Raw genomic sequence first — 49,854 nt, forward strand, 5'->3', positions numbered from 1 at the left:
CCGGTTCAGTGTTCATAACCTGTAGTAAGCCCTTCAGGGCTTTCTTCACTTAATTTAAGAGGGTAGAGAGTCCTAAAGGACTCACTACGATTTGGATTTTTATCCCTTATTTAAGAATAGCACTCAACGCCATAATTTAGGTATAGAAATCCCCTAAAATACTAATACTCCAGTTATTTGTTCCCGGTTCAGTGTTCATAACCTGTAGTAAGCCCTTCAGGGCTTTCTTAACTTAATTTAAGAGGGTAGAGAGTCCTTTAGGACTCACTACGATTTGGGTTTTTATCCCTTATTTAAGAATAGCACTCAACGCCATAATTTAGGTATAGAAATCTCCTAAAATACTAATACTCTCGTTATTTTTTCCCGGTTCGGTGTTCATAACCTGTAGTAAGCCCTTCAGGGCTTTCTTCACTTAATTTAAGAGGGTAGAGAGTCCTAAAGGACTCACTACGATTTGGATTTTTATCCCTTATTTAAGAATAGCACTCAACGCCATAATTTAGGTATAGAAATCCCCTAAAATACTAATACTCCAGTTATTTGTTCCCGGTTCGGTGTTCATAACCTGTAGTAAGCCCTTCAGGGCTTTCTTCACTTAATTTAAGAGGGAAGAGAGTCCTAAAGGGCTCACTACGATTTGGATTTTTATCCCTTATTTCAAAATAGCACTCAACGCCATAATTTAGGTATAGAAATTTCCTAAAATACTAATACTCCGGTTATTTGTTCCCAGTTTGGTGTTCCCTACTCTATAATTTTAATAGGTTTTGATCGTTTATTGGTGTAGGATTATTGATGTTTAATTTAACTCGTCAATTGAACTCTTTACAAACCCCCCATAGTGGATATCATTGGGATGGAAGCGATCGCCGTTTTTTTGAAGGGTGGTATTATCGAGTCACCTTACCCCCAGAAAAACAAACGTTTGCCTTTATGTATTCTATCGAAGATCCGATCGAAAATCAACCCCACAGTGGGGGAGGCGCGCAAATTTTAGGGCCCGATGATCAATATTTATGTCGCACCTTTCCCGATGTTAAAAAATTTTGGGCAACTTCCGATCAATTAGCATTAGGACATTGGGGAAAAACAGATTTAACCGCCTCCCCCGGATATTTAGAACCGCAAATTTTTGAGCGTTATATTCACCAAGGCTATCAAGGAACTGCCACCTTTCATCAAGGAAAATTATCTGATCCCGCTACGAATCAATTTTGTCATTGGCAATACAAAATTCAACCGATTTATGGATGGGGAAATGCTAATCAACCCCAACAATCAACGGCCGGATGGTTATCTTTTTTACCCATTTTTGAACCCGGATGGCAAATTTTAATGGCTCATGGTTTAGCAACAGGTTGGATTAATTGGAATGGCAAAAGATATCAATTTGAGAATGCTCCTGCCTACAGTGAAAAAAATTGGGGCGGGAGTTTTCCCAAACAATGGTTTTGGGTCAATTGTAATAGTTTCAATGGAGAACCGGATTTAGCCTTAACCGCAGGAGGTGGACAACGGGGGGTGTTATGGTGGTCTGAATCCGTTGCTTTGGTCGGGATTCATTATCAAGGCAAATTTTATGAATTTGTGCCTTGGAATTCCCAGGTACATTGGGAAATTGAACCTTGGGGAAAATGGGTGATGAATGCTAAAAATGAACAGTATGAAGTGTCATTAATCGCAACAACGGATCACCCTGGAACGTTATTAAGAGCACCAACAGAACAAGGCTTAATCTTTCGCTGTCGAGATACCATGCACGGAAAAATTCACTTGCAATTAACAGCCAAAAACCGTATGATTTTGGAAGCCACCAGCGACCTGTGTGGTGTGGAAGTGGGAGGAAAAATCTGGCACGAAACCTGGACACAATAAATCAGATTTAACCATCAGGAATCATAGTTTTTCAAGAAAATACCGAAAATCCGGTTCACCTTTAAGCTTTTCTTCCCTCCTGAACCCGAAAACGGTTTATATTTTTTAGAGTAACTGAGACGAAAACAACAATGGAATTTATAGCAACAAACACATCCCCCTTGGACTGGTCAGGCGATGTCCTCGCTCTAGGTTTATTTGATGATCAAGTTGAATTAACGGGAGACTTTGCCACCTTAGACGAACAGTTGGCAGGAACCTTAAAAGAGTTAATTGAAGAAACCGAATTTAAGGCAAAAACCGATAGTAATATTTCCACTCGTGTTGGCGGAAATAGCCCCATTCGGAAAGTGATTTTAGTCGGTTTAGGTCAAGGGGACAAATTACAATTAGATACTTTACGACGGGCGGCTGCTAGTATTGCCAAAACCGCAAAATCCCTAAAAGCCAAAACGGTTGGGGTGAGCTTACCGATTTTTGAAACAGCAGAAGCCACCGCCCAAGCGATAACAGAAGGCATTGAATTAGCCCTTTATCAAGATACTCGATTTAAGTCAGAACCCGACGAAAAAGGTCACGGAATTGAACAGATTGAATTATTGGGTTTACCGGGAACAGAAACTGCCATTACTCGTGCTCAAAATATCTGTTCGGGTGTCATTTTAGCACGGGAATTAGTCGCCGCTCCTGCTAATGAAATTAACCCGATTACAATGGCAGATATGGCAAAAAATCTCGCTGAAACCTACGGCTTTGAACTCAATATTCTGGAAAAAGAAGACTGTGAAAAATTAGGAATGGGGGCATTTTTAGGAGTAGCTCAAGCTTCAGATTTACCCCCTAAATTTATTCATTTAATCTATCGTCCCGAAGCAACGCCACGCCGCAAATTAGCCATTATTGGTAAAGGATTAACCTTTGATTCTGGCGGGTTAAATCTGAAAGTGAGTGGCAGTGGGATTGAAATGATGAAAATGGATATGGGAGGGGCGGCGGCAACCTTTGGGGCGGCAAAAGTTATTGGTCAATTAAAACCCGATGTGGAAGTGCATTTTATTAGCGCCGTGACCGAAAATATGATTAGTGGTCACGCCATGCACCCTGGGGATTTTCTCAAAGCTTCTAATGGTAAAACCATTGAAGTTAATAATACCGATGCCGAAGGACGATTAACCTTAGCGGATGCCCTGGTTTTTGCAGACAAATTAGGGGTAGATGCCATGATTGATTTAGCCACCTTAACAGGGGCTTGTATTATTGCGTTAGGGGATGATATTGCGGGGTTATGGAGTCCTGATGATACCTTAGCCAACGAGTTAGAAACAGCCGCCAAAACATCCGGTGAAAAACTCTGGCGAATGCCCTTAGAAGAGAAATATTTTGAAGGATTAAAAGCCATGCACGCCGACATGAAAAATACCGGGCCAAGGGCCGGAGGTTCGATCACAGCCACCTTATTCCTGAAACAATTTGTGGAAAAAACCCCCTGGGCTCATTTAGATGTCGCTGGCCCAGTTTGGACGGAGAAAGACAACGGTTATAATACCGCCGGAGCAACAGGTTATGGCGTGCGAATGTTAGTCAACTGGGTCTTAAATTAGATCATCTCCTGAAACCCCCTTTTTTTGGGGAATCACCCTTCTAAGTCTCCCTTTTTAAGGGGGATTTAGGCGGATAAATTGAGATAAAATGATAGAAAACTTTAAATAACTCAATAAAAGTATAACAACTTGTATTAATTTGTAGAGTAACGTTAAATAATTTCTTACAATAAAGCCAGCATAACAGAGTCCTTAGATTCAGGGTGGTACACAATCAAGATCAGGGCTTTTTCTCTAAAAAGTCTATTAACTCTGCTATTGCCCTCTCTAAAATTATCGGCAATTTAAAGCGAATGTTTGAATTTTTTAAAGCCTTTTTTGAAAATACCATTATTTTAGAGGGATTTGCACCCCTCTGTTATCCCAACGCCACCAGTAATATTCCCCTACAACCCTCTATTCTGGGTACAGAAGGGCTAATGATTATAGCTCAGTACGCCTTAGCGGGGTGGCTGATTTATCGTCAACTCAGAGTCTCAGAATTACAGACATCCCCAACAGTAGAATCAATGTCCTGGGTGCGTCGAGTCTTAACCCGGTTTTCCTTCCAGCCTTCGACCGCTCAACCTCAGTTGTCCCTGGGGACATTGTTAATTTTGGGTTTAATCGCCAATGGAACACTTCATCTGATCTATCTGTTGCGAGAGTTCTATCCTACCCCTAGTGTCCTCGGTATCAGTCAAGCTGTGTTTACAGTTTTGTTTTTGGGGAGCGTCGGGAGATTGATTTCCCTACTGACTCAATCCGCCACGGGGATTTTTCCACCTACCCCATCGGTTGAATTTTTCAATAGTTGTGAAAGTTGCCATCATCAAATTATTTCTTCTCAAACCTCTTCAAAATTGGATAAACTTCGAGTCAATTTCTCTTACTTATTTAGATTAGATACGACTTTTCCGATTAAATTAAATCTCCATGAACCCCTAGAAGAAGTCCTGAAACTAACTAAATTTTCCATTGATAAAGCCGCCGATGCGATTTTTTGGGTGGGAGAAGACGGACAAATTTTATATGTGAATGATGCGGCTTGTCGGTCTCTGGGTTATGCACCTGAAGAATTATTAAAGTTGACCATTCATAATATTAATCCTGATTTTCCTGAATCCTCTTGGGCATTACATTGGAAAATTTTAAGGCGTTGTGGATCTTTGAATATTGAAGCTCGCCATCGGACCAAACATAACCGAGTTTTTCCCGTTGAAATTACCATTAGTCATCTCAATTTTAATGGAAAAGAATATCAATGTGCCTTTGCACGAGATATTAGCGATCGCAAACAAATTGAACGAACATTACGCGAGCGTCAAGGAGAATTCCGCTCTTTAGTGTCTAATATTCCCGGTGCAGTCTATCGAGGAATCTTAGAAGAAGACCGGATGATGGTGTTTCTCAGTCAAGGGATTGAAACGATTACGGGATATCCCCCCAGTGATTTTATTCAAAATCGAGTCCGCTCTTTTAATAGTATTATTCATGCCGATGATTTAGAGACCGTTAAGCGAAAGATTCGGGTCAGTTTAGAATCTCGACAGCCTTACATTTTAGAATATCGCTTAATTGGGATAGATGGAACCATTCGCTGGGTTTATGAGAAAGGACAAATTATTTTAACCGATGAAGAATCAACTTGTTGGTTAAATGGTGCTATTTTTGATATGACTGAAAAACGCCAAGCCTCCGAAGCTTTGAAAGCCAGTGAAGAACGGTTAAAATTAGCCTTAGCCGGAACGGATCAAGGATTATGGGATTGGAATTTAGTCAGTGGAGAAGTTTATTTTAGTCCTCAATGGAGTTCGATGTTAGGGTATGACACCAACAAAATTCAAGGAAAAGCTCGTTCTTGGTTAAAGTTAGTTCATCCTGATGATCGAGAATCGGTAATTGCTGTTCTAAAACAACATTTAGCCGGAGAAACACCATTTTGTGAAATGGAACATCGAATGTTAAGCCATGCTGGGGAATGGAAATGGATTCTCAATCATGGTAAAGTTGTGGTGTACGATCAGCAACAACAACCTATCCGCATGACGGGAACCGTTAAAGATATTAGCGATCGCAAAAAAACAGAAGAAGCTCTACGCCAATCAGAAGCCAGAGAACGCGCTAAAGCGCAACAATTAGAACTAACTTTAAGAGAATTAGGACAAGCACAAGCGCAACTGATTCAAACCGAAAAATTATCCAGTTTAGGTCAATTAGTCGCTGGAATTGCCCATGAAATTAATAACCCGATTACGTTTATTTATGGCAATATTACTTATGCCAGTCAATATATCCAAGACCTATTAGAATTAATCGCCTTGTATCAACAGTATTATCCCCAACCCCATGCTGAAATTCTACAGCATCAAGAAACCATTGAGTTAAATTTTATCTTGGATGATTTACCTAAGATTTTATCTTCCATGGAAGTCGGAGCCAACCGAATTCGAGAAATTGTTCTCTCCCTACGGAATTTTTCTCGCTTGGATGAAGCCGACATGAAACCTGTGAATATTCATGATGGGTTGGAGAATACTTTATTAATTTTACAACATCGGCTTCGCCCCCAAGCAGGTAGCCCTAGGGAAAAACGAAATCCTACCATTCAAGTGATTAAAGAATATGGTAACTTACCGAAAACTGAATGTTATCCCGGTCAGTTGAATCAAGTTTTTATGAATGTTCTTAGTAATGCCATTGATGCGTTATTAGAAGGAGAATCTAAGTTTATTCATCCTCCCCAGCGCTTCAATTCCCCGGCGGTGGGATGGCAGATTTCTTCCACTTCCCCAACTATTCGGATTCACACCGAATTGAATGATATGAATCGAGTGGTGATCCGCATTACTGACAATGGCCCTGGCATGACAGATCGAGTCAAACATCGTTTATTTGAACCCTTTTTTACGACAAAACCCGTTGGAAAAGGAACGGGTTTAGGATTAGCGATTAGTTATCAAATTATTGCCAAACATCAGGGTAAATTAACCTGCTATTCAGAATTAGGAAAAGGCACAGAATTTGTCATTGAACTCCCTTTAAAACAAGAGTTTAGACAAAATCCTACCCTGCTGTTAGAAGTACAGTCCTCCAGTGCCTGAAAACAAACTTAAACAGTGGTTGACAGGTCTAAATTTAGCCAACTTATTCCCTATTCCCTATTCCCTATTCCCTATTCCCTATTCCCTAGTGCTACGCACTATAGATAAGGAGGGTTCCTGATGATAAACCAGAGCAGAACGCTTGGCTCGACATTCTAAGAAGTGTTCCACTTCTTCGGGTGTTGTCACCCACGTTCTTAAGTCCTCATCCCAAGCAAACTCAATGCGGTGTCTCAATCTTAATTGAGAGACTCGTTGATGGGAAACTCCTAAAATTCGCGCTACGTCAGATTGTCTAAGCATGGGACTTTTAAACCCTAAAGTTGTAAATTAAAATCGATGATCTGGGCAGATCGCAATCAATAACTATTTAATTCTTTGGGTTTATGGTAACAGATTTTACCTGAAAACAACTCAGTAATTATTCGGAATTTTTAGCCTTTAATTTTCAAAAAAAATCTCCGTAAAATTACGGGGATTCCCGGTTGACAATTGCCTCGTTTCTCTCTAAAATTTCCTTAGCTTTCGAGACGTTCAAGTTACATTACTACTGCTGGGGAGCCATCAAGATACTGTCACCTTGGCGTCTAATAAGTTGCGATCACTGCTCACATACGCAGAAACCCGGTTTCTTGAAGAAACCGGGTTTCTAAACACCACTTCATCAGGCCCAAAAAACGGATTGTGCTTTGAGTGGTTTGACAGTTTTGTTGCAACTGATGATTAACCTATGCTTTTTCGGTTAGTTTCTGTTGTTGTTTACGTTTCAGTGAACCTGCACCCATTGCACCTAGAGCCAGCAGACCCAAGGTAGAAGCAGGTTCGGGAACAGATTTAGTAGCAGCTACTGTCTGAAGATTATCAATAAGTGCTGCACCGTTAGTGCCTTGTGCTGAATTAACTAGGATCTCATCAAAGAGAATATCTGTGAATCCATAGAAGTTTCCTGAATATTGAGTAACGGCATTAAATGTTTCAACGACTGCGCCATTCAGTAAGGCAGTGAATATTGATGTCCCTGGGTTGGATACCATTGAAAATGCTGCCGCAGTTTGATTAGTGTTAAATTTTATAGAAAATGGATTTTCGATGGACCCACCATAAGGATTGGAAAAGTTAGCTAGAGTATTACCTGCTATATTGGGAAAAATGCCATTATAGAACGTAGTGTTATAGAGGTTGGTGAAACTTACTCCCAAGCTGGAAAACTGGTCTGTGACCTTCTCTCCTTCACCAAGAGAAACCTCATTAAAGTTGATAGTTTGAGTAGGATTAGTTAACCCAGTAGTATTCGTCAAGCTCGCAGCTTGTGCTGATGTTCCTACGCCCATCGCCATCAATGCTGCACTAGCGGTAGCCAAAGATAACTTTTTCATCAGAGTTGAAGTAGCCATTTTTCCAAAATCTCCAAACAAGTTAAGGTTGACAGTAGGATTACTCTAAAAAAGCGATTACCGATAATTTTTGTTTTTGTAGAAACTACCCATTAATAATCTTGTGTAACTGATCTATAGTGGTAATTTCGCGCTCATCTGAGTGTCATCACTAAAAACAGATTGCCATACTCCCATTAGCGAAGTCAACAATTTGAGCGAGTCTTTATCAAAAAAATACATTTTAAGATAGAGGCAAATATGTTGAAAAAATTCATTCATCAGCTAAAAGGCTGATGCTTTAAAGATTTGCATCTATCAAAAGGTATAATATCTGCTGCTGAGATTGTTAATTTTCGGTAAAGACATCCTCCGGTTCTCTTGACAAATGCAAATAATAGTGCATTAGCCAGAAGCAGGGAAAGCCCTCCCCACGGCTCTATTCCTGAGTGCTACGCACTATAAAATTTTTGAAGTGATCATCAGCCGTATAGGATTCAAGTTAAAATCAACATCAACTTTTCCAGTGGCTTCAGGAATTTATGCACAACCCAACACTCACACCGACGATTCAAGACATTCAGGTGACGTTACTCCTTCTCGGCGGCTATCAATATGGGATCACGTTACCCTCTAATTCTCCTTTACTCTTAAATTTATTAAATGCAGTGGTTCATCGAACAGAACAAAATCAAGATGAACCGCCTAAATTGTTTCAAATTCCGGTCAATGGACAGCAACAAGCCTTATGGTTTTCCAGTGATTCTTTAGTGGGGGTGATCACTGAACCTCCAATTTTTATTAAAACTCAATCTCCTTCTCTCCCTCCTACACCGGAAGCTGAACTTTTTAATATTAACTATTGGCAAATTGATAATTTTTTATCTCCAGAAGAACATCAAACTCTTCTCGATTACGCGATTAAACAAGAAGGAAACTATGAATTAACTGGCCCTGCAACAAACACGGCTGATTATCCCGAACATCGAAATTCTTTAGTGTTGTATTATTCTCCAGAATTTGCTGATATTATTCTCAACCGAGTTAGGGCTGTGTTTTGGAAAGCCTTAGAGCACCTGAATATTCCTCCTTTTGCGATTACTCATATTGATGCTCAACTGACCGCCCATAATCACGGCCATTATTTCCGCATTCATAATGATAATGGTTCAGAAAGAGATGCAACTCGAACGTTAACTTATGTTTATTATTTCTATCGAGAACCTAAAGCTTTTACCGGAGGAGAATTATTAATTTATGATACCCATTGGCACGGTGAATATGCTTACTCAAAATTAGAAAATTTTAAAACCATCGAACCTTTGAATAATCGCATTATCTTTTTTTATAGCGGTTTAATGCACGAAGTTTTACCCGTTTATTGTCCGTCTAAACAATTTGCGGATAGTCGATTTACAATTAATGGTTGGGCTAGAAAATAAATTTCTAACTTTTATCCGGTGTTAAACCGAAATAAAATGACCTTGAAGTTGTTGAGGAGAAATATTAGAAACTACCCCTAAAATTTGATTGGAGCTTGTCACCCGAATGACCGTTTCTGGTAAGTTAGAATATAAATTGGTCGAAAATTCTAAGGTTAAATTGGCTTCTGTTATACCTTCTGTTAAGCCAATTTGATCAAAACTGGGTTCAAAATCATAAATAGTATCGGCTAATAATTGATCTGAATTAGAAGTTGCCAAAGCCAAAATAAAAAGATCAGATCCGCTTCCTCCAGTTAAATAATCACTGCCTTGATCTCCCGTTAAGGTATCATTTCCTTCTTCTCCATAGAGATAGTCAAAATCTTGACCTCCTGCTAAAAAATCATTTCCCAAACCCCCCCAGAGAATATCAAACTCTAAATTTCCATAAACAAGATCATTTCCCTCGTCTCCATAAAGATTATCTCCCCCTTTTCCCCCAAATAAATGATCATCCCCCCCTAAACCGTTGAGGGTATCATTCCCTTGATATCCATAGAGAAAATCATTATTAATTGTACCAACAATATTATCATTACCACTATAGGGAGAAGGATTAATAATTTGATTAATCCAATCTGCATAAACTGAAACCCTCGTATCAGAAGCATATTCTCCAAAGCTATCATCTAAGGCATTAGTAACATCAATACCCGGTGTTGCTGACCTAAAACCATTAGAGGTCAAACCCGCAATTTTTCCATTAATAAAGGCTGGCCCCCCTGAATCTCCAGGGCTAATATTAACTTCTGATAATCCTAATCCTAAATCGTTAATGCCAAATTCTTGCCCAAAGGCATCATTTTGGGGTAAGCCATTATCAAAATCATAAACTAATTGTTTTCCGGGTTGGTTACTATAATAATAAGGATAACTATTAAATAATTCGCCAGAAGCTTCATAACGATTTTGCCCCATTCGTTTAGTTGGAACTAAATCAGAATAATCGGCTTCTCCAGAATTTCCCGTTGCTGGAACACCATAGCCTACTTTTTGCATAATCTGTCCCACTTCATCAGCCCCGGTATAAATTTCATAGCGATTCGCGGCTTCAGGTGCAGGTTGAGAAAGTTCTAAAATAGCAATATCATTGTTATAATTAGTATCAGAAGTCCAATCGGGATGAATATAAATTTGAGAAACGGGAATCGAGACTGTCCCAGAGGGTAAATTAAAATAAACCGTATATTCTGAAGGAGAACTATAATCAGCTTGTCCGAATTCATCTGTGACACAATGGGCAACGGTTAAAATATGACGTCCAGTTGTTAGCAATGATCCGCTACAACTATGACCATTAATTTCTTGAATTTTAACAACACCATCTAACCCCATTCCAGGTTGTACAAGATAAGCCGGATTATCGGGATTAGAGGTGGGAACTGAAATCCGAGGTTGAGGTGCAATTACAGTTAAAGAAGTTGACATTTCGCTGAACTTAAATGAATATAATTAAGGAAAACTTGATCCTTTACTGGTTTAATTCTATTCTAAATTCTGCTACTTTGACAGTCCCAATGGATGAAAGGACGGTTTCAAAGGTCAGGATTTAAAATTTGTCTTCTGTTTTAACGTCCGTTTAATTTGTTAACCGTTAACTGTGAATAAAGATGAAATTTGCCTTCATCATTGACCCAATCGAAAAATTAAATCCCAGCCATGATACCAGCGTTGCTTTAATGGAAGCCGCGCAAGTTTTAGGACATGAAATCTGGGTGACACAAGTGCATCAATTAAATGTGATTGAGGGTCAAACCTGGGCACTTTTAACGCCAGTTCGCCTCACCCCCATTGTTAGGGATCAAGGTCGTTGGGTTGTCGGTGAAATTTGGTTTTCTATTGATCAACCGACCCTTCAACCTTTAGAAAATATGGATGCGGTGTTTATGCGAACCGATCCCCCTGTAACAATTCCCTATCTTTATGCTACCTATCTTTTAGATTATATTAACCCCGAAAAAACCTTGGTGATTAATTCCCCTTATGGGTTAAGAACAGCAAATGAAAAAATGTACGCGCTACAATTTAAAGATTGTATTCCGACAACGATTGTTAGTCGAGATAAACAGGTGATTCGAGATTTTGTTGAACAAGAAGGTGCAGCCGTTTTAAAACCTTTAGGCGGAAAAGCAGGGGAAGGAATTTTATTTTTGGAAGCCTGCGATCGCAATCTCAATTCTTTAATTGAAATTAGCACTCAACAAGGGTTATATCCGGTGATGATTCAACGATTTTTACCGGAAGCCAAAGACGGAGATAAACGGATTATTTTGTTAAATGGTGAAGCCATTGGTGCAGTGAATCGCATTCCCACAGGTCAAGAATTTAGAGGAAATATGGCGGTTGGCGGACGAGTCGCTAAAACGGAAATTACAGATCGAGAGTATGAAATTTGTCAACAATTAGCCCCTAAATTAATTGCAGATGGCTTATATTTTGTCGGAATTGATGTGATTGGAGGCTATTTAACAGAAGTGAATGTCACCAGTCCAACGGGAATTAGAGAAATTGATTTATTAGATAACGTTTATTTAGGAGAAAACGTAATAGCATGGGTAGAAAATAAAATTAAGACTCGTTTGTAATCTTAGCGGGTATAGGGTTCGATTTTTCGGAGCCTTGTTGGATTTTACCCCAGTAGTAAATTAAGCAATTTGAATGATCAGGAGAAACCATGACAACAGACACAAAAATTGGCATTGCTGTAATTGGGACAGGATTCGGTAAAAAAGTTCATATTCCTGCCTTTCAAGACCACCCTAAAACTGAAGTTGTAGCCGTTTATCATCGAGATTTAGAAAAAGCGAAAGCGATCGCTTCTAGCCATAATATCCCCTATGCTTTTAATACCATTGATGAGATTGTTGCATTACCACAAGTTCAAGGAGTTGCGATTTCAACCCCCCCATTTTTACATTTTGAAATGGCTAAACAAGCCTTGAATGCGGGTAAACATTTATTATTAGAAAAACCGACAACATTAACCGTTCAAGAAGCTAAATATCTCTATCAACTTGCTGAATCTAAGAACTGTATAACCAGCTTAGATTTTGAATTTCGGTTTATTCCCCCTTGGCAACAATTTGCCCAACTTTTAGCTAATAATTATGTCGGTCAAAAAAGACTAATTAAAATTGATTGGTTAGTTTCCAGTCGTGCGGATGAAACTCGTCCTTGGAATTGGTATGCTCAAAAAGACAAAGGAGGCGGGGTATTAGGCGCCATTGGTTCCCATAGTTTTGATTATATTTCCTGGTTATTTGGTTCAATTAAACGCCTCTGTGGACAACTCAATACTACCATTCCCTTACGTCCTGATCCTGAAGCCGGAGGGGAATTAAAACTTGTTGATGCCGATGATATTTGTACCTTAATTTTAGAACTTAATGATGGTACACCTTGTCAAATTTGTTTAAGTTCTGTCACCTATCAAGGACGAGGACATTGGGTTGAAGTTTATGGCAGTGAAGGAACCTTAATTTTAGGAAGTGATAATCAACAAGATTATGTACATGGATTTCGGTTATGGGGAAGCAAGAAAGGTGAAGCTTTAAGCGAAATTTCGATTCCTGAACAATTAGAATTTCCCCGGATTTATCCTGATGGTCGAATTGCGCCTTTAATGCGAGTTATTGATCAATGGATAAGCGGAATTGAACAAGGAAAAAGTTTAGAACCCTCCTTAAAAGAAGGGGTTTATTCTCAATTATTAATGGATTTAACCCATGAATCCAATGAAACCGGAACTTGGGTCAATGTTCCCCCATTTGAACCTTTTTTAAGATCTGAATAAAACTGAAAAAATGGCTTATTTTCACTCTTCAATATGATTAGGGGTGGGCATAGGCCATCCTACTACGGGATTATAATCCTCAATTTAACTTTTCATTGAGCAGTGATTGTGTTATTATAGATTTGCAACTGCTCAGACAAGAATTTTTTTCTTGTACGATAGCTGCAAAAAACCACCTGAAAAGTCCTGGTGGCAGTTGTTATAATTTCTATGCCAGCTAGTTTACTCTGAATGAGTTCGCATTAGAAGTAACATCCTCCAAAAGAGTTATCCATATACAAAAACGCGAATATCACCCCATAGAATCAACCGGGTGCTAACTCTTTTGCGGGTTGAGTATTACCGATTCATAAATTCCACAATGGAGGTTACAATCATGAATACCTTACTCATCCATGTCTTGATGATTAAACAATTCCTCAATGGTATGGCTAATTCCTACGCAATGATTAGTTTAGGGTATGTGGTCAGTGTATTTCTGATTTTATTTGTTTTTTTTGGTGTTGCTGCTTCTCAGTCCAATCGCGTTTCTGCACATTCTATTCATTCATCTTCACAGAGTTTTTAAACATCAAGCATAGCCTAGACTGTTTAAGAACAGTTTAAGTTAAGTTTAAATTTTATCCTAACGTCCAGTTCAGCAAAACATCCCTACATTTCCCCTGGTAATTTTTCTTGCGGATTCCTAATCATTTTTAAGTTTATTGAGGCTTTTTAACAATGGGATTGCGCGAGGAAGGGTTCTCAATCTAAAATCAAAGTTAAGTTCAGAATAAAACTTTTCCCTAGACTTAACTTAGGTCTACTTAAAGATATGAAACCACAACAGCGATATACCTCTGCTGAACTGTCTCGTTCTATTACTATTGAAAGAGCGATTCGTTCTGTAACCGAACTTCGACAAACCGCCATATCCCTAGAAGAAGAATTAGCTGATTTACTACAAAAAACCTCTCCAGCTTGTCGAGAAAGTGCCTATAATTTAGTACATTATTTAGCCATCCGTCGTCATGATCTGCGGGAATTACAACGGGAATTAATTCGATTAGGATTAAGTTCTTTAGGACGTATGGAAGCCCATGTAATGGCATCTTTAGATGCTGTTTTAGGCACATTATATCGATTAGATCAACGCCCTATTCCCACTGAGTTAGAACAGGAAGCCCCCATCACTTTTGAGGTCGGAAGCGCCCTATTAGCAGAAAACGCTGTCGCCATATTAGGCCCTCGTCCTAAACAACATAACACCCGCGTCATGGTAACAATTCCCAGTGAAGCCGCCCATGATCCTAAAATTATTTATAATTTATTAGCACTAGGAATGAATGTGATGCGAATTAATTGCGCTCATGATTATCCTGAAGCTTGGGAAAAAATGATCCTCAATTTACGCGCTGCTGAACGACAATTAGGGAAATCCTGCCGCATTTCCTTTGATTTAGCAGGGCCAAAATTACGCACAGAACAGATTGAACCTGGGCCAGAATTAATTAAATGGAAACCAACGCGCAACGTTTTAGGACAAGTTATTAAACCGGAAAAAATTTATTTTACTTCTCAACCTCATACCTTACCCGATAAAAATAATGTGATTCCGATTCAAGGACATTTACTAGAATTGGCAAAAGTTGGAGATCAAATTCGCTTGACTGATACCAGGGGAAGCCGTCGATTTTTGAACGTAATCGAAGTCAATAAAACAACTTGTATTTGTGAAAGTGATAAAACGGCTTATCTTGTTTCTAATACTAAATTATCTTTGTATCGAGGGAAGAAATTAATCGCCAAAGATACTGTTACTCAAATTTCGCCCCAACCTCAAGCCATTACCCTAGCAGAAGGCGATGCACTCCTGATTATTCAAGGAGAAATTTTAGGAAAATCGGCGGTTTTAGATGAACAGGGAAATCTCATCCAACCAGCTTGTATCGGTTGTAGTTTACCTGAAGTGTTTCGAGATGTAAAAATCGGGGAACGGATCTTTTTTGATGATGGAAAAATAGCAGGTATTATTCGAGAAGTATTTGAAAATCAGTTTAGAGTTGAAATTACATCCGTTGTCAATGGTAAAAATAAACTCAAAAGTGAAAAAGGGATTAATCTTCCTGACACGATGTTAAATCTTCCGGCTTTAACAGAAAAAGATATTCAAGATTTAGAATTTATTGCTCAATTTGGAGATATGGTAGCACTTTCTTTTGTGCAGCAACCTGAAGATATCGAACAATTAATTACAGAATTAAAACGAGCCGGAGGAGAACATTTAGGGATCATTTTAAAAATTGAAAATCAACAAGCTTTTGATCAACTTCCTCGATTGTTATTAACAGCGATGCAACATCCTCCCCTGGCTGTTATGGTCGCACGGGGAGACTTAGGTGTAGAATTAGGATTTGAACGACTTTCAGAAGTTCAAGAAGAGATTTTATGGCTGTGTGAAGCCGCTCATATTCCGGTTATTTGGGCAACTCAGGTGTTAGAATCTATGGCAAAAGGAGGAATGCCATCTCGTGCAGAAGTGACGGATGCAGCCATGGGAAGTCGGGCAGAATGTGTGATGTTAAATAAAGGAGCTTATATTGATAAAGCGTTACAATTCCTCTGTGATGTCTTAGGACGAATGCAAGCCCACCAAGACAAAAAAACCTCAATGTTAAGAAAGTTGAGTATTTCCGATTTATAAAACTTGATCCGAATTGATGGTAAAATAAAAAACTATGTTGATTTTAATGGGAAACAATATCTGATGAATATTCGCATTGGCAATGGGTATGATATTCATAAATTAGTTACCGGACGACCCTTAATTTTAGGCGGGATAAAAATTAGCCATGAATTAGGGTTATTAGGACATAGTGATGCGGATGTTTTAACCCATGCCATTATGGATGCTATGTTAGGCGCTTTAAGTTTAGGAGATATTGGGCATTACTTCCCACCCACAGACGAAAAATGGGCGGGGGCGGATAGTTTAATCCTCTTAGAACAGGTGAATCAACTGATTTTAGATCGAGGTTGGAAAGTCGGGAATATTGATTCTGTAATTGTCGCAGAACGTCCGAAATTAAAACCTCATATTAAAGCCATGTGCTATATTTTGGCTACAACATTAAACTTAGATCTTGATCAAATTAGTGTCAAAGCAACCACTAATGAAAAATTAGGCCCCGTTGGTCGAGAAGAAGGCATTGCCGCTTATGCAGTGGCGTTATTAGAAAAAATGAATTAACATAATAGGGCGTTTATCCTGATAAAACTAAGACTCGATTCAACAATCTCTTGCTTAATCTTCAGTTATTGAGCGTTTAATTCATCTCTAATCCATGATTATATTTAACCAGAATGGCTTTAAAAAAGCCTTAGTGATTCTGTTAGCACTGGTTCTGAGCGCCTGTAGTGCCGTTCAATCCCAAATTCCATCTCGATTGGTGATTCCCACCCCTAGCGGCCCAGCGACGTTTAATCCGCCCATGAGCCAATCTGCTTATAATGTATTTGGTTATTTGTATGACCCGTTAATTCAAGAAGACCCCGTAACCGGAGAATTAATTCCCAAATCGGGGTTAGCTGAAGGTTGGGAAATTTCTCAGGATAAACAAAAAATTATCATTACCTTAAAAGACGGGTTGAAGTGGTCGGATGGTGAACCCTTCACCGTTGATGATATTATTTTTACCTATAATAAAATTTATTTAAACGATAAAATTCCCACCAGTTTTAAAGATATTTTACGAGTCGGAAAAAGTCGCACCTTCCCAACGGTTAAAAAATTAGATAATCGTCGGGTTGAATTTGCCGTTGCGGAACCCTTTGCTCCTTTTTTAAAATATGTAGCCGGAATCACGATTTTACCGGCTCATATTTTAAAACAATCTATAACCCAAACCGATGCTGAGGGAAACCCCAAATTTTTAACCACTTGGGGAACCGATACAAACCCCCAAGATATTGTGGGAAATGGTCAATATCGCATCCAAAGCTATGCTCCCTATCAACGGGTAATTTTACAACGAAATCCTTATTATTGGCGCAAAGATGAACAGGGTAATCCACAACCCTATATTGAACAAATTGTCTGGCAAATTATAGAAAGTACCGATACTCAATTATTGAATTTTCGTTCAGGTTCTTTAGATACTTTACCCATTCAACCCGAAGCATTTCCTTTATTAAAACCTGAAGAAGAACGGGGAAAATTTACCATTTTTAATGCAGGGCCAGATATGGGAACTGTGTTTATGGCATTTAACTTAAATCAAGGAAAAAATGTCCAAGGAAAACCCTTTGTTGAGCCGATTAAATCCAAATGGTTTAATAATACAGCTTTCCGACAGGCGGTTTATTATGCGATTAATCGGGACGTGATGAAAAATAACCTTTATTTGGGATTAGGAGAACTGCAATTTTCTCCCATTCCTGTACAAAGTCCCTTTTATTTATCTCCCGAAGAAGGATTAAAAACCTATCTTTATGATCCTGAACAAGCCAAAAAGCTGTTAATTGATGCTGGATTTAAGTATAATAATCAAGGGCAATTAACCGATAGTGACGGAAATTTTGTTCGCTTTACTCTCTTAACCAGTGCGGGTAAAAAAATTCGGGAACAAATGGCAACCCAAATTAACCAAGATCTTGCTAGAATTGGGATTCAAGTCGATTTATTATTTCTCAGCTTTAATACTTTGGTAGAACGTCTTTCGAGTTCCCGAAATTGGGATGCCTATCTAGGAGGATTTACTGGAGGCGGAGTTGAACCCCATGGGGGTTATAATATTTGGTCAGTGAATGGACGGTTACACACCTTTAACCAAGGGCCACAACCGGGAGAACCAGAGATTAAAGGTTGGCAAGTTTCTACTTGGGAACAAGAAATAGACGATTTATTTGTGAAAGCGTCCCAAGAATTTGATCCGAAAAAGCGGAAAGAACTTTATGGCAAAGCTCAAAAAATTATTGCCGAACAAGTGCCTTTATTATATATGGTTAATCCCCTCTCCTTTGAAGCGATTCGCAACCGAGTTCAAGGCATTCAATTCACCCCTTTAGGAGGAGGTTTTTGGAATTTGTATGAACTCAGAATTGCTGAATAATTAGTTTTTAAATCGAAATGAATCCTGAAGCCTTACAACAGTTACTCGAATCCGTTGCATCCGGTCAACTGACCCCAACCGATGCCTTAGATAAAATTAAATACTTTGATTTTGAACCCGTTGGTGATTTTGCTAGAATTGATCACCATCGCAAATTAAGAACCGGATTTCCTGAAGTGATTTGGGGACTGAATAAAACCCCCGAACAAATTATTAAGATTATCGAGGTGATGCGAACCCGAAATCCGGTGGTTATGGCGACTCGAATTGAACCCGATATTTATCAACACTTAAAAGCACAAATACCGGATTTACGCTATTATGAATCGGCTAAAATTTGTGCCATTCAACCGGATACCATTCCCCAGGTTCATACTAACGGAAAAATAACCATTTTAACAGCCGGAACTGCCGATTTACCCGTTGCGGAAGAAGCAGCAATAACCGCAACTTTATGTGGTTTTTCCGTGAAACGGTTATGGGATGTGGGAGTTGCTGGAATTCATCGCTTACTCAGTAGTTGGCCTTTAATTGCCGATGCGGATGTATTAATTGTAGTGGCGGGAATGGAAGGTGCTTTACCCAGTGTCGTTGCTGGTTTAGCCGATTGTCCGGTGATTGCTGTTCCCACCAGTGTCGGTTATGGCGCCAGTTTTAATGGGTTAGCTCCTCTGTTAACCATGTTAAATTCCTGTGCGGTGGGAGTCGGTGTTGTTAATATTGATAATGGCTTTGGGGCGGGGATTTTAGCGTGTCAAATTTTACGTTTGGGAGAACGATTAAAACAACGAATTCAGTCTTAAAAAAAGCTCAAATTCGTTTTTGTAAAAACAAACGTCGAGGCTGTCCAAATAATACCGAATCCCAACCCGAATCAATCTCTTTTAATCGATAACCTTGTTTGTAATAAAGCTGTCTCGCTGGGCGATTATTTTCCAGGACATGAAGATAAAGATGAGAAAATCCCCAACTTTTGGCAGTTTGTTCACAAATTCTCAATAATTGTTGGGCAATTCCCTGCTGTCGATAATGGGGATGAACCGCTAAATTAGATAAATAGGGATAGCGAGACGTTAACGATAATTGCCAAGCATACCGCGATCGCAAACTCATTTCCACCGTTCCTAAAATATACTCCTGATTGAGTCTATAAATCGAGGACGAAACCCCGACCGATGAAGCAACAGCAACTAAACACAGATAGTGTTCCGAACCCATGACCAGACGATGGCGTAAATCTTCATAAATCCCGAACCGCAAAATCGGATAAACCCAGCCAAAAATCCCCTCACGGGAATGAAAACTCTCGGCTAAAACATCCGTTAAGGCGCTGAGATCCCCCAAGGTCGCCGCTCGAATTTGTAACCGAGAATAATCCACAGAAGCTCCTACCCGAGGAGGAGTTCCCGGCCCAGTGAGGTTTTCGCATCCGAAAAAGGATGAGTGAGATGGGGAAGAGAAAAACAAATGATTCACCAGTTTAGAGATCGCACAGGAATAATAAAGATCACAAGAATATATATAAAATCCTTGCACCTACCTCTTCCTAAGAACAGCCAACAATTCCGCACCCAGGATGATCAAGGTACAATAAATATTGTGCATCAATATCCTGATTGTGGTTATACCTGCATCGGATAAGTAATCAATGAGTATCTTGATCATCAAAGGTTGGATGCAGATGTCCAACAAGAATCAACAAAGATTGAGAGAGGGTCGGGGTTTCTGGGGTTAACAATTGAACCACAAACGGCATCTGACACGGGAAAACCGATTCAACTGAGAGCAGCGATTCCTTCTAGTCGGATGGGTACAAAAGGGGCTGGGCTTGTTGGTGAGCAGTTGAGGGTTAGCTATCCATCCTCAAGACCCAACATCCAACACCTAACACCCTAGAAGCATAAGATTAATAGGGGGCATCCTCAATCACCAAACCACTTGACACGTTCTTAACCCTGATAACCCGGTAGGGGCGGGTTCACCCCAATCTGTTACCCACACAGAACGCAAGCCCCCTACAGCCCTTGCAGCAGGAGATCGGTGCATGAATTCCCTGAAAAAATCTAAGCCGACTATCTTAGTTGTCGATGATGAACCCGATAACCTAGATCTGCTGTATCGCACTTTTCATCGGGAATACCGGGTATTGCGAGCAGAAGGCGGGCCGACGGCGCTGGACATCTTAGCGTCTCAATCTGACGTGGCTGTGATTATTTCTGATCAACGAATGCCACAAATGAGTGGGACGGAATTTTTGAGTTTAACGGCGGCTCAATATCCCGATATTATTCGGATTATTCTTACAGGTTACACCGATGTTGAAGATTTAGTTGAAGCGATTAATTCGGGTAAAGTCTTTAAATATGTGACTAAACCTTGGGACGCAGACGAACTCAAGGCGATCGTTAAACAAGCCTTAGAAACCCATACGGTTCTCAAATCCCGCACCGAAGAACTGCGACGGGCACTCCAACAAGAATCCCTTCTCTATGCCGTTACCAATACCATTCGTTCGGCCCCCAACTACCGGGAAATGCTACAACGGATTGTGGAAACGGTGGGTCAAATGTTTGAGGCCCGCTATTGCCTTTTGCGACCGTTCCAAGATGGGCAAATGGTAGATGAATGGTTTATGTATGAGTCAGGACGGGGAGAACTTCTGGATACTTCGGATGATCAAAAGCCCTCAACGGATCTCCTGCAATTATTAGTGTGGGAAACGACTGATGTTGAAGTCATCCAAGAAGCAGAAACCGATGAACGGGTGGTATCGGTGATAGAACGTCAACAAGCTTATACTCAATCTCAGATTCGCTCTAGTTTGGTTGTCCCCCTATTCTACAAACTAGACTTAATGGCTGTTTTGGCGTTGCATCACTGCCAAGACTCTCATGTTTGGCAGGATCATGAGGTGCAGTTGGTGATTACTGTTGCGGATCAGGCGGCTTTAGCCTTGTCTCAAGCTCGCGCCTATGAACAAGTCCGAGAACTGGCTAAACGGGAGGCGTTGGTTAATACGATTACTTCTGCTATTCGCTCTAGTCTTGATCCCCGTACTATTTTTGCGGCTATTACGCAACAGTTGGGAGAGGCGTTACGGGTTGATGGTTGTGCTTTATCGTTGTGGACAAGAGATGATGAGTATGTTCAATGTGTGGGTTTATATGATGCGGCTCGACAAGCTTCTTTGGTGAGCGATGAATGGTGGTCAGAGTCTCCCCTCGCGGGTGTGGATGCGACGGTTCACGCTCAACAATTTCTGGAAATGTTGCCGCAGTCTTTGGTTCCGATTCGGGGAAATCCGGTGTTACAACAATTGTTACGCACCCGACAACCTGTTGTGATTCAAGATTTAGATTTACAACCAGAATCTCATATTGCCGAATTACCTCTGCGTTCCGCTTCTAAAGCCTTAATGGTGGTGCCTTTACTTTCCGACGGTGAGATTATTGGCAGTATTTCCCTGCGACAAAATAATCGGACTCGCAAATGGCTGGATTCAGAAATTAATTTGGTGGAAGTGGTGGCGGTACAGGCGGCTTTAGCAGTGCAACAAGCTCGTTTATATCAAAAAACTCGACAACAAGCGGAACGATTGTTAGAAGCTGATCGGATTAAAACGGAATTTTTTCAAAATATTTCCCATGAGTTTCGCACTCCCTTAACGTTAATGATTGGGCCGTTAGAATCTGCCATTAATCAACAGCAAGATTTACCCCAAGAACAAGCTAAAATTGCTTTACGAAATTCTCGACGGCTGTTACGGTTAGTCAATCAATTATTAGATTTACAACGGTTTGATGCTGGACGAATGCAGCCGAGTTTCCGTCCTTGTGATTTGATTGCTTTTTGTCGTAGTACGGTTGAGTCGTTTCAACTTTATTGTCAGAAGAAAGAAATCTATTTAAAAACGGAGTTACATTCTTGTCCGTTGTTGTATTTAGATTTGGAACGTTTTGATAAGGTTCTTTATAATTTACTGTCGAATGCCATGAAGTTTACTCCGCCTTCTGGTACGATTACGTTGAGGGTTGAACCCTTGGGGGATCATTGTCGTCTGCAAGTTCAAGATACTGGCATTGGGATTAAACCGGAACAAATTCCTTATTTATTTGAACGGTTTCGTCAAGCGGAGGGTTCGGCGAATCGTTCTTATGAGGGATCGGGTTTAGGATTAGCTTTAGTTAAAGAATTAGTGGAACTTCACAAGGGGCAAATTTCTGTGGAGTCGGTTTATGGAAAGGGTACAACTTTTACGGTTTGGTTGCCTTTAGGATGTTCCCATTTACCGGGGGAACAGGTGTTAGAAATTCCGGCGGAATTAAATTCAAGTCGTGCTTCGGTGGAGTTTGCGGATATTGATGTTGATGTTATGGATGAAGATTATTCTGATGGCTCAGAAACTTCTGAAGAAATCATGGCTTTGGGGGACAATGGTACTTCTACAAATTTAGTTTTGGTGGTGGATGATAACCCGGATTTAAGGCGCTATGTCTCGAAGATTCTTCGCCAATCTGGATACAATGTTGTTGTGGCTTGTAATGGTCATGAGGGGTTTGAAATGGCTCAAAAATATCATCCAGAGGTGATTATTACGGATTTAATGATGCCGTTGGTATCGGGGTTGGATTTAATTCGGTTAATTCGAGAAAACACCGAATTGAAGGGGACTCCGATGATTTTATTAACAGCTAAGGCGGATGAGGATACCCGCTTAGAAGGCGTTGAACGGGGGGCTGATGCTTATTTATCTAAACCGTTTAATGATCGAGAGTTGTTGGCAGAGGTGAAGAATTTACAGTCGTTAAAAGAGAATGAACGGCGTGTTGCTGAGTTGAATCGGTATTTAACAGAGTCTGTTTTGAAGCGGTTTTTACCGGAAACAATGGTGAAAAAGGCGGCAACGGGTCAGTTAGCATTGGATTTGAGTCCTGAACCTCGATTAATTACTATTCTATTTAGTGATATTGTGGGTTTTACCCAAATGTCAAATCAATTACAATCTCAGGGAATTGCTGTGGTTCTGAATGAGTATTTGGCGGAAATGACACGGGTAATTTTTGCTAATGGGGGGACGGTGGATAAGTTTGTTGGGGATGCGGTGATGGCTCTCTATGGCGCGCCGGAGGAGTTACGGCCTGAAAAACAGGTTAAACAGGCGGTGAATTCGGCACGACAAATGTTACAATCCCTTGATAAACTCAATCAACGCTGGCGAGAACGGGGGATTTTCGGTGAAAATGGCGTTGAACCTGTGCGTTTCCGGTGTGGAATTCATATTGGGACGGCTGTTGTTGGGATGTTTGGATCTCCAGAGCGTTCTGATTATACTGCTATTGGCCCAGCAGTGAATATGGCGGCTCGTTTACAGGAAGTTGCCCACCCAAATAGTATTTTAGTGTCTAAAGAGGTGGCTGATTATCTCCCTTCTGAGGATATTATCATCGAAGAATTCCATAAGTTAAAAGGCATTGGCGACAAAGTATTAACGGTTATGATTACTCCCCAAGCCTAGGTTGTTTTAAGTGATTAAAAGTTGCAATTAAAGTTATGGCTAGTATTGAAAAGGATGAACGCAGGGAAGAACGCATTACCTACGCAATCATTGTAGATGCTTACGATGAACAAGAAGTTGCCATGGGTTGGTACTACTACCTAAATGATAATATAAATTTTCCGTTGGCTGCAAAATCGATCAGAAAAGTTAAGAAAATGGAGAAAATTCAAGAGAAAGAAGTTAATGTATGCTGTTCAGCCCTTAAATAATAACAGAACCTATCGAGCGATCGCAAACACTACCTAATATGAAGTCCTTAACTTTTTGCTACAAATAATAACTTTTTTCACCCCCTATTCCCTATTTTCTTCTCCCTTCTGTTCCCTGTTCCCTACTATAGATTAATTTTATGAAACCTTCAGAACGACTGTTTTTTATTGCTTTACTTCCCCCACAAAAAATTCAAAATCAAATTACAGAAATTAAACATTATTTTGCCCAAACCTATAATAGTCGTCATGCGTTAAAATCTCCACCTCATATTACCTTACAACCTCCGTTTAAATGGTTAATAGAAGACCTGACAACTTTAGAACACCATTTAACTACATTTGCCCTTAACTCTTCCCCTATTCCTATAACTTTGTCAGGGTTTAATGCCTTTCCGCCTCGTGTCCTGTTTGTGAATGTAATCAAAACCCCTGAATTAATTAATCTTCAACAAGCGTTAATGAATGACTTAGAACAACAACTTAATATTGTTCATGAAGTCTCGAAAAAACGTTCTTTTTCTCCTCATGTAACCGTAGCGTTTAAAGATTTAACTCCAACAGCATTTAAAACCGCATGGCCAGAATTTGCCCAACGTCCGATTTATTTTGAGTTTACTGTCTCTGAATTAACGTTATTAATTCATGATGGACAAAATTGGAACATCAAAGCACAGTTTCCTTTCTTAAATATTACTTTTCCTCAATAGTTAATCATGACTCACTTTAAGAGCGCAACTCTTGAACGGTTTTTAGACTTAATCCTGTGACTTGAGCGATCGCTTCATCACTCAGTCGATCCAGTAGGTTTCGAGCAATGTCACGCTTTTCCTCCTCGCGTCCCTCCTCGCGTCCCTCTTCGCGTCCCTGTTCACGTCCCAGGGTGATCGCTCCTTGCTGATCATAAATAAACATTTCCCGACGTTCTAAATCTTCTAACTCCTCAGCCGTTAAGTCGGCTTGATTAGCAATTTCAAAAGCTCGGTGTAGTTCAGGAATATCGTCCATATTTTCAGGAATAGATGTCAGCGATCGCGCAAATTTGATAAAGTAAATCCATTTATCGGTAATGGTTTCAAGCTGGTCGAGTTCTTTGGTAAACTTAGGTAACTCAACGAATAATAACTCAATATCATTATCATGATAGTACCAACCTTCAGATTTTTCTCGATAAACAAAACGAGAAATCATTTGCTCCTGATCTGGGAACATCTCAAAATCAGTAATTGTTAAAGCAATAACGGGTTTAAGCATTCGATACCCTTCTCCAGCTTGCAATTGAAAAGAATAGGTTTTCGCCGCATTAAACAAAACCCTTTTGCCAAAAGATTGCACGTTTAAAACCTGCATTTCAATAAGGACAAGTGTGCCGTTATTCAGTTTGGCTTTAACATCGAGATAGGTATCTTTAAAACCGGCGATTTTAGGCGGTAAGTTGGGATTGATAATTTCTAAGTCTTCAATGGTAGAATTACCTTCATAAACCAAGGCATTGAGAAAGCTAATCAAAATGTCTTTGCTTTCGGTAGAACCAAATATTTTTTTAAAAGCGTAGTCCGTTTTGGGGTTGATAAATCTCATGATTTTTGTCAAATCTGTTTGCTATAGATTCTATCAATTCAGAAGGTAACTGACGAACTTGACAAACGCCGCCTGGAATGAGACAATATTGTTAGGGCTGACATGGGGATACACTTGATTTAATATTCAACATAAAAACATCAACCCTTAACCCCAATCAAAGCTTTCCTTCAGCCAAGTTAAAATTTCAGCATTCACCCGTTCCGGGCATTCATCATGGGGGCAATGTCCAGCATTTTCCAACTCAACTAATTTTAAATTCGAGTGATATTGTAAATATTGACGAGGGTTGGCAAATTGAATAGGAATTAATCGATCTTGTAAACCCCAAAGCAACAAAATAGGCGCATTTAATTGAGGGAATAAAGTTTTAACCGCAGGCCCTAAGCGAGGGCTGCCCATTGTTTTAAAAACAGAACAAAACGCCCGTGCTGCACCCCGTTCTAGGGCAGGAGTTACTAAAATTTCAACCAATTCATCAGTAATCGCATTGGGATTATCATAAGCTAACTTTACCCAACGACGAATAAAACTCGGACGACGGGCAAGAGAAAAGAATAATCTTAAAACTGGAGGAGAAGCCACAATATTTTGTACCGTTTCCACCACAGGAATTGCCCAGGGCGGTAACATTTCTAACTGTAATCCAGGGTCAGGAAGACTAATTAAAACTAATCCTTTCGCTAATTCAGGATATTGAGAAGCCACCATTAAACTAATCAAAGAACCAATGGAATTTCCCACTAAAATTACAGGTTCTCCGATAAATGTTTGCCAAAAATCATAAACTTGCTCCACCCATAACTGAGCCGTGTAGGGAGCGATCGCTTTTTCAGAACCTCCAAACCCCAATAAATCTAAAGCATAAACCGTATTGCTTTGACTCAATTGAGTTAAATTGTATCGCCAGTGTCCAATAGATGCCCCAAACCCATGTAAAAAAATCATCGGGGAACGGGGAATTGAGGAAGAAGACAAACGAGGGCGATTATAAGCATAGCGAATGCGCCAACCTCGCCAAATCCAATCCCGTTGACACCCAACTTGGTGTTGCCAGCCTGTGGAACTAACCAAACATCCTCCGCTCAAAACATAACTTTACAATTTCTAATCTTAACGTTTCTGGAATTTAGGTTAAATTAAGGACAAAATATCGATGGGAGTGAGTACAATAAGAAATTGTAGATCTATCTCACCATCCTATAAATCGCTTGCAAACTTCTTTAATGCCTGTGACCGATAAAAAAATCAATCGCAATTTGCCTCCAATCAACGAAAATATCCGGTTTCCCAAAATCCGGGTCATTGATGCAGATGGCTCTCAGCTTGGGATAATCACACCCCGTGAAGCCATGCGGGTGGCGGAGGAAAAAGAACTCGACTTGGTATTAGTCAGCGACAAAGCCGACCCTCCCGTCTGTCGCATTATGGACTATGGCAAGTATAAGTACGAACAGGAAAAGAAAGTTCGAGAAGCCAAGAAAAAACAACACACCATTGACGTTAAGGAAGTCAAGATGCGCTACATTATTGACGAGCACGATTACAAAGTGCGCGTCAATCAAGCCAAACGCTTCCTGCAATCAGGAGATAAAGTCAAAGCCACAATTATGTTCCGGGGTCGGGAAATTCAACACAGTCACCTCGCTAAAGAACTCCTCGACCGTATGGCTGTTGATTTACAAGAATTGGCTGAGGTGCAACAAGAACCCAAACAAGAAGGACGCAGCATGATGATGTTGCTCTCGCCTAAGAAGTAGGGTGTCGGGTGTCGGGTGTCGGGTGTCAGGGTTAACAAAAACAACTCTTCAACCTGAAACCTGAAACCTGAAACCTGAAACCTGAAACCTGAAACCCGATAGTCGCAACAAATCGGTTAAACTCTAATATTAGACTTCCGATAATCACACAAAGGGGTTTGGGCATCGCATGGACAAGCCAGTGAGTAGTTCCGCTCTGGTGGGACAAGGGGTGCTGCGGGGACTCAATCTCCGTCAGGAAGAAGTAGAAAGAACCCTACTGATGTTTTTAGTGTATACCTTGGCATCAGTCGGGTTAATTTGGTTAGAACTCAGTACCGTAGGCTTATTTCTGGATGAATACGGTGCCGATAAATTGCCTTGGATTTATATCGCCAGTGCAGGAATGGGTTCAGGGTTAGGCTTTATCTATTCGTCGCTGCAAAAAGTATTTCCCCTGCGTCGGGCAATTGTGATTATCTTTGTGATGATGGCAATTCCTTTGTTTTTATTTCGCTGGGGGATGGGGTTATCCGAGGTTAAAATATTAGGGTTAAGTGTTCAATTTATAACGCTATTTTTAATGTGGTTATGGGTGGAAGCCTCTTATGTTCTCAACGACTTAAATAATTCCATCACCGCTAACCAACTGTTTAATATTCGAGAAATTAAACGCACTTATCCGATTATTAGTAGCGGATTTTTAGTGGCTGGGGTAATTAGTGGATTTTCCCTACCCGTGCTATTAAGACTCGTTGGACTCAATAACGTCACCTTGGTTTCCGGTGTCATGGTACTCCTAGCCGCCGGAATATTATTTTATCTATCTCAACGCTATGGTCAATCCTTCCCAGATTCCACACGCTGGACACCGGAAGACGAAGAACAAGAATTTAGCACTCGCAACCTCAAAGGCCCAGTATTAGGGTATGTGATTCCTTTAGTCTCCTTTTTTGTTCTAGCAGAAGCGTTATATGTTTTAGTAGATTTCCAATTTTTTAGTCAGTTGGAATTTCAAAATGATGCAACCGGAGCCAGTGGCATTGTTAGCTTCCTGGGAATTTTTGAAGGGATTTTAAGTGTTTCTCAAGTCTTAACTCAATGGTTCGGTTCTAGCCGTTTGGTTGAACGCACGGGGGTCTTTGTAACCGCCATTGTTTTACCCGTTGGGGTGATTATTTTAGGAACATTTTCCTTAATTGGTGGGATCACTGGACTATTTTCTGTGTTTGTGGGATTTGTGATCCTGCGGTTTTTAGATGAATTATTCCATTACACCTTAATTGAAACCACCGGAGCCGTTTTATTTCAACCCCTACCGGATCACGTTCGCAGCGATATTCAATCTATGGTGAACGGGGTGTTTGAACCCATGTCAACGGGGGTGACGGGGGTACTGATTTTAATCACCCTTTGGCTCACCAGTATCATTTTACCCAACTCTAGCGAAACCCAGTTACACAGTGAACAGGGATTAGTGTTCGTGGGTTTGATCATCCTAATGGCTTTGGTTTGGTTGTTTGTCGTTTGGTTGATTCGAGCCCAATATGTCAGTTTACTGGTTCGCAGTGCCGAACGGGGACGGTTGAGTGTCTCAGACATCGATATGCCCCAACTCAAGCGCAATGTGGTTGAAACCTTGAAAAAACCGGGAGAAGACGCGGATAAGCGATCGTGTATTGAACTCTTGAGTCAACTGGATGCGAAAAATGTTGGGGAAACCCTGGTTCCTTTGCTCAATAGCCTTTCCCCTAGCCTCCAGCGTCAAAGCCTAGAAATCATGCTGAATCATCCAAATCCAGCTTATTTAGAAGACATTCGAGCCCTTACCCAAAGCAATCTTCCCCCAGAAGTTCTCGCCCTAGCCTTACGATATCTCTGGTTAACGGAAACCAACCCCGACATTGAACAACTGCGTCCCTATCTCCAAAATAAAGTTGATCCCGTTGTCCGGGGAACCGCCGCCGCCTTAATTTTACGTCGAGGCGATCGCGAACAAAAAGCCGCCGCCACCAACACCATCCGACGCATGATCACCTCTGGCCAAGAACGGGAACGGGTGATGGGGGTTCGCGCCCTGGGAGAAGCGGATTATTTACAAGGACTCCGCCTCTATCTTAACGATTTATTACAGGATGAATCTTTGCGGGTGCGTTGTGCCTTGTTAGATGTCATTGCTTCAACCCATTTGGAAGAATACTATCCCTCATTAATGAAGGCACTCTCCTATCGTTCTACACGGGATACAGCCTTACAAGCTCTTGTCAGATTGGGAAATGAAGCCATTCCTCTATTAATGCAGCAAGCTAGTGATATCTATAAACCCGATTTAGTTCGCTTACAAGCTTGGACAGCTTTGGGTGAAATTGCTACCACTGAAGCCCTCGATACCCTCATTAGTGAATTAATGATTTCCTGGGGAACCACCCGGCGCAATATCTTGAAAATTTTACTAAAAATTCCTCAAGATGCGGGAATTGAAGGGGTATTAGATCGAGTAGGACGAACAGGGGTAGAGGTTTTAATTGAGCAGGAGTTAATGTTTATTGGTCAAATTTATGCCGCTTTGCTGGATTTGTCCTTAGAAAAACCTATACTGTCGGACTCAGAAGATTCCGATACCTTTGACCCCTTTGCTCCCGGTATCCCCGATCTGCAATCTCCTCAACAACTATTAAAAAGAGCCTTAGAAGGATTAGAAGTTGATGCGGTGGATCGCTGCTTTTTGCTCATGAAGTTTTTGTATCCTCATAGCTCAATTCAAGCGGCTTCTTTTAATATTCAGTCCAATTCTTCTTCTAATGTAGCGCGAGGTTTAGAAATCCTGGATAATGTCGTTGATATTGTTCATAAGCGCGCCTTAATTAGCGTTCTCGATCAGCACTCTAAAATCGAGAAATTGGAGAATTTATCCGATTTAGTCAATTATCAACCGCTTAAACCCAGCGATCGCCTCCGCCGTTTATTAGAATACCGTCATTTTCTATCGGACTGGGCCCTAGCTTGTTGTTTTCATCTGGCCAGAAGCGCTCGTTGGAGCTTAACAGCCGAACAAACCCTTATGTCCTTGCGCCATCCCACCGGGTTTGTTCGAGAAGCTGTCTTAGCATATCTAAAGATTGCCTCTCAACGGGCTTTGATAGAATTATTGCCAATGCTACAAAACGATCCTGATCGTTTAGTCGCAGCCCAAGTTGAGGAATTTATGGTGCAACTTGGAGTGAAGTAGGCTGTGTGGAACAGGCATCTTGCCTGTTAACTAGGGTGTGTGGAACCCGACCCTGCTCCTAAAATCTGAAAATTTTAAATTTTAGTAAACCTATGTTAACCAGCGTTGAACGCCTTTTATTTGTCAGGGGTGTCCCGATTTTTAAAGAATTGCGAGACGATTTTTTAGTCCGTCTAGCATCGGTCATGGATGAGTTATCCTTCCCCGAAGAACATAGTATTTTTACCGAAGGTCAAGAAGGAAGAGCACTTTATATTGTCGTCTCTGGACGGGTGCGAGTTCATATTGGCGATCGCAATTTGGCTGAGTTAGGAAAAGGAACCTGCTTTGGCGAAATGTCTTTATTTGATGCCGAACCTCGTTCAGCCACTGTTAGCACCTTAGAACAGTGTGAATGTCTAGTATTGACGCAAATGCAGCTTTATGATGCTATTGATGAAACCCCAGGTATTGCGATTAATATTATTCGCCTCTTATCTCGACGAATTCGAGAACTCAATCAAAAGTTAAATGCTCAAACCCCAACCCCCACTGTAGAAGGAAATAAAATCGTAGAATTGCGACCTTCAGCCGGATAATCTGTTAACGAAAATGGTCAGGAGAAGAACAAGTTAAAATCCTCTATGTCTACGATTGAAAACAATTGGTTTCAGTTAGCAATTCGTATTAAAAGCTCCGTCATTCCAGCCATTATGCCCCGTGTACTTTTATGCACAACCTTGGGCATTCTAGTTTCTATATTTGAGATTCAAGGTTTCCCCCTCCCTACTGAAGCATTGAGCTATTTAGTTTTTCCTGATTTAGTTCTCGGTTTATTATTAGTTTTTAGAACAAATACGGCTTATGATCGATTTTGGGAAGGCCGAAAATTGTGGGGAACTTTAGTTAATACTGTTAGAAATTTTGCCCGTCAAATTTGGTTAATAGTTCCTGAAAAAGAAGTCAGTGAAACTGATGAGAAAATTGCCGTATTAAAATTATTAGTTGCTTTTGCCGTCGCTACAAAAATTCATCTCAGAGGAGAACAAATTAATCCTGAAATTGAGGCTTTAGTTTCTCCCGAACAATATCAAAAACTGCTCAAGATGAATCATCCGCCTCTGGAAATTGCCTTTTGGATAGGCGATTATTTACAAGATCAAAATAAAAAGCATCATCTGCATATTTATCAATTGACTGCTTTATATAAACTCCTAGATACTATGGTGGATGTTTTAGGAGCTTGTGAACGAATTTTAAAAACTCCTATTCCTTTGGCTTATCAAATTCATCTACAACAAATTTTATTAATTTATTGTTTGATTTTACCGTTAAAAGTTGTTAATAATTTAGAAGCATTTACAGGGTTGGTGGTGGCGATTATCAGTTTTACCTTACTGGGAATTGAAGAAATAGCCCGCCAAATTGAAAATCCGTTTGGTTATGACGAAAACGATTTACAGCTTGATGCCATTTGTCAAGCCATGTTAAAAAATATTGAGGATTTAGTGTCTCTCCCTCCCAGCGTTAAAACCTATGAACCCGACCTAAAAACTTCAATTGATCGAGATAACTTGATCAACCTTCCTGAATAAAAATCAATACTCTTATCCTTCAACAATCCGAAAAATGAACGGATAAGAATAGGGTTTATCCGGGTTAGAAACCACAGAAATAATTGCCAAAATCGGCATAATAAAGCTAACGAGAGCCAAAACTAATAATAAAGGAAACCCGATTAATAGAAAGGTGAGAATCCAAAATACAAATCCATAAATGTATAAATTAATATGGAAATTTAACGATTCTCTCGCGTTTGCTTTAACAACCGGATCTTGGGAGAAAAATAAAATCCCAATGGGAATTCCAATGGCGACTATCGTAGCACTAAAGAAAATTGCACCATGACTAAATGCTGATAAAATTAGCCGTTGATCTCGATCCATGACTAACGCTCCTTTCTCAATAATCAATACATTATAACTCAGTTAACACTTAGGTGGTGTGGGTCTTACCTTAAGGAAGATTAAGAAATCCTAATTTAAGCAGAGAGGAGAAACAACCGTCGGGAAGGGATCTGAACAAACCAGGGAAAAAAACGATCTTTTAAACTAGCGGATTTTTCTTGAAAGACTTCAGCTTGTAAATGTTAATCTTCGGAATTTTAAGGAGAAGTTTGGAGAATCTAGCCTTGACGGTGATTAAGGTTTTTGGGCTTAAAAGATGATATAATAATTACAGTATTTATTAAATTTAAACGCATTTTAAACGGACAGTGACTTCTGAAATTTGGTTATCTCTGTTAAAACAATATCGCGCGATCGCAGTTATCCGCGCTCCTAAACGACAACTGGGAAAACAAATGGCACAAGCAACCGCCACCGGAGGAATGGGGTTAATTGAAATTACTTGGAATAGTGATCAAGCTCCTGAATTAATTGCAGAGTTACGCTCTGAATTACCTGACTGTGTGATTGGAACCGGAACCTTATTCACCGTTGAAGATGTCAAAAATGCGATCGCATCGGGGGCTCAATTTCTGTTTTCTCCCCATACTAACCCGGCAATGATTCAAGCCGCAAAACAAGCGGAAATTCCCATCATTCCCGGTGCTTTAACCCCTACAGAAATTATCACAGCCTGGCAAGCTGGAGCCAGTTGTGTTAAAGTATTTCCGATTTCTGCCGTTGGCGGTGTGGATTATCTTAAAAGTATAAAAGGGCCGATGGGAAATATCCCCCTAATTCCCACGGGAGGGGTAACGTTAAACAATGCCGTTGCCTTTATTCAAGCGGGAGCGATCGCGGTAGGACTAGCCGGAGATTTATTTCCCCCTACTTTAATCATAGAACAAAATTGGGATGCCATCGCACAAAAAACCCAAATACTCCTGCAACAGTTATCCGAAATTTCCAATTAAATCGGTGAAGCAATCTTGACAAGGGCAATCAAAATTTGTTGTCAATCCCCTTTGACAATCGACCGTCTTAGAATTACCCTGTAATTAAGAGAAATTAGCAGGGATAGCGTCGCGATCCAGTCATCAATCTCTAGGGATTTGAACCTCTAATTCTATCTAATCCCCCAACCCATTCATCTGCATTGAATTCAATAAGAGGAGTAGATCATGAAAACCCCAAACGCTTTCCTAAAACCTATCGTTTTTTCCCTTTTTAACCCCTTCAATAGATGCAATTCTACCCCTAACTTTTCTTTAAAAAAATTCCAGCCTTTAAAAATTTTAGCAACGGGGGCAATTCTAACAGTTATGGTAGGATTGACCGAAGGAAATTTAGCGATCGCCAATGAAGAACACAACTTAATTGCGCGTAATATGATGGAATTACAGAAATCATCAGAACGCTGGATTTTAATAGATTTATCTCGACAACGGTTAATTGCTTGGGAAGGAAATCAACCCGTTTATGCGGTAATTGTTTCCACCGGAAAAGCGGACACCCCCACCCGTACTGGAGTCTTTAAAGTCTACACCAAATATGAAACGACCCGCATGACAGGCCCCGACTACGATGTCCCGGATGTACCCTATACGATGTACTACGATGGAGGGATGGCAATTCATGGAGCCTATTGGCATAATTTATTTGGGACTCCGGTATCTCACGGATGTACAAATGTTGCAGTCAATCATGCCAAATGGTTGTTTGAATGGGCATCAGTCGGAACCCCCGTTATTGTGCACGACTAACTATGAGAATTATTGCGATTGCGGATATTCACGGTTGTTCCATGGCGTGGGATACTCTCATGTCAATGATTCAACTTCAAGCGGATGATTTAATCATTACCCTAGGGGATTATGTTGATCGAGGGCCCGATTCTAACGGCGTACTTGAACGATTAATCACCCTCCACAAAACCGGACAGTTAGTGGCGTTACGAGGAAACCATGAAATCTTAATGTTAGAGGCGCGGAATTCTCCTAAACAGTTCGATGCTTGGTGTAAGTGGGGAGGGTATGAAACCTTAGCTTCCTATCCAACCAGCCAAACAACAACCGATTTAGAAAATATTCCCTCCCACCATTGGGAATTTCTGGAAAAGAGTTGTGTAGACTATTGGGAAACAGAAAACCATTTTTTTGTTCATGGGAATGTTGACGCCCAACTTCCCTTAAATGAGCAATCTACTCAGCAACTTTTGACGAGTAAATTTTATTCGGCTAAACCCCATATTTCAGGAAAAACTATGATTTGTGGTCATACTCGTCAAACCAATGGTAAACCTCTAAATTTAGGCTATGCCATTTGTATTGATACTTGGGTTTATGGGAATGGTTGGTTAACGGGTTTAGACGTTAATAGTGGTCAAATTTGGCAAGCTAATCAAATGGGTCACTCTCGAACGGCTTGCATTGATGAATTTAAACCCTCTGATTCCAGTAAAAGATTGTTTCCGATTTCATAATTAGAAACCCCAAAATTTCTATGATCTTAATCCCTATTTTATCGAGGTTATTCCCTGTAGGAATTATACTGACCTTGGGATTATCCAATTGTGCTGTGATTTCTCAAGGGTTTGAACCCGTTTCCTCTAGTTCTTCTCCCTCAATACCCCCTGAAGTTCAAGATTTCACAAATTTATGTAAAAATCGCTCTAATCTTTCCTCAGACGTTGCAAAAACTATTCATGAATTATTAAAAAAATTAGAGACTACCGATTGTTTACAAGCGAATCAAACTTTATTAAATCTGAGCGAACTCGATCTCAGTAATACTTATATTTCTGACCTAACTCCCCTTGAATTTTTAGTGAGTCTAAAAACCCTAAATTTAAACTCTAATCAAATTTCTGATTTAACCCCCCTTTCCGCCTTAACTGATTTAACCCAACTGCATTTGAGTGCTAACCAAATTGTTGATATTCGTCCGTTATCCTCCTTAACCCAGCTAACTCAATTAGATCTTAGTGTTAATCAAATTTCTGATCTGACTCCCTTATCTAATTTAACCAATCTTACCGACCTAGCATTATTTAAAAATCAAATTTCTGATCTGAGTCCCTTAAATACATTAACTCAGCTTACACGACTTCAACTGTTTACCAATCAAATTGCTAATCTTAGTCCTTTAGCAAAGTTAACCCGTTTAAAAGAACTGCATTTAGATTCAAACCCCCTGGGGGATATTCGGGCTTTAACCCCTTTAAAAAACTTAACAGAACTGCACTTAGATTCCACTCAAATTAAAGATATTCAAGCCTTATCCTCCTTAACTCAGTTAGATAAACTGTATTTAAACTCTAATCAAATTTCTAACTTGAGTTTCTTAGAAAATTTAACCCAACTGACTGAACTTTATATTAAATCTAATAAAATTATCACGATTCCTTCTTTAGAATCCTTAACTAACCTCAAAATTCTAGCGTTAAACGCAAATCAAATTTCAACTTTAAATTTCTTAGGGACTCTAACCCAATTAAATAAACTGTACCTTACATCTAATAATATTCAAGATATTAGTCCTTTATCCAACTTAACCAACCTTCAAGAACTTTATCTCAATGATAATCAAATTTCTAACCTGACTCCTCTATCTTCCTTAAAAAATCTAGTCGTTCTCGATGTAAGCCAAAATCAAATATCTGAATTAAAACCCCTCTCCCCTTTAACAAATTTGACTCAACTTAATATTAGTTTGAATCAAATTAAAACCCTTGACCCGTTAGCATCTTTAACCAATTTAACGGATTTAAACGCAAACCAAAATCAAATTCTTGATATTAAGTCTATCTCTTCCTTAAAAGCTCTTAAAACTTTAGATTTAAGCCAAAATCAAATTAACAGTTTAAATTCCCTCTCTTCTCTATCAAATTTAAACACAGTTTCCTTACAAAAAAATAAGATTTCCGAAGTTAAATCTTTATCCAATTTAAACCAGTTAAAAGAACTGAATTTAATGGGGAATCCTCTTTTAAAAAAAGAATGTCCCGTTTCTCCCGAATCTATTTGCTTGTTTTAAACTTTTACCCTTTATGTGTTTATGAGCCTTAATTTTTCTGATAAATGGCAACCCTTTGCACTGCTTTTAATTGATGTTCAAAATGATTTTTGGGAACCTCAACTCCAAGCAGCTTTTCCCGAATTTCCAAACAAGATTCGTCGCCTGCTCAACTTTTGTCGCCAAGAAGAACTAGAAGTGATTCATTTACGCGAAGTCTTTGAAGCGGATAGTTCTAATTGGCTACCCCGATATCGTTTAAGAAAACGTGCGATTTGTATTCGAGGAACATCCGGTGCTGAGGTATTAGATTGTGCGAGGGAGATTCCAGGGGAAAAAGTCTTTGAAAAGTACACTTTAGATGGATGTCAAAATACCCAACTGATTGATTATCTTCAGACAAGAGGTAAACGTTTTTTACTCACCGCCGGATTAGCGACTTCTGTGTGCGTTTTGTTTACCGCCGCTTCCACCGCTCAATTGGGATTTTTAACCGTGATGATTTCTGATTGTTGTGCTGATTATCCAGAATCTCACGGGATTACACTTAAGCGTTATTTAAACTATTTATTAGAAGTCGTGACCTTGGAAGAAATTCCCTCCTGTTTAGAAATTTGGCACTCTCAAATTCAACAACTGGAGGCTCAAATTAACAGCGTTGAGTAATACCCCGCAGAGAATCCATTAAACTACTATATTCCGAAGGATTGAGCACACCCGCGCTATAAAACTGAGCCAAACAACTATTAATCGCATTAAAGGTTGACTCTCGTTCTACCCAACATTTTCCGCCACTGAGAGCATCTTCGGCAGATGAATAGTCTTCGCTGGAGGTCAAATACCCGCCATAAGGAAGAATAATTTGCCATTTCCAGCGATGACGGACACTTAGCGCGGAGATTAATAAGCCGTAATAGTCCTTGTGCATCGGTATACTGCTAAAAAATCTTTAACAATTATTTAAAGATTGTATTACACTTCTTAAAGAATTTCAACACTTTTTAGACTTATATTAAAAATGAGTATATATACAGATTGACATTCATAAAAACAATCATTTTTCTGTATTCAAAAATACAGATTGTCGTTACAATGAACTTTGTTCAAAGATGAAGATCTCGTCTTATTTTATTTACATAAAGAAAAAAATATAAAAACTTTAATCCCAATCCTTCAACAAGATAGAGATTTTTACTCAAACAAATCGTCGTAAATATATCAAGAAATGTAACGTAAATATTAAAATTCTTAATATACTTTAAAATCCCCCGTTAATTTCGCTATATTCTTTTAATAAAGATATCAAAGCCGATTTACAAAATCAATCTCATGAAACACATTGATTCCGGTTATCTCATACCCTAATCCGGTCAATTTTGGTGTTAAGCAATGCCTTTTTATTTCCCTTTATACTGATTTCTTTATGAGCTTAAATTTTAAATTTGCCGTTGTCAGTGATTTGCATATTGCCCTACCCCAGACCATTTGGGATCATCCCAATCGCTTTCATTTAGTTGAAGTGAGTATTCCTGCTTTAGAACTGGTATTAGAGCATTTAGGACAGTTAGATTTAGATTTTCTCCTCTTACCTGGAGACTTAACCCAACATGGAGAACGAGACAATCATCAATGGTTAAGTCAACGGTTAAGCCAGCTTCCCTACCCAGTTTATGTTATTCCCGGAAATCATGATCTTCCTGCTTTAGAAAGTCAGAAAAATTTAATTGGTTTTCACGAATTTTCTCAGTATTATCGTTCCTTTGGATATCAACAACCTCAAGGTTTAGATTATACCCAAGAAATTTTACCCGGTTTACAATTAATCGGATTAAATTCCAATCATTTTGATGGCCAGGGTAATCAAATCGGCTGTTTACAAGAAGAACAGTTAGAGTGGCTAGAACAGGTATTATCCCAAGTTAAAAATCAATTGGTTTTCGTGATGATTCATCATAATGTGATTGAACATTTACCGGGACAAGCGACAAATCCGTTGGGACGACGGTATATGTTAGAAAACGCCCCTCGCTTTTTGAATTTATTAAAACAAGCCGGAGTGCAGTTAGTTTTTACCGGACATTTGCACGTCCAAGATATTGCTCAATGGCAAGGAATTTATGATATTACAACAGGATCATTAGTCAGTTATCCCCATCCCTATCGAGTCATTCATGTCAATACAAATGCTCAAGGAAAACCCGTCTTGAAAATAGAATCCCATCGCATTACTGCCGTTGAAGATTGGCCGGATTTACCGTTAAAATCAAGAGAATGGATGGGTGAGCGTTCCTTTCCTTTTATGATGAAATTATTAACGAATCCACCCTTAAAATTAACCGTTCAAGAAGCTGAGAAATTAGTTCCTCATCTCCGCTATTTTTGGGCAGATATTGCTAACGGAGATGCTCAATTTAACTTTGAAGTGTTTCCGCCAACTGTTCGCCGTTACTTTGAAGGATTTAGTGCAACGGATCAGATTGATAATTTTGCTCAGTTAATTTTATCCTAAAAAAAGTTCAGGACTCAGGGACTAAAAGTTAAAATTTCTTTCCTGTTCCCTGTTCCTTGTTCCCCATTCGTAATTCGTAATTCGTAATTCGTAATTCGTAATTCGTAATTCGTAATTCGTAATTCGTAATTCGTAATTCGTAATTCCCTTAAACATCAAAATAATCTGAAAGATTACTGCTTTGGGCTAACAATTTATCTAAGGTATCAAATTGAAACCAGAAAACAAGATTGCGGTCGGGGAACGTTTGAACTGTTCCAATAACGGCTAGTGAATATTTAGGAGATAACGTTCCTAAGAGTAACTGTCTGAGATTTCCTTCTTTATATTTAGGAATCATATAAGTAATTCCATATTCACATAAGGTGCTAATGACTCCCATAATCCCATTATAAAAAATATTACCAACTTCACTAAAAATGGCTTTTTCAAACACATCTTTATCTAATTTTCGCCGATCTTGGTTATCAATTAAATCAATTAACATCCCGGCAGTGGATTTAGGAAACATGAGTTGACTATTCCCTTGAAACTCTCCTGTAAATACCAATTCCATTGCCTTGAGATCCGTTGAACCTAACTGTTTTTCCAGTTGAAGCGTCAAATGCTGGGGGGGGAATAGATCCAAAGAAAGTAATTTTAATTTTATCGGGGATCGAGTAATTGTTTCTAGCATCGAATCAGTCCGATCAATGCCGACTTTAAATAATTGTTCCAAGGCTAAAAGATGCTCTGAATTTCGCTTCATAAATTTTAAAGACTGAGTTTTTACTCGATAGGTTGGTACAACTCTTTATTCCTCTTGTGATCATTGTAGAAAGGTTAATTTTTCCTTTGCCGACAAATGCCAAAGACCGAGGTATAACCATGCAAAAATGTTCCATTTCCAACAGGGCCAATCTCACCATTACAGAAAAAGCCACTCAGAGGAATGTTCAAATACCGTCGGAAGAGTTCAGAATCAAAGTTAGGTTCCCCATAAAGTCCCTCTCCCCGTCCTAAACAGGAAAACATTAACGCCGCCGCATTAGTCAGTTCTTCGGGAAAAGAAGAAGCTTGTCGTTGATAGCGTTCCATTAACAATTCTAAATCTTCTGCGGAGGTGCGAGAATCGCGCAGGTGAAATTGAATCCGTTGTCCTGGACGAACGCGATCGCCAATGGCAATGGCCCCGGCCCTCGGATCAACCCCAATTAAATTACGGATTAAAAAATCTCCCGGTTCTAATTTTTGTTTAAATTCATCCCGCACAACCCCAACAAACAGGGAATTTTGAGCAAGTTGTCGATCTTCTTCGTTTAAGTCCTGTACGAGGTCTTGCAACGCTTCTAAGGGGGATAAACGCACGGATACCCCAGAAGAAGCCATTTCCAAATCCCCATCCTCCCCTTGAGTTTCCACTTCTAAGACAATATTGCGTTCCCCTTGGGTGACTCGGTAGGGATGGCCAATGGGACGACAACCTTGGGCGACAATGGTTTCAATCACAATATTCCCGTGCAAGGCTAAACCGACAATTTCTTCCGAGTACCGTCGGGAACCACAAAACACTCCCGTTGTTCCTCCCATGACACCCGTACTGGCCAGTCCTCCCACTTTCACCGAACCCGGATAGGCATAGTCTAAACCTTGCAAAAAATCATTGATTTGACCGAAATACGGATCAACAAGAATAATAAATTGCGGCTGATCTTCCGGTTTTACCCCAATTAAGTCCACCCACTGATCCGGGGGACTATCCAAATCGGGTAAATCGTCGGCGGATATATGAAACGGATGAACTTTAACATCAGGTAAATTGGCCAACATCAAACTGAGAGCAGGTTCTCCCTCGATTTCTTGAGCTTGATGCCTAGAATTCATCCCCACAACCCCCCCAGCACCACAACCAATCAAAGTGGGAAGACAAAGCTGTTCTTGGAGTAACGGCATTAATCTGGAATAGTCACTGGCAAAGGCAGAGGAAATAAAGACTAAGCCTAAATCTGGAGAAGCGCGCAGGTGATCTTGAGCTAGTTCCACGACTTCCTTAATCGCCGCTTCTAATGAAGGACGTTGGGATAAAGCACTCACCCAGCGCATCGGTTTGGTTGTCGATTCTGCCATTTTCGCCCTCCCTGAATAGTCTGCTCTCTTGTGTTAAGATAGCAGATTGTGTAGAAATACAGCAGATACACTATTTCTGACCGTTGCCATCTGGGTTAACTCCAGAGTTGCCCATGTCCAAGAGTGACCCAATCTGGCATAATTTATCAATTAATTGGGTTTAAAACCTCCCCCTTTTAGGGGGACTTTGTGGTAAAATATTGATGCTTTCAGGTTGAAATTCCGGCGCACATTGTGAAAATTCTGCTGAAATAGTGCAGCACTTTTGAGGGCGAAATCAGACAAGCAAGAGCTACCGAATACTCTTTAAACAGGATAGTAACCGAAAACTCGGTGAAAGAACAAGTCAAAACTTTTTGTCGTCAGACAGATAGGGTAGGGCATACCCAAATCTGGGTTGAAATACCAAAACGCTTGGAGAGCCATCCACAAACAGGGCAACTAGATAACAAGTGATTTTCTAGCCTGCTCGGATGGAACATAACAATGTAAGACCTAAGTAGGGGGAACTCGAAAGGGCGGTTGTTAGCTCAAGAATCCCCACTGTTCCAAGGTGAGGGAGTGTCAATGATCTGTAACACAATTAGTTCAACGTCAGCAAATCTTAAAAAATCCAGCTTGAAGTTGTGGTTAGATTAAGACTGATGTATTACAGTGAGGGGGGAAATCCAGACTTTGGCTGCACTCGGCAGTAAAATGGACAGAGTGAGTAACCCTTACTTAATGTTCTAAAGTGGGATTAGAACCTGTACTTAGTAGATTGGATTTAACGAAAGGTTTATGAACAACATCAACGAACTCATCGAGAAAGAACGAGAAGAAGCGCGTACCGTCTGCGATGTTAGCGGTGCTAATTCTAAAGAATGTGCAGCAGCTTGGGATGCTGTGGAAGAATTACAAGCTGAAGCTTCACACCAAAAACAAGAAAAACCCAAAACTTCTTTCCAAGTTTATTGCGACGATAACCCCGATGCTGCTGAATGTCGGCTCTATGAAGATTAATCAACCATTTGATCAGGGAAGAACTCTTCTCTAAAGTTTGCTGATTGATAAGCAACTGGGATTTAACTAGAGTTAACCCAGTTGCTTAATTTTTATAATATTGGGTTTGATGATTCAGAATGTTCAATCCTTTACTGGCTGTACAATCTCCTTGGATTCAACCGTTCGTCTGGATGGATTATCGATTAGCGGTTATCTTTACAGTTATCCTGCCGTTAATCATCTCAATTTGGGCGTTTGTTGGGAAAGTAGAAGCAATTCAACGGTTAATGGTTATCTATTGGCGTGTTGCTAGTTTGTTGATGATTACCGTTTATTTAATGATCGCGGCTCTACCGATTAGTTTTCTCTCTTCAATAATGGCACGGATTTTAATTCCGATTAGCCTCTGGTTTTGGGTGGATCTCAATGAAGAAGTTTCAGAAATGCCCGCTTCAGCCCTCAAGTTAGTTTTTACGGCTTGGCGGTGGGCTGTGACCGTTTATAATACTTTAGGTGCGATCGCTTTCATTCCTTTCCTACATTGTGCATTTTTTAAAGGTCAAAAAGAATTATTAGCCGATCCAAATTGTCGGGTATGGTTAGATCCCCCTTGGTTATATAAAGCAACCTTTCATCCCAACTTAACTGAGCAATTTTTAGGCTTTTTAGCTTTAGTGGGTTTAGCATTTTATATTCTGTGTTTAGGTTATTTTGTATTCTTTAAATTAGGAAAACAAGGACGTTCAGCTATGGGGTAAATTCATCTCTTAGGGGTAGGTTTTAGGATATTTTAGGTTAACGTATTGAAGCCACCCCTAGGGAAAGCCACCCAAGATATTTCCTATTTAACGCTGAGAATTATTGATCAGGCAGCTTTTTCAACATATTTTTCCAACCGTTGTAACCATTCCTGCCAATAAATAATTAATTGTTTCCGTTCCATCAGAAATTCTTCAGCATCTTGATCCCGAAGCGCGACAATAATCAAACCGTTAACAATCTTAGAACCAAACAAACTATCTCTATAATATCGATTAATTGCACCTCCATAAGCAGCCAGTTGTAATGGCTTATCGTAAAGTTTACTTATTTTCTGTTTCGGTTGTTCAGCCGTTGTCAATTCAATAATACATGGAACATCTTGATAACGAGCAACTAAATCAACTTTTCCAGCATATCCTTCCAAATAATTTGGCACAACTGTCTCAATTAACTGTACATCGCTGAGTTTCTCTAAAATGGATTGAACACTATAACAATAGGGTTTAATTAGGCTATCAGCAACGGGAGATAACCCTTGTAAATAGTCCTTAACCCACTGATGCAATAATTTTCCTCGTTGACGACTTGTTGAAGTAATACGAGTTGCTTCTGCATTCCCAACTTTATTCCGCCAATTAGAAAGAGCAGCAACAGACTTAATAGGTTGTGTAGCCTTAAGTATGGTGGTAACAGCTGGTAGTCGAATACCTTTTTTGTCTTGGTAGTAAAACCGTCCGTTGATGTACGTTCCTTTCATAAAAATAATCTCCAAAAAATCGCTAAATTCAATCTCGCAATTTTTCTTTGGAGATATCTCTCAAGTTAACGCTGACTTAGACTGACTTAGGCTGACCTATCTATAATCTTTAGTTGTAGCCTACTATTCAACTGCTTTTTGATCCAGAATAAGTAATATCAGAGTAGTCTTAACTCTGGTTTAACACTAGATTGAAGATCTTGAATTGGCTTTCAAGTCATGGAGAAATAGGTTAATGTCGCTACCTCGTGAATTTTTAATTGAAATGGCTCGTAAATATGAGCTTTCAGCAGAGCAAGAAGATGCTTTTGTAATCTGGTTTAACAATAAAAAGACTGAATTAGAGATAGCAACAGAACTTCATATCTCTGACACAGCACTTCGCACTCGAATGAGTCATGTTTACAAGAAGTTTAGTATTAATGGCAAAGGCCCAGGTAAGTATGGTCGCTTGCTCAATTTTCTAACTACTGAGTATCAGAAATTTAAGGTTTCTGACCCTCAAACCTCTAATCTGTCAGAGGATGAACTAAATGATTTAGTGCAAGAAGTACGTCAGAAGTGTTATGAAATAATTCAAGACCAATGTGGCACAATGCGATCGCTCACAATGTCACAACCCATTGATGTCCGTGACCTCTACACTAACGTTAATATTCTGGAAAAAATTACAAGTCATCGACGACACGAAATTGATGAACTGTTGCAAGACTTTAACTCAAAAAACTTTGATCGCTTTGGGCTTGGTAGAGTAACTGACGAACGGATACCAGGACAAGAAGCGGTTAAAAAATATTCAAAATTAATGGTCTTGGGTAAGCCAGGGTCTGGAAAAACTACGTTTTTAAAACATTTAGCCATTCAGTGTAATCTGGGTAATTTTCAAGAGCATTGCGTGTCAATTTTTATTACACTCAAGCAATTTGCAGAAGTGGAAGAAAAACCTAGTTTATTGGAATATATCACCGAGATATTTGCTGATTGTGATATCTCTTCTGAACAGATAGCTGTTCTATTGAAACGGGGTAAGTTATTGATTTTACTAGATGGTTTGGATGAAGTAAAAGCTGAGGATAACAGCCGTGTGATCAAGCAAGTTCTTGATTTATCGGAAAAGTTTCGCCGAAATCAATTTTTAATAACTTGTAGAATTGCAGCCAAAGCCTATAATTTTGATAAATTTACAGAGGTTGAAGTTGCAGATTTTGATAAAAAACAGATTAACACTTTTGTTGGCAAATGGTTTAACGGTGAAGAATCAGCTATAACAGAACAATTTATTGAACAGCTTGAGCAAAATCGTCGAATTCAAGAATTAGCCACTAATCCACTACTTCTAACGTTACTCTGTTTAGTTTTTGAAGACTCACTAAAATTTCCGGCTAATCGTTCAGAACTTTATGAGGAAGGAATTGATATTTTACTAAAAAAATGGGATGAAACACGAAACATAGAACGAGATCAGGTTTATAAGAATCTATCATTGCAGCGAAAAAAAGATTTACTAAGTCAAATTGCTTTAACAACCTTTGAGCGAGGAGAGTATTTCTTTAAACAGAAAGAATTAGAGCAGTATATTTCTGATTATATTAACAATTTACATGATGCCCAAAAAGACCTAGAAGCTTTACAACTGGATAGTGAGGCAATATTGAAATCAATTGAAGCACAGCATGGACTATTGGTGGAGAGGGCGCAAAAAATTTATTCTTTTTCTCACTTGACGTTTCAGGAGTATTTAACATCGATAAAAATTGTTAAATTTTCTGAAGAAAAGACTTTACGAAACCTTTTTGATCATATCACTGATAAGCGATGGCGTGAAATATTTTTACTAACCGCTCAAATGTTGCAGAATGCTGATTTACTTGTAATATTAATGAAGCAAAAGATTGATCATATTTTATCCTCAGAAATTGAATTACAACATTTTCTAAAATGGGTAGACAAAAAAACACGATTAGCTAACTCAAAATATAAAGATGCGTCAGTAAAAGCACTGTATTTAGCTTTCTTTCAAGACTTAGAAAAAAATCCAGAAGATCATTTATTCCTCAAAATTGATTCTCAGTTTAGTTTTGACTTTCAAGCATTGTATGATTTATGCTATGGATTTTTTTCTAGGCCTGATATCATGGCTTATGAATTTGCAATGTTTTTATTAATCAATAAATTTACAAACGGTTACTTTAATCCTCAGCTTACGTCAATAAGACTACTCAATAAGTTTTATCAAAGTCCTAATCTTGATTATTATTATCTGCATTCATGTTTTTCTAATAAAATCTACTTTAAAGCTACAATTAGTAGTTACTTTAACTCTGATGTACTAGCAATTTTACCACCAATTGAATACTATCTTGCTAAAGATGCCTCTAGCACAGAGCAATGTTATCGCTGGCAGTATCTTGATGAATGGTGGAGAGTCAACAATCAAGACTGGACTGCTCAATTTAGAAGTATGAAGATTAACTATCTTAACATGGGCTGTGATTGGCAATTCAGGGATGATCAGAGAAAATTACTACAACAGTATTACGATGCCAATAAATTATTAGTTGATTGTCTTAATGGTTGTTGTGTGGTATCACCAGAAGTGCGTAATGAGATTGAGCAAACATTGTTATTACCAATCTCTGAAATTCACCCTAAATGAGCTATAGAAAGCCTAATCAAAAATCCAATTTATCGTAGGGGTGAGGCGCGCCTCACCCTGACTGACACTAAAAATGTAGAGTTTGGATGTCTACTCTAACTTATTATTAAATTAATATGCCCTACAATCCACAAATTCATCATCGTCGTTCTATTCGTTTAAAAGGATACAATTATACTCAGCCTGGGGGATATTTTGTTACAATTTGTACAAAAGAAAAACAATGTTTGTTTGGAGATATTGTTCAAGGTGAAATGCGATTTAATTCTTTAGGTGCGATCGCCTTCAATATCTGGCAACAAATTCCTGAAACATTTCCTCATGTTGAATTAGATTATTTTGTGATTATGCCCAATCATATTCATGGCATTTTAATCTTTCATGAAATCCTTTCAGATCCTCAATTCCCCGTAGGGGCGAGGCGCGCCTCGCCCCTACAGAAAGCCTCATTATCACAACTAGAAATCTCAGCAAAATCAACACAACAACCTCATGGTGCTGCCCCAAAATCCTTGGGTGCTGTTGTGGGTTGGTATAAATCTTCTGTTTCTAAATTGATTAATAAAATTTGTAATAATTCCGGTCAAGGCTTAATTTGGCAACGAGATTATTATGAAGAAATTATCCAAGATGAAATGGCTTTAAATCCTATTAGAAAATATATCCTTGAAAATCCTGTTTGTTGGGAACATGATCCAGAACATCCCCCTTTAAATCGCATTAAACCTGAATTACTGATTGATCTACCCTTTTAATTAAAGCTGATCATTGAATCAAACCCGTAGGGATGAGCCACGCCTCACCCAAAACTATGAAGACTCACCCCCACGCCAGAATTTTTGACCTTGTTGGCTTTAAATGTAACAAGATGTAACGTATAATCAGAAAAAACATTAAGAAAACATTCAGAAGGGTTATTGATGCGAGTTGCGATCGCTGGAGCAGGTTTAGCGGGACTGGCTTGTGCCAAGTATCTCACCGATCTTGGTCACACTCCTATCGTCTTAGAACGACGGGACGTATTGGGGGGGAAAGTCGCAGCCTGGAAAGATGAAGACGGCGACTGGTACGAAACCGGGTTGCATATTTTCTTCGGGGCTTATCCCAATATGTTGCAGTTATTCAAAGAACTGGACATCGAAGATCGGCTGCAATGGAAAGAACATTCCATGATCTTCAACCAACCGGAGAAACCCGGAACCTATTCCCGGTTTGACTTTCCTAATCTCCCGGCCCCCTTTAACGGGGTAGTGGCAATTCTCCGTAATAATGATATGTTGACCTGGCCGGAAAAAATTCGGTTTGGTTTAGGGTTAATTCCCGCCATGCTCCAGGGTCAAAAATACGTCGAGGAGATGGATAAATACTCTTTCTCAGAATGGCTGAAACTCCACAACGTTCCGCCGAGGGTTGAGAAAGAGGTGTTTATTGCCATGTCTAAAGCTTTAAATTTCATCAACCCCGATGAAATCTCCTCAACGGTGATTTTAACCGCCTTAAACCGTTTTCTCCAAGAAAAGAACGGTTCTAAAATGGCATTTTTAGACGGTTCTCCCACGGAACGCCTTTGTCAACCTCTGGTAGATTACATCACAGAACGTGGCGGAGAAGTTCGTCTCAATGCCCCGATTAAAGAATTTTTACTCAACTCCGATGGAACCGTCAAAGGCTTCTTAATTCGCGGGTTAAACGATACCGACCATGAGGTGTTAACGGCCGATCTCTACGTTTCTGCCATGCCCGTTGATCCCTTGAAGGTGATGTTACCCCAACCTTGGCAAGACATGGACTATTTCAAACAGCTAGAGGGGTTAGAAGGGGTGCCGGTGATTAACGTGCATTTGTGGTTTGATCGCAAGTTAACAAATGTTGACCATTTGCTGTTTTCCCGTTCTCCCTTACTCAGTGTCTATGCAGATATGAGTAATACCTGTAAAGAGTATTCCAATCCTGACCGTTCTATGCTGGAATTGGTATTGGCTCCGGCAAAGGATTGGATTAGTAAATCGGATGAGGACATCGTGGCAGCGACAATGGCAGAGTTGGAGAAACTCTTCCCAGAGGAAATCCCCCACCCCGCTAAATTGCTGAAATCCCACGTCGTGAAAACGCCGCGTTCCGTTTATAAAGCGACTCCTGGGCGACAAGCCCATCGTCCATCCCAGAAAACGCCTATTCCTAATTTCTATCTGACTGGAGATTACACGATGCAGCGTTATTTGGCCAGTATGGAAGGGGCTGTGCTTTCTGGTAAGCTGACAGCACAGGCGATTCAAGAAGATTTGACTTCGGATCGTTTTTTGGCTTTGTCTGCGCCATCGGCTAACGTTGCTTCCCCAAGTCCTATTCCTTCCTAGCCCATCCATCGTCGGTCAGCAGAACAACGAATGCTACAACTTTCTAAATCTCCGTGCATGAGAACTCTGGCATCACTGGAAGACTCCTATGAACTCTGCCGTCAGGTTACTGCGGAGTATGCCAAGACATTTTATTTAGGCACTCAATTGATGCCAGAAGCCAAGCGTCGGGCGATCTGGGCGATCTATGTTTGGTGCCGTCGGACTGATGAGTTGGTCGATGGGCCAATGGCAGCAACAACAACGGAGGAAACCTTAGATCGTTGGGAAGAACACCTGGAAGCTTTATTTGCAGGGCATCCTAGGGATGATGTAGATGTGGCACTGGTGGATACCCTGGGTCGTTTCCCTCTGGATATTCAACCCTTTCGAGATATGATTGCGGGTCAACGCATGGATTTATACCGCAACCGATATCAAACCTTTGAGGAGTTGGAACTCTATTGTTATCGGGTGGCGGGAACGGTGGGGTTAATGTCAACGGCGGTCATGGGTGTTGCTCCTCCGGTAATTACCCCTTGGAATCCTAACCCAGAAATTATCATTCCCAATCAAGAAGCGATCGCATTAGGAATTGCCAACCAACTCACCAATATTCTGCGGGATGTGGGGGAAGATGCCCGACGAGGACGGATTTATTTACCCTTAGATGATTTAGCCTTATTTAATTATACAGAAGAGGATTTATTTAAGGGAATTGTTGATGATCGTTGGCAGGAATTAATGCGCTTTGAAATTCAGAGGGCACGGAAATTCTATGCTGAAGCAGAACGAGGAATTAGTGTTTTAAGTGAGGAGATTCGCTGGCCTGTTTGGACGGCGTTAGTGCTTTATCGGCAAATTTTAGATGAAATTGAACGCAATGAATATGATGTTTTTAGCAAGCGGGCTTATGTTCCCAAATGGCGAAAAATGATGGCATTACCCGTAGCGTTATTAAGGGCAAAAGTGTTATAGAAGGGAATAGCAAAATGGAAATAAACCCCCCAACATTGTTATTGATTCAGGGGGGTTTATTTTTATTAAAACAAAGCCCTATAAATTTAAGGATTGGCAGCTTGGGCGGCTAACATTTGTTTTAGTTTTTCTAACTCATTCGCCCAACGGGGATCGGGTTGGAAACCTTCATCACCTCCGGTTTTGGGGGTAGAATTATAACCACCGGAA

The 49,854-nt window shown here is 39.8% G+C and carries 41 protein-coding genes; 30 read left to right on the forward strand and 11 right to left on the reverse strand.

Features of this window, described 5'->3' with window-relative positions; translation table 11 throughout:
• Positions 1 to 798 precede the first annotated feature (798 nt).
• The 3 genes from IQ236_RS16185 to IQ236_RS16195 all read left to right on the forward strand — a co-directional run bounded on the left by IQ236_RS16185 (position 799) and on the right by IQ236_RS16195 (position 6,562).
• Positions 799 to 1,878, forward strand: a complete 1,080-nt coding sequence (locus IQ236_RS16185) for a tocopherol cyclase family protein (RefSeq protein WP_193870253.1) — start codon at positions 799 to 801, stop codon at positions 1,876 to 1,878.
• 131 nt (positions 1,879 to 2,009) lie between these two features.
• Positions 2,010 to 3,479 (forward strand): leucyl aminopeptidase, encoded by a 1,470-nt coding sequence (locus tag IQ236_RS16190; protein WP_193870254.1) that lies wholly within the window; start codon positions 2,010 to 2,012, stop codon positions 3,477 to 3,479.
• 293 nt (positions 3,480 to 3,772) lie between these two features.
• Positions 3,773 to 6,562, forward strand: coding sequence for a PAS domain-containing protein (locus IQ236_RS16195; RefSeq protein ID WP_228041674.1), 2,790 nt, complete (start codon positions 3,773 to 3,775; stop codon positions 6,560 to 6,562).
• Between the two features lie 78 nt (positions 6,563 to 6,640).
• On the opposite strand, the gene IQ236_RS16200 is transcribed toward IQ236_RS16195, so the two are convergent.
• Positions 6,641 to 6,865 (reverse strand): hypothetical protein, encoded by a 225-nt coding sequence (locus tag IQ236_RS16200; RefSeq protein ID WP_190523716.1) that lies wholly within the window; start codon positions 6,863 to 6,865, stop codon positions 6,641 to 6,643.
• Positions 6,866 to 7,290: 425 nt separating this feature from the next.
• Complete coding sequence (locus IQ236_RS16205; RefSeq protein WP_193870255.1) at positions 7,291 to 7,956, reverse strand: PEP-CTERM sorting domain-containing protein; 666 nt, start codon at positions 7,954 to 7,956, stop codon at positions 7,291 to 7,293.
• A gap of 521 nt (positions 7,957 to 8,477) precedes the next feature.
• On the opposite strand from IQ236_RS16205, the gene IQ236_RS16210 reads away from it, so the two are divergent.
• Positions 8,478 to 9,377: a 2OG-Fe(II) oxygenase gene (locus tag IQ236_RS16210; protein ID WP_193870256.1), complete on the forward strand. Its 900-nt coding sequence runs from the start codon at positions 8,478 to 8,480 to the stop codon at positions 9,375 to 9,377.
• Between the two features lie 21 nt (positions 9,378 to 9,398).
• On the opposite strand, the gene IQ236_RS16215 is transcribed toward IQ236_RS16210, so the two are convergent.
• Entirely contained in the window at positions 9,399 to 10,847 is a 1,449-nt protein-coding gene (locus tag IQ236_RS16215; protein WP_193870257.1) for a trypsin-like serine protease, read from the reverse strand.
• 182 nt (positions 10,848 to 11,029) lie between these two features.
• Between IQ236_RS16215 and gshB the strand changes: the two genes are divergently transcribed.
• From gshB to larB, 7 genes are all read left to right on the forward strand, one after another.
• On the forward strand, positions 11,030 to 12,004 hold the full coding sequence (gene gshB / locus IQ236_RS16220; RefSeq protein WP_193870258.1) for a glutathione synthase: 975 nt from the start codon (positions 11,030 to 11,032) through the stop codon (positions 12,002 to 12,004).
• A gap of 89 nt (positions 12,005 to 12,093) precedes the next feature.
• The gene (locus IQ236_RS16225; RefSeq protein ID WP_193870259.1) at positions 12,094 to 13,212 is read left to right on the forward strand and encodes a Gfo/Idh/MocA family protein; all 1,119 of its coding nucleotides are present in this window, start codon (positions 12,094 to 12,096) and stop codon (positions 13,210 to 13,212) included.
• 376 nt (positions 13,213 to 13,588) lie between these two features.
• Positions 13,589 to 13,780 carry a hypothetical protein gene (locus tag IQ236_RS16230; RefSeq protein ID WP_193870260.1) on the forward strand — a complete coding sequence of 64 codons (192 nt, stop codon included), beginning with the start codon at positions 13,589 to 13,591 and terminating at the stop codon, positions 13,778 to 13,780.
• 246 nt (positions 13,781 to 14,026) lie between these two features.
• The gene (locus IQ236_RS16235; RefSeq protein WP_193870261.1) at positions 14,027 to 15,895 is read left to right on the forward strand and encodes a pyruvate kinase; all 1,869 of its coding nucleotides are present in this window, start codon (positions 14,027 to 14,029) and stop codon (positions 15,893 to 15,895) included.
• Between the two features lie 63 nt (positions 15,896 to 15,958).
• Positions 15,959 to 16,441 carry a 2-C-methyl-D-erythritol 2,4-cyclodiphosphate synthase gene (gene ispF / locus IQ236_RS16240; protein WP_193870285.1) on the forward strand — a complete coding sequence of 161 codons (483 nt, stop codon included), beginning with the start codon at positions 15,959 to 15,961 and terminating at the stop codon, positions 16,439 to 16,441.
• Positions 16,442 to 16,535: 94 nt separating this feature from the next.
• Positions 16,536 to 18,302, forward strand: coding sequence for an ABC transporter substrate-binding protein (locus IQ236_RS16245; protein WP_193870262.1), 1,767 nt, complete (start codon positions 16,536 to 16,538; stop codon positions 18,300 to 18,302).
• A 17-nt stretch (positions 18,303 to 18,319) separates the two neighbouring features.
• On the forward strand, positions 18,320 to 19,105 hold the full coding sequence (gene larB / locus IQ236_RS16250) for a nickel pincer cofactor biosynthesis protein LarB (protein WP_193870263.1): 786 nt from the start codon (positions 18,320 to 18,322) through the stop codon (positions 19,103 to 19,105).
• A 7-nt stretch (positions 19,106 to 19,112) separates the two neighbouring features.
• On the opposite strand, the gene IQ236_RS16255 is transcribed toward larB, so the two are convergent.
• Positions 19,113 to 19,682, reverse strand: coding sequence for a GNAT family N-acetyltransferase (locus tag IQ236_RS16255; RefSeq protein ID WP_193870264.1), 570 nt, complete (start codon positions 19,680 to 19,682; stop codon positions 19,113 to 19,115).
• Positions 19,683 to 20,346: 664 nt separating this feature from the next.
• Between IQ236_RS16255 and IQ236_RS16260 the strand changes: the two genes are divergently transcribed.
• The 3 genes from IQ236_RS16260 to IQ236_RS16270 all read left to right on the forward strand — a co-directional run bounded on the left by IQ236_RS16260 (position 20,347) and on the right by IQ236_RS16270 (position 24,778).
• Positions 20,347 to 23,817 (forward strand): response regulator, encoded by a 3,471-nt coding sequence (locus tag IQ236_RS16260; RefSeq protein ID WP_193870265.1) that lies wholly within the window; start codon positions 20,347 to 20,349, stop codon positions 23,815 to 23,817.
• A gap of 35 nt (positions 23,818 to 23,852) precedes the next feature.
• A complete protein-coding gene (locus IQ236_RS16265) occupies positions 23,853 to 24,068 on the forward strand; it encodes a calcium-binding protein (protein WP_190515224.1) in 216 nt (71 codons plus the stop codon).
• A 140-nt stretch (positions 24,069 to 24,208) separates the two neighbouring features.
• Positions 24,209 to 24,778 (forward strand): 2'-5' RNA ligase family protein, encoded by a 570-nt coding sequence (locus tag IQ236_RS16270; RefSeq protein ID WP_193870266.1) that lies wholly within the window; start codon positions 24,209 to 24,211, stop codon positions 24,776 to 24,778.
• A 16-nt stretch (positions 24,779 to 24,794) separates the two neighbouring features.
• Here IQ236_RS16270 and IQ236_RS16275 read toward each other — a convergent pair whose 3' ends face one another.
• Positions 24,795 to 25,649, reverse strand: a complete 855-nt coding sequence (locus IQ236_RS16275) for an Rpn family recombination-promoting nuclease/putative transposase (RefSeq protein WP_193870267.1) — start codon at positions 25,647 to 25,649, stop codon at positions 24,795 to 24,797.
• A gap of 147 nt (positions 25,650 to 25,796) precedes the next feature.
• Positions 25,797 to 26,723, reverse strand: a complete 927-nt coding sequence (locus tag IQ236_RS16280) for an alpha/beta fold hydrolase (protein ID WP_193870268.1) — start codon at positions 26,721 to 26,723, stop codon at positions 25,797 to 25,799.
• A gap of 152 nt (positions 26,724 to 26,875) precedes the next feature.
• On the opposite strand from IQ236_RS16280, the gene infC reads away from it, so the two are divergent.
• From infC to IQ236_RS16300, 4 genes are all read left to right on the forward strand, one after another.
• Positions 26,876 to 27,409, forward strand: coding sequence for a translation initiation factor IF-3 (gene infC / locus IQ236_RS16285; protein WP_190516254.1), 534 nt, complete (start codon positions 26,876 to 26,878; stop codon positions 27,407 to 27,409).
• A 169-nt stretch (positions 27,410 to 27,578) separates the two neighbouring features.
• Complete coding sequence (locus IQ236_RS16290) at positions 27,579 to 30,617, forward strand: MFS transporter (RefSeq protein ID WP_193870269.1); 3,039 nt, start codon at positions 27,579 to 27,581, stop codon at positions 30,615 to 30,617.
• Between the two features lie 92 nt (positions 30,618 to 30,709).
• Positions 30,710 to 31,195: a Crp/Fnr family transcriptional regulator gene (locus IQ236_RS16295; protein ID WP_072718411.1), complete on the forward strand. Its 486-nt coding sequence runs from the start codon at positions 30,710 to 30,712 to the stop codon at positions 31,193 to 31,195.
• A gap of 45 nt (positions 31,196 to 31,240) precedes the next feature.
• Positions 31,241 to 32,191, forward strand: a complete 951-nt coding sequence (locus IQ236_RS16300) for a bestrophin family protein (RefSeq protein ID WP_193870270.1) — start codon at positions 31,241 to 31,243, stop codon at positions 32,189 to 32,191.
• A gap of 12 nt (positions 32,192 to 32,203) precedes the next feature.
• Here IQ236_RS16300 and IQ236_RS16305 read toward each other — a convergent pair whose 3' ends face one another.
• Positions 32,204 to 32,542, reverse strand: coding sequence for a DUF4870 domain-containing protein (locus IQ236_RS16305; protein ID WP_193870286.1), 339 nt, complete (start codon positions 32,540 to 32,542; stop codon positions 32,204 to 32,206).
• 329 nt (positions 32,543 to 32,871) lie between these two features.
• Here IQ236_RS16305 and IQ236_RS16310 point away from each other — a divergent pair, with 329 nt between their 5' ends.
• The 5 genes from IQ236_RS16310 (at position 32,872) to IQ236_RS16330 (ending at position 37,222) form a co-directional block, all read left to right on the forward strand.
• Positions 32,872 to 33,516 carry a bifunctional 4-hydroxy-2-oxoglutarate aldolase/2-dehydro-3-deoxy-phosphogluconate aldolase gene (locus IQ236_RS16310; RefSeq protein ID WP_193870271.1) on the forward strand — a complete coding sequence of 215 codons (645 nt, stop codon included), beginning with the start codon at positions 32,872 to 32,874 and terminating at the stop codon, positions 33,514 to 33,516.
• A gap of 207 nt (positions 33,517 to 33,723) precedes the next feature.
• Complete coding sequence (locus IQ236_RS16315; protein ID WP_407676157.1) at positions 33,724 to 34,305, forward strand: L,D-transpeptidase; 582 nt, start codon at positions 33,724 to 33,726, stop codon at positions 34,303 to 34,305.
• A gap of 2 nt (positions 34,306 to 34,307) precedes the next feature.
• Entirely contained in the window at positions 34,308 to 35,024 is a 717-nt protein-coding gene (locus tag IQ236_RS16320; protein WP_193870272.1) for a metallophosphoesterase, read from the forward strand.
• 20 nt (positions 35,025 to 35,044) lie between these two features.
• Positions 35,045 to 36,577: a leucine-rich repeat domain-containing protein gene (locus IQ236_RS16325; RefSeq protein ID WP_193870273.1), complete on the forward strand. Its 1,533-nt coding sequence runs from the start codon at positions 35,045 to 35,047 to the stop codon at positions 36,575 to 36,577.
• A gap of 21 nt (positions 36,578 to 36,598) precedes the next feature.
• Positions 36,599 to 37,222 carry a cysteine hydrolase family protein gene (locus IQ236_RS16330; RefSeq protein WP_193870274.1) on the forward strand — a complete coding sequence of 208 codons (624 nt, stop codon included), beginning with the start codon at positions 36,599 to 36,601 and terminating at the stop codon, positions 37,220 to 37,222.
• On the opposite strand, the gene IQ236_RS16335 is transcribed toward IQ236_RS16330, so the two are convergent.
• A complete protein-coding gene (locus IQ236_RS16335) occupies positions 37,206 to 37,484 on the reverse strand; it encodes a hypothetical protein (protein WP_072718405.1) in 279 nt (92 codons plus the stop codon). The two genes, IQ236_RS16330 and IQ236_RS16335, sit on opposite strands and share 17 nt — an antisense overlap.
• A gap of 495 nt (positions 37,485 to 37,979) precedes the next feature.
• Between IQ236_RS16335 and IQ236_RS16340 the strand changes: the two genes are divergently transcribed.
• Positions 37,980 to 39,065 carry a metallophosphoesterase family protein gene (locus IQ236_RS16340; RefSeq protein ID WP_193870275.1) on the forward strand — a complete coding sequence of 362 codons (1,086 nt, stop codon included), beginning with the start codon at positions 37,980 to 37,982 and terminating at the stop codon, positions 39,063 to 39,065.
• Positions 39,066 to 39,213: 148 nt separating this feature from the next.
• On the opposite strand, the gene IQ236_RS16345 is transcribed toward IQ236_RS16340, so the two are convergent.
• Together IQ236_RS16345 and IQ236_RS16350 are read right to left on the reverse strand one after the other, a co-directional pair.
• A complete protein-coding gene (locus tag IQ236_RS16345; RefSeq protein ID WP_193870276.1) occupies positions 39,214 to 39,813 on the reverse strand; it encodes a hypothetical protein in 600 nt (199 codons plus the stop codon).
• Positions 39,814 to 39,887: 74 nt separating this feature from the next.
• Positions 39,888 to 41,147, reverse strand: coding sequence for an FIST signal transduction protein (locus IQ236_RS16350; RefSeq protein WP_193870287.1), 1,260 nt, complete (start codon positions 41,145 to 41,147; stop codon positions 39,888 to 39,890).
• A gap of 804 nt (positions 41,148 to 41,951) precedes the next feature.
• Between IQ236_RS16350 and IQ236_RS16355 the strand changes: the two genes are divergently transcribed.
• Positions 41,952 to 42,173: a Calvin cycle protein CP12 gene (locus tag IQ236_RS16355; protein ID WP_193870277.1), complete on the forward strand. Its 222-nt coding sequence runs from the start codon at positions 41,952 to 41,954 to the stop codon at positions 42,171 to 42,173.
• Positions 42,174 to 42,292: 119 nt separating this feature from the next.
• Positions 42,293 to 42,913 (forward strand): DUF3177 family protein, encoded by a 621-nt coding sequence (locus IQ236_RS16360; protein ID WP_193870278.1) that lies wholly within the window; start codon positions 42,293 to 42,295, stop codon positions 42,911 to 42,913.
• Between the two features lie 107 nt (positions 42,914 to 43,020).
• Here IQ236_RS16360 and IQ236_RS16365 read toward each other — a convergent pair whose 3' ends face one another.
• Positions 43,021 to 43,674: an exonuclease gene (locus IQ236_RS16365; RefSeq protein ID WP_193870279.1), complete on the reverse strand. Its 654-nt coding sequence runs from the start codon at positions 43,672 to 43,674 to the stop codon at positions 43,021 to 43,023.
• A 235-nt stretch (positions 43,675 to 43,909) separates the two neighbouring features.
• On the opposite strand from IQ236_RS16365, the gene IQ236_RS16370 reads away from it, so the two are divergent.
• The 4 genes from IQ236_RS16370 (at position 43,910) to crtB (ending at position 49,644) form a co-directional block, all read left to right on the forward strand.
• Positions 43,910 to 46,330 (forward strand): NACHT domain-containing protein, encoded by a 2,421-nt coding sequence (locus IQ236_RS16370; RefSeq protein WP_193870280.1) that lies wholly within the window; start codon positions 43,910 to 43,912, stop codon positions 46,328 to 46,330.
• 116 nt (positions 46,331 to 46,446) lie between these two features.
• Complete coding sequence (locus IQ236_RS16375; RefSeq protein WP_193870281.1) at positions 46,447 to 47,085, forward strand: transposase; 639 nt, start codon at positions 46,447 to 46,449, stop codon at positions 47,083 to 47,085.
• Positions 47,086 to 47,250: 165 nt separating this feature from the next.
• Positions 47,251 to 48,687 carry a 15-cis-phytoene desaturase gene (gene pds, locus IQ236_RS16380; RefSeq protein ID WP_193870282.1) on the forward strand — a complete coding sequence of 479 codons (1,437 nt, stop codon included), beginning with the start codon at positions 47,251 to 47,253 and terminating at the stop codon, positions 48,685 to 48,687.
• Positions 48,688 to 48,717: 30 nt separating this feature from the next.
• Positions 48,718 to 49,644 carry a 15-cis-phytoene synthase CrtB gene (crtB, locus tag IQ236_RS16385; protein WP_193870283.1) on the forward strand — a complete coding sequence of 309 codons (927 nt, stop codon included), beginning with the start codon at positions 48,718 to 48,720 and terminating at the stop codon, positions 49,642 to 49,644.
• Positions 49,645 to 49,854: the final 210 nt, after the last annotated feature.

Source organism: Planktothrix mougeotii LEGE 06226, from assembly GCF_015207485.1.
GTDB lineage: Bacteria > Cyanobacteriota > Cyanobacteriia > Cyanobacteriales > Microcoleaceae > Planktothrix.

Coding starts and splice junctions, on each gene's coding strand:
- IQ236_RS16185 (WP_193870253.1), top strand. CDS start 799: ATGTTTAATTTAACTCGTCAATTGAACTCTTTACAAACCCCCCATAGT.
- IQ236_RS16190 (WP_193870254.1), top strand. CDS start 2,010: ATGGAATTTATAGCAACAAACACATCCCCCTTGGACTGGTCAGGCGAT.
- IQ236_RS16195 (WP_228041674.1), top strand. CDS start 3,773: ATGTTTGAATTTTTTAAAGCCTTTTTTGAAAATACCATTATTTTAGAG.
- IQ236_RS16200 (WP_190523716.1), bottom strand. CDS start 6,865: ATGCTTAGACAATCTGACGTAGCGCGAATTTTAGGAGTTTCCCATCAA.
- IQ236_RS16205 (WP_193870255.1), bottom strand. CDS start 7,956: ATGGCTACTTCAACTCTGATGAAAAAGTTATCTTTGGCTACCGCTAGT.
- IQ236_RS16210 (WP_193870256.1), top strand. CDS start 8,478: ATGCACAACCCAACACTCACACCGACGATTCAAGACATTCAGGTGACG.
- IQ236_RS16215 (WP_193870257.1), bottom strand. CDS start 10,847: ATGTCAACTTCTTTAACTGTAATTGCACCTCAACCTCGGATTTCAGTT.
- gshB (WP_193870258.1), top strand. CDS start 11,030: ATGAAATTTGCCTTCATCATTGACCCAATCGAAAAATTAAATCCCAGC.
- IQ236_RS16225 (WP_193870259.1), top strand. CDS start 12,094: ATGACAACAGACACAAAAATTGGCATTGCTGTAATTGGGACAGGATTC.
- IQ236_RS16230 (WP_193870260.1), top strand. CDS start 13,589: ATGAATACCTTACTCATCCATGTCTTGATGATTAAACAATTCCTCAAT.
- IQ236_RS16235 (WP_193870261.1), top strand. CDS start 14,027: ATGAAACCACAACAGCGATATACCTCTGCTGAACTGTCTCGTTCTATT.
- ispF (WP_193870285.1), top strand. CDS start 15,959: ATGAATATTCGCATTGGCAATGGGTATGATATTCATAAATTAGTTACC.
- IQ236_RS16245 (WP_193870262.1), top strand. CDS start 16,536: ATGATTATATTTAACCAGAATGGCTTTAAAAAAGCCTTAGTGATTCTG.
- larB (WP_193870263.1), top strand. CDS start 18,320: ATGAATCCTGAAGCCTTACAACAGTTACTCGAATCCGTTGCATCCGGT.
- IQ236_RS16260 (WP_193870265.1), top strand. CDS start 20,347: ATGAATTCCCTGAAAAAATCTAAGCCGACTATCTTAGTTGTCGATGAT.
- IQ236_RS16265 (WP_190515224.1), top strand. CDS start 23,853: ATGGCTAGTATTGAAAAGGATGAACGCAGGGAAGAACGCATTACCTAC.
- IQ236_RS16270 (WP_193870266.1), top strand. CDS start 24,209: ATGAAACCTTCAGAACGACTGTTTTTTATTGCTTTACTTCCCCCACAA.
- IQ236_RS16275 (WP_193870267.1), bottom strand. CDS start 25,649: ATGAGATTTATCAACCCCAAAACGGACTACGCTTTTAAAAAAATATTT.
- infC (WP_190516254.1), top strand. CDS start 26,876: ATGCCTGTGACCGATAAAAAAATCAATCGCAATTTGCCTCCAATCAAC.
- IQ236_RS16290 (WP_193870269.1), top strand. CDS start 27,579: ATGGACAAGCCAGTGAGTAGTTCCGCTCTGGTGGGACAAGGGGTGCTG.
- IQ236_RS16295 (WP_072718411.1), top strand. CDS start 30,710: ATGTTAACCAGCGTTGAACGCCTTTTATTTGTCAGGGGTGTCCCGATT.
- IQ236_RS16300 (WP_193870270.1), top strand. CDS start 31,241: ATGTCTACGATTGAAAACAATTGGTTTCAGTTAGCAATTCGTATTAAA.
- IQ236_RS16305 (WP_193870286.1), bottom strand. CDS start 32,542: ATGGATCGAGATCAACGGCTAATTTTATCAGCATTTAGTCATGGTGCA.
- IQ236_RS16315 (WP_407676157.1), top strand. CDS start 33,724: ATGAAAACCCCAAACGCTTTCCTAAAACCTATCGTTTTTTCCCTTTTT.
- IQ236_RS16320 (WP_193870272.1), top strand. CDS start 34,308: ATGAGAATTATTGCGATTGCGGATATTCACGGTTGTTCCATGGCGTGG.
- IQ236_RS16325 (WP_193870273.1), top strand. CDS start 35,045: ATGATCTTAATCCCTATTTTATCGAGGTTATTCCCTGTAGGAATTATA.
- IQ236_RS16330 (WP_193870274.1), top strand. CDS start 36,599: ATGAGCCTTAATTTTTCTGATAAATGGCAACCCTTTGCACTGCTTTTA.
- IQ236_RS16335 (WP_072718405.1), bottom strand. CDS start 37,484: ATGCACAAGGACTATTACGGCTTATTAATCTCCGCGCTAAGTGTCCGT.
- IQ236_RS16340 (WP_193870275.1), top strand. CDS start 37,980: ATGAGCTTAAATTTTAAATTTGCCGTTGTCAGTGATTTGCATATTGCC.
- IQ236_RS16345 (WP_193870276.1), bottom strand. CDS start 39,813: ATGAAGCGAAATTCAGAGCATCTTTTAGCCTTGGAACAATTATTTAAA.
- IQ236_RS16350 (WP_193870287.1), bottom strand. CDS start 41,147: ATGCGCTGGGTGAGTGCTTTATCCCAACGTCCTTCATTAGAAGCGGCG.
- IQ236_RS16355 (WP_193870277.1), top strand. CDS start 41,952: ATGAACAACATCAACGAACTCATCGAGAAAGAACGAGAAGAAGCGCGT.
- IQ236_RS16360 (WP_193870278.1), top strand. CDS start 42,293: ATGTTCAATCCTTTACTGGCTGTACAATCTCCTTGGATTCAACCGTTC.
- IQ236_RS16365 (WP_193870279.1), bottom strand. CDS start 43,674: ATGAAAGGAACGTACATCAACGGACGGTTTTACTACCAAGACAAAAAA.
- IQ236_RS16370 (WP_193870280.1), top strand. CDS start 43,910: ATGTCGCTACCTCGTGAATTTTTAATTGAAATGGCTCGTAAATATGAG.
- IQ236_RS16375 (WP_193870281.1), top strand. CDS start 46,447: ATGCCCTACAATCCACAAATTCATCATCGTCGTTCTATTCGTTTAAAA.
- pds (WP_193870282.1), top strand. CDS start 47,251: ATGCGAGTTGCGATCGCTGGAGCAGGTTTAGCGGGACTGGCTTGTGCC.
- crtB (WP_193870283.1), top strand. CDS start 48,718: ATGCTACAACTTTCTAAATCTCCGTGCATGAGAACTCTGGCATCACTG.